The 57671-nt window shown below is 50.1% G+C and carries 51 protein-coding genes and 1 tRNA gene (1 of these 52 only partly in view); 27 read left to right on the top strand and 25 right to left on the bottom strand.

Features of this window, described 5'->3' with window-relative positions:
• Positions 1–62 precede the first annotated feature (62 nt).
• The 5 genes from oppB to ACTHUF_RS02480 all read left to right on the top strand — a co-directional run bounded on the left by oppB (position 63) and on the right by ACTHUF_RS02480 (position 4691).
• Positions 63–983, top strand: a complete 921-nt coding sequence (gene oppB, locus ACTHUF_RS02500) for an oligopeptide ABC transporter permease OppB (protein WP_036490316.1) — start codon at positions 63–65, stop codon at positions 981–983.
• A 72-nt stretch (positions 984–1055) separates the two neighbouring features.
• Complete coding sequence (oppC, locus tag ACTHUF_RS02495) at positions 1056–1964, top strand: oligopeptide ABC transporter permease OppC (protein ID WP_003683112.1); 909 nt, start codon at positions 1056–1058, stop codon at positions 1962–1964.
• A gap of 24 nt (positions 1965–1988) precedes the next feature.
• On the top strand, positions 1989–3593 hold the full coding sequence (locus ACTHUF_RS02490; protein WP_440406943.1) for an ABC transporter ATP-binding protein: 1605 nt from the start codon (positions 1989–1991) through the stop codon (positions 3591–3593).
• A gap of 118 nt (positions 3594–3711) precedes the next feature.
• On the top strand, positions 3712–4230 hold the full coding sequence (locus ACTHUF_RS02485) for an Imm26 family immunity protein (protein WP_315093947.1): 519 nt from the start codon (positions 3712–3714) through the stop codon (positions 4228–4230).
• Positions 4231–4250: 20 nt separating this feature from the next.
• Positions 4251–4691, top strand: coding sequence for a hypothetical protein (locus tag ACTHUF_RS02480; protein WP_315093948.1), 441 nt, complete (start codon positions 4251–4253; stop codon positions 4689–4691).
• A gap of 299 nt (positions 4692–4990) precedes the next feature.
• On the opposite strand, the gene ACTHUF_RS02475 is transcribed toward ACTHUF_RS02480, so the two are convergent.
• Positions 4991–5081 (bottom strand) — tRNA-Ser (locus ACTHUF_RS02475).
• A gap of 79 nt (positions 5082–5160) precedes the next feature.
• Positions 5161–5940 carry a peroxide stress protein YaaA gene (yaaA, locus tag ACTHUF_RS02470; RefSeq protein ID WP_315093949.1) on the bottom strand — a complete coding sequence of 260 codons (780 nt, stop codon included), beginning with the start codon at positions 5938–5940 and terminating at the stop codon, positions 5161–5163.
• 170 nt (positions 5941–6110) lie between these two features.
• Here yaaA and ACTHUF_RS02465 point away from each other — a divergent pair, with 170 nt between their 5' ends.
• Positions 6111–6500 carry a RidA family protein gene (locus ACTHUF_RS02465; RefSeq protein WP_003746001.1) on the top strand — a complete coding sequence of 130 codons (390 nt, stop codon included), beginning with the start codon at positions 6111–6113 and terminating at the stop codon, positions 6498–6500.
• Between the two features lie 69 nt (positions 6501–6569).
• Positions 6570–7400: a symmetrical bis(5'-nucleosyl)-tetraphosphatase gene (locus ACTHUF_RS02460; RefSeq protein ID WP_003746004.1), complete on the top strand. Its 831-nt coding sequence runs from the start codon at positions 6570–6572 to the stop codon at positions 7398–7400.
• Between the two features lie 54 nt (positions 7401–7454).
• Here ACTHUF_RS02460 and ACTHUF_RS02455 read toward each other — a convergent pair whose 3' ends face one another.
• Positions 7455–8828 (bottom strand): FAD-binding oxidoreductase, encoded by a 1374-nt coding sequence (locus ACTHUF_RS02455; RefSeq protein WP_440406940.1) that lies wholly within the window; start codon positions 8826–8828, stop codon positions 7455–7457.
• 95 nt (positions 8829–8923) lie between these two features.
• Positions 8924–9169, bottom strand: coding sequence for a hypothetical protein (locus ACTHUF_RS02450; RefSeq protein WP_070695360.1), 246 nt, complete (start codon positions 9167–9169; stop codon positions 8924–8926).
• A 508-nt stretch (positions 9170–9677) separates the two neighbouring features.
• On the opposite strand from ACTHUF_RS02450, the gene ACTHUF_RS02445 reads away from it, so the two are divergent.
• The 4 genes from ACTHUF_RS02445 to ACTHUF_RS02430 all read left to right on the top strand — a co-directional run bounded on the left by ACTHUF_RS02445 (position 9678) and on the right by ACTHUF_RS02430 (position 19590).
• Positions 9678–10160 (top strand): FKBP-type peptidyl-prolyl cis-trans isomerase, encoded by a 483-nt coding sequence (locus ACTHUF_RS02445; RefSeq protein WP_003683125.1) that lies wholly within the window; start codon positions 9678–9680, stop codon positions 10158–10160.
• 217 nt (positions 10161–10377) lie between these two features.
• A complete protein-coding gene (gene glgB / locus ACTHUF_RS02440; protein ID WP_440406938.1) occupies positions 10378–14664 on the top strand; it encodes a 1,4-alpha-glucan branching protein GlgB in 4287 nt (1428 codons plus the stop codon).
• A gap of 145 nt (positions 14665–14809) precedes the next feature.
• A complete protein-coding gene (gene glgX, locus ACTHUF_RS02435) occupies positions 14810–16795 on the top strand; it encodes a glycogen debranching protein GlgX (RefSeq protein ID WP_440406936.1) in 1986 nt (661 codons plus the stop codon).
• A 314-nt stretch (positions 16796–17109) separates the two neighbouring features.
• Entirely contained in the window at positions 17110–19590 is a 2481-nt protein-coding gene (locus ACTHUF_RS02430) for a glycogen/starch/alpha-glucan phosphorylase (protein ID WP_440406934.1), read from the top strand.
• Positions 19591–19743: 153 nt separating this feature from the next.
• Here the strand turns inward: ACTHUF_RS02430 and ribBA are convergent, their stop codons facing one another.
• Positions 19744–21084 (bottom strand): bifunctional 3,4-dihydroxy-2-butanone-4-phosphate synthase/GTP cyclohydrolase II, encoded by a 1341-nt coding sequence (ribBA, locus tag ACTHUF_RS02425; RefSeq protein WP_440406932.1) that lies wholly within the window; start codon positions 21082–21084, stop codon positions 19744–19746.
• Positions 21085–21272: 188 nt separating this feature from the next.
• Between ribBA and ACTHUF_RS02420 the strand changes: the two genes are divergently transcribed.
• Positions 21273–21884, top strand: a complete 612-nt coding sequence (locus tag ACTHUF_RS02420) for a DUF4230 domain-containing protein (RefSeq protein WP_079453907.1) — start codon at positions 21273–21275, stop codon at positions 21882–21884.
• Between the two features lie 65 nt (positions 21885–21949).
• Here the strand turns inward: ACTHUF_RS02420 and ACTHUF_RS02415 are convergent, their stop codons facing one another.
• Both ACTHUF_RS02415 and tsaE read right to left on the bottom strand, forming a co-directional pair.
• A complete protein-coding gene (locus ACTHUF_RS02415) occupies positions 21950–23197 on the bottom strand; it encodes an N-acetylmuramoyl-L-alanine amidase (protein WP_315093955.1) in 1248 nt (415 codons plus the stop codon).
• Positions 23185–23655, bottom strand: a complete 471-nt coding sequence (gene tsaE / locus ACTHUF_RS02410; RefSeq protein ID WP_049347970.1) for a tRNA (adenosine(37)-N6)-threonylcarbamoyltransferase complex ATPase subunit type 1 TsaE — start codon at positions 23653–23655, stop codon at positions 23185–23187. Before tsaE ends, ACTHUF_RS02415 begins: the two co-directional genes overlap by 13 nt.
• Positions 23656–23826: 171 nt before the next feature.
• On the opposite strand from tsaE, the gene pheA reads away from it, so the two are divergent.
• The 3 genes from pheA (at position 23827) to prfH (ending at position 27087) form a co-directional block, all read left to right on the top strand.
• A complete protein-coding gene (gene pheA, locus ACTHUF_RS02405) occupies positions 23827–24915 on the top strand; it encodes a prephenate dehydratase (RefSeq protein WP_003746022.1) in 1089 nt (362 codons plus the stop codon).
• A gap of 397 nt (positions 24916–25312) precedes the next feature.
• Entirely contained in the window at positions 25313–26446 is a 1134-nt protein-coding gene (locus tag ACTHUF_RS02400) for an RNA ligase RtcB family protein (protein WP_315093958.1), read from the top strand.
• A gap of 2 nt (positions 26447–26448) precedes the next feature.
• Positions 26449–27087, top strand: coding sequence for a peptide chain release factor H (prfH, locus tag ACTHUF_RS02395; protein WP_440406929.1), 639 nt, complete (start codon positions 26449–26451; stop codon positions 27085–27087).
• An 85-nt stretch (positions 27088–27172) separates the two neighbouring features.
• Here prfH and ACTHUF_RS02390 read toward each other — a convergent pair whose 3' ends face one another.
• From ACTHUF_RS02390 to ACTHUF_RS02365, 6 genes are all read right to left on the bottom strand, one after another.
• On the bottom strand, positions 27173–28402 hold the full coding sequence (locus ACTHUF_RS02390) for an HlyD family type I secretion periplasmic adaptor subunit (protein WP_315093962.1): 1230 nt from the start codon (positions 28400–28402) through the stop codon (positions 27173–27175).
• Positions 28403–28491: 89 nt separating this feature from the next.
• On the bottom strand, positions 28492–30699 hold the full coding sequence (locus tag ACTHUF_RS02385; protein WP_440406928.1) for a type I secretion system permease/ATPase: 2208 nt from the start codon (positions 30697–30699) through the stop codon (positions 28492–28494).
• Between the two features lie 43 nt (positions 30700–30742).
• Positions 30743–32011 carry a TolC family protein gene (locus ACTHUF_RS02380; protein ID WP_440406926.1) on the bottom strand — a complete coding sequence of 423 codons (1269 nt, stop codon included), beginning with the start codon at positions 32009–32011 and terminating at the stop codon, positions 30743–30745.
• Between the two features lie 264 nt (positions 32012–32275).
• Positions 32276–33535, bottom strand: coding sequence for an RsmB/NOP family class I SAM-dependent RNA methyltransferase (locus tag ACTHUF_RS02375; RefSeq protein WP_440406924.1), 1260 nt, complete (start codon positions 33533–33535; stop codon positions 32276–32278).
• Between the two features lie 36 nt (positions 33536–33571).
• Positions 33572–34420 (bottom strand): DUF1853 family protein, encoded by an 849-nt coding sequence (locus ACTHUF_RS02370; protein WP_440406922.1) that lies wholly within the window; start codon positions 34418–34420, stop codon positions 33572–33574.
• Positions 34421–34480: 60 nt separating this feature from the next.
• Positions 34481–35296 (bottom strand): RNA methyltransferase, encoded by an 816-nt coding sequence (locus tag ACTHUF_RS02365; RefSeq protein WP_219089625.1) that lies wholly within the window; start codon positions 35294–35296, stop codon positions 34481–34483.
• 175 nt (positions 35297–35471) lie between these two features.
• Here ACTHUF_RS02365 and ACTHUF_RS02360 point away from each other — a divergent pair, with 175 nt between their 5' ends.
• The 6 genes from ACTHUF_RS02360 to ACTHUF_RS02335 all read left to right on the top strand — a co-directional run bounded on the left by ACTHUF_RS02360 (position 35472) and on the right by ACTHUF_RS02335 (position 40174).
• Positions 35472–36257, top strand: a complete 786-nt coding sequence (locus ACTHUF_RS02360) for an inositol monophosphatase family protein (RefSeq protein WP_440406920.1) — start codon at positions 35472–35474, stop codon at positions 36255–36257.
• Positions 36258–36521: 264 nt separating this feature from the next.
• Positions 36522–37325: a glutamate 5-kinase gene (proB, locus tag ACTHUF_RS02355; RefSeq protein ID WP_003746044.1), complete on the top strand. Its 804-nt coding sequence runs from the start codon at positions 36522–36524 to the stop codon at positions 37323–37325.
• Between the two features lie 9 nt (positions 37326–37334).
• Positions 37335–38585, top strand: coding sequence for a glutamate-5-semialdehyde dehydrogenase (locus ACTHUF_RS02350; protein WP_440406918.1), 1251 nt, complete (start codon positions 37335–37337; stop codon positions 38583–38585).
• Between the two features lie 88 nt (positions 38586–38673).
• Positions 38674–38985 (top strand): Grx4 family monothiol glutaredoxin, encoded by a 312-nt coding sequence (gene grxD / locus ACTHUF_RS02345; protein WP_003681608.1) that lies wholly within the window; start codon positions 38674–38676, stop codon positions 38983–38985.
• 147 nt (positions 38986–39132) lie between these two features.
• Positions 39133–39759, top strand: a complete 627-nt coding sequence (gene upp / locus ACTHUF_RS02340) for a uracil phosphoribosyltransferase (protein WP_003746048.1) — start codon at positions 39133–39135, stop codon at positions 39757–39759.
• 97 nt (positions 39760–39856) lie between these two features.
• Complete coding sequence (locus ACTHUF_RS02335; RefSeq protein ID WP_049335566.1) at positions 39857–40174, top strand: DUF2322 family protein; 318 nt, start codon at positions 39857–39859, stop codon at positions 40172–40174.
• A 61-nt stretch (positions 40175–40235) separates the two neighbouring features.
• Here ACTHUF_RS02335 and trxA read toward each other — a convergent pair whose 3' ends face one another.
• From trxA to ACTHUF_RS02285, 10 genes are all read right to left on the bottom strand, one after another.
• Positions 40236–40568 carry a thioredoxin TrxA gene (gene trxA / locus ACTHUF_RS02330; RefSeq protein WP_003681479.1) on the bottom strand — a complete coding sequence of 111 codons (333 nt, stop codon included), beginning with the start codon at positions 40566–40568 and terminating at the stop codon, positions 40236–40238.
• A 126-nt stretch (positions 40569–40694) separates the two neighbouring features.
• Complete coding sequence (locus ACTHUF_RS02325; protein ID WP_440406916.1) at positions 40695–42260, bottom strand: ABC transporter ATP-binding protein; 1566 nt, start codon at positions 42258–42260, stop codon at positions 40695–40697.
• An 85-nt stretch (positions 42261–42345) separates the two neighbouring features.
• Positions 42346–43899 (bottom strand): fatty acid--CoA ligase, encoded by a 1554-nt coding sequence (locus ACTHUF_RS02320; protein ID WP_440406914.1) that lies wholly within the window; start codon positions 43897–43899, stop codon positions 42346–42348.
• Between the two features lie 154 nt (positions 43900–44053).
• Positions 44054–44152 carry a DUF333 domain-containing protein gene (locus ACTHUF_RS02315; RefSeq protein WP_440406912.1) on the bottom strand — a complete coding sequence of 33 codons (99 nt, stop codon included), beginning with the start codon at positions 44150–44152 and terminating at the stop codon, positions 44054–44056.
• Positions 44153–44204: 52 nt separating this feature from the next.
• Positions 44205–44990: a TatD family hydrolase gene (locus tag ACTHUF_RS02310; RefSeq protein ID WP_440406910.1), complete on the bottom strand. Its 786-nt coding sequence runs from the start codon at positions 44988–44990 to the stop codon at positions 44205–44207.
• 4 nt (positions 44991–44994) lie between these two features.
• Positions 44995–45348: a PilZ domain-containing protein gene (locus tag ACTHUF_RS02305; protein ID WP_003746058.1), complete on the bottom strand. Its 354-nt coding sequence runs from the start codon at positions 45346–45348 to the stop codon at positions 44995–44997.
• 10 nt (positions 45349–45358) lie between these two features.
• Entirely contained in the window at positions 45359–46339 is a 981-nt protein-coding gene (locus tag ACTHUF_RS02300; RefSeq protein ID WP_440406908.1) for a DNA polymerase III subunit delta', read from the bottom strand.
• A 322-nt stretch (positions 46340–46661) separates the two neighbouring features.
• Entirely contained in the window at positions 46662–47978 is a 1317-nt protein-coding gene (locus ACTHUF_RS02295; RefSeq protein WP_315093977.1) for an MFS transporter, read from the bottom strand.
• Complete coding sequence (gene ccoS / locus ACTHUF_RS02290; protein ID WP_004520838.1) at positions 47975–48163, bottom strand: cbb3-type cytochrome oxidase assembly protein CcoS; 189 nt, start codon at positions 48161–48163, stop codon at positions 47975–47977. The genes ACTHUF_RS02295 and ccoS overlap by 4 nt, the downstream gene beginning before the upstream one ends.
• Positions 48163–48468, bottom strand: coding sequence for an HLGFF motif protein (locus ACTHUF_RS02285; RefSeq protein ID WP_070625817.1), 306 nt, complete (start codon positions 48466–48468; stop codon positions 48163–48165). Before ACTHUF_RS02285 ends, ccoS begins: the two co-directional genes overlap by 1 nt.
• Before the next feature lie 234 nt (positions 48469–48702).
• Between ACTHUF_RS02285 and ACTHUF_RS02280 the strand changes: the two genes are divergently transcribed.
• Positions 48703–49899 (top strand): acetate kinase, encoded by a 1197-nt coding sequence (locus ACTHUF_RS02280; protein ID WP_070829591.1) that lies wholly within the window; start codon positions 48703–48705, stop codon positions 49897–49899.
• A gap of 155 nt (positions 49900–50054) precedes the next feature.
• On the opposite strand, the gene ACTHUF_RS02275 is transcribed toward ACTHUF_RS02280, so the two are convergent.
• Positions 50055–52817: a TonB-dependent receptor domain-containing protein gene (locus ACTHUF_RS02275; RefSeq protein WP_440406905.1), complete on the bottom strand. Its 2763-nt coding sequence runs from the start codon at positions 52815–52817 to the stop codon at positions 50055–50057.
• A gap of 384 nt (positions 52818–53201) precedes the next feature.
• The gene (locus tag ACTHUF_RS02270) at positions 53202–53663 is read right to left on the bottom strand and encodes a c-type cytochrome (protein WP_440406903.1); all 462 of its coding nucleotides are present in this window, start codon (positions 53661–53663) and stop codon (positions 53202–53204) included.
• 132 nt (positions 53664–53795) lie between these two features.
• Between ACTHUF_RS02270 and ACTHUF_RS02265 the strand changes: the two genes are divergently transcribed.
• The 5 genes from ACTHUF_RS02265 to ACTHUF_RS02245 form a co-directional block, all read left to right on the top strand.
• Complete coding sequence (locus ACTHUF_RS02265; RefSeq protein WP_440406901.1) at positions 53796–54620, top strand: SDR family oxidoreductase; 825 nt, start codon at positions 53796–53798, stop codon at positions 54618–54620.
• A 113-nt stretch (positions 54621–54733) separates the two neighbouring features.
• Positions 54734–55207, top strand: a complete 474-nt coding sequence (locus ACTHUF_RS02260; protein ID WP_003746077.1) for a Fur family transcriptional regulator — start codon at positions 54734–54736, stop codon at positions 55205–55207.
• Entirely contained in the window at positions 55195–56124 is a 930-nt protein-coding gene (locus ACTHUF_RS02255; protein WP_315093982.1) for a GTP-binding protein, read from the top strand. Before ACTHUF_RS02260 ends, ACTHUF_RS02255 begins: the two co-directional genes overlap by 13 nt.
• A gap of 99 nt (positions 56125–56223) precedes the next feature.
• Positions 56224–57279, top strand: coding sequence for an ABC transporter permease subunit (locus ACTHUF_RS02250; RefSeq protein WP_003746080.1), 1056 nt, complete (start codon positions 56224–56226; stop codon positions 57277–57279).
• A 36-nt stretch (positions 57280–57315) separates the two neighbouring features.
• Positions 57316–57671, top strand: partial view of an ABC transporter permease gene (locus ACTHUF_RS02245; RefSeq protein WP_003746082.1) — the beginning only. Its footprint extends 685 nt past the window's final position; the window shows 356 of its 1041 coding nt (coding positions 1–356); its start codon is at positions 57316–57318; its stop codon lies off the right edge, out of view.

Here is a 57671-nt window from a genome sequence, read left to right as displayed (position 1 = left end):
TTTCCGCTTCAGGTCAGCTTTGTTTTCACGAGTCCGGTATGTTCAGACAGGACAGCCTGATTATGTTGAAATTCATCATCAAACGGATATGTGCTTCCATCCCGACCATGCTGGTGTTGATTACCGTATCGTTTTTCCTGATGCGGCTCGCGCCGGGCAGCCCGTTCACAGGCGAACGCAACCTGCCGCCTGCGGTCATGGCCAACATCGAAGCCAAATACCACCTCAATGATCCGATGTACCTCCAATATTTCCACTACCTCAAGCAGTTGGCACAGGGGGATTTGGGGCCGTCGTTCAAATATAAAGATTTCAGCGTTAATGAGTTGCTTGCCCAATCCCTGCCGGTATCGGCGGAACTCGGCTTCTACGCCTTTTTGATTGCTGCCATCTTCGGCATGTTTATCGGCATCATCGCCGCCTTAAAACAAAACAGTTGGCTGGATTATGCGCTGATGAGCGGTGCGATGACCGGTATCGTTGTTCCCAGCTTTGTGATGGCGCCGGTATTGGTGCTGGTGTTTGCCGTCAGACTGCAATGGCTGCCTGCCGGCGGCTGGAACGATGGCGCACTGATGAACTTGATTCTGCCCGTCGTTACTTTGTCCATCGGTTATGTATCCAGTATCGCGCGGATTACGCGCGGCGCGATGATCGAAGTATTGAACAGCCCCTTTATCCGCACGGCACGCGCCAAAGGCCTGCCCATGAGCCGTATCATTCTGCGCCATGCGCTGCGTCCCGCCATGCTGCCGATTGTTTCTTTCTTAGGCCCGGCATTCGTCGGTATCATCACCGGCTCCATTGTGATTGAAAACGTGTTCGGTATTCCCGGCGTCGGACAATTGTTTGTCAACGGCGCGCTCAACCGCGACTACGGCATGATTTTGGGTTTGACGATTTTGGTGGGCATCATGACCATTTTGTTTAACGCCATCCTCGATATCCTGTATGCCATTATTGACCCGAAAATCCGTTATTAATCCCATTTGCGCAAAGGCCGTCTGAAACGTTCAGACGGCCTGAAGAAAGAAGAAAAAGCGAGAGAGAACATTATGTTATTCAAAAAGAAGCAGACTCAGGCCCTTGCAGAGGCAGCAGAATACGCCCAAGTACACGGCAAAAGCCTGTGGAGCGACGCATGGCGGCGTTTTAAACAGAACAAAGCGGCGGTGTACAGCATTATCATCCTGTTGCTGATCAGCATTTTTGTGATTGTGGCGCCATGGATTGTCCGCTACACCTACGACTTCACCGACTGGGACAATATGCAGATTCCGCCGTCCTTTTCTACCCATCACTATCTGGGTACGGACTTGCTCGGCCGCGATTTGCTGTCGCGCGCGGCAACCGGCGGACGTATTTCCTTGCTGGTCGGTGTGGCCGGCGCATTGGTGGCCGTTGTCATCGGTACGCTTTACGGCGCGATTGCCGGCTTTATCGGCGGTAAGCTCGATTCGCTGATGATGCGTTTTTTGGAAATTTTGAACGCGTTTCCGTTTATGTTTTTCGTGATTCTGCTGACCACATTCTTCGGCCGCAACCTGCTTTTGATTTTTGCCGCCGTGGGTTTGGTGTCTTGGTTGGATGTAGCGCGTATCGTGCGCGGTCAGACCTTGAGCTTGAAGCATAAAGAGTTTGTCGAAGCGGCGCGTGTGAGCGGCGTGGCAAAACGTAAAATCGTAACGCGTCACATTATTCCGAATGTTTTGGGCGTGGTGATGGTGTATGCCTCTTTGCTGGTGCCGGGCATGATTATGTTTGAATCCTTCTTGAGCTTCTTGGGCTTGGGTGTGCAAGAGCCGATGACCAGTTGGGGTTCGATGCTGCAAGAAGGCGCGATTTCGATGGAAGCCGCACCATGGCAGCTGCTCGTACCGAGTTTCTTCCTGGTAACCACTTTGTTCTGTTTCAACTTTATCGGCGACGGTCTGCGCGATGCGCTTGACCCGAAAGACCGCTAAACCACAACCAAAAGGATAATCAAAATGACAAAACAGTTACTGGTTGTAGAAAATCTGGACATCAATTTCGAACTGCATGAGAAAACCGTGCACGCCGTGCGTAATGTCAGCTTTAAAGTGGCAGAGGGCGAAACATTGGCTTTGGTCGGCGAATCCGGTTCGGGTAAGTCGGTAACGTCCATGTCCATCATGCGTCTGTTGCCTGAAAAATTTGCCCGATACAGCAAAGATTCGCGCATTACGTTTGACGGCATTTCCATTTTGGACTCCGATGAGAAAACCCTGCGCGATTTGCGCGGCAACCGCATCAGCGTGATTTTCCAAGAGCCGATGACCTCGCTCAATCCGTTTATGCGTATCGGTACGCAGCTGATTGAAGCGGCGCGGGTACACAATAAAAAGCTCGGCAAAAAAGAGGCAGGACAAAAAGCATTGGCATTGTTGCAACGGGTTGGCATCAAAGAAGCCGAACGCCGCATGAAGCAATATCCGCACGAGTTTTCCGGCGGTCAGCTGCAACGCATCATGATTGCCATGGCGCTCATTAACGAACCCGACCTGCTGATTGCCGACGAGCCGACCACTGCTTTGGATGTGACCATTCAAGCTGAGATTCTCGATTTGCTCCACGATTTGCAACAGCAAATGGGCATGGCGATTATTTTCATTACCCACGATTTGGGTTTGGCTGAACACTATTCCAAAACCGTCTGCGTCATGCGTAACGGCGAAATTGTCGAGCGCGGCAAAATCAAAGAAGTATTTGCCCATCCGAAACACGAATATACTGCCGAACTCATCAATGCCATTCCCAAAGGCATGAAAGAGCCTGAAGAAAACAACGCCGGTGTGTTAATCGATGCCGATAATGTCAATGTTTCTTTCGTATTGAAGCAAAACTTTTTCGGCAAACCGCTCAAAACTTTTGAAGCCGTTAAAGGCATCAGCCTCAAAATTAAAGAAGGCGAAACATTGGGCGTTGTCGGCGAGTCCGGTTCCGGCAAATCCACGCTGGGCAAAGCCGTCATGCAGATGCTGCCTTATACCGGCAATATCTCCTTTGAAGGCAAAGACCTGAAAAACTATACCGCCGAAGAAGCACGCCGTCTGAAATCGCAACGGCAAATTGTGTTCCAAGATCCGTTCGGTTCGCTTTCTCCGCGTCTGACCGTTGGCGAAATTATTGGCGAAGGTTTGACGGTTCACCATCCTGAAATGACCAAAAAAGAACGTATCCAGCGCGTTTTAGAAGTCATGAAGGAGGTATCCCTGCCGCTTGACACGCTCAACCGTTATCCGCACGAATTTTCCGGCGGTCAGCGTCAGCGTATCGCCATTGCACGCGCTGTTATCCTGCGCCCGAAATTCATCCTTTTGGACGAGCCGACCTCTGCACTTGACCGTTCCGTACAATCCAAAGTGGTCGAGCTTTTGCGCGATTTACAAAAGAAATACGGCCTGACTTATATGTTCATCAGTCATGACCTGTCTGTCGTGCGCGCCGTCAGCGACAATGTGATTGTGATGAAGCAGGGCGAAATGGTCGAGTACGGCAGCGTGGATCAGATTTTCCACCATCCTCAAAACGACTACACCAAACGTTTGATTAATGCCGCATTTGATTTGTAGAAAAAGCAAAGGCCGTCTGAAGTAGTTTTCAGACGGCCTTTAGTTTTGTATTCGGTTATAAACAGGGAAGGGGTGCTTGGGTATGAAAGGTATAACATTAAGTTGAGGATCAGAAACTATGGTAAATAGATTAGCAAATGTTCAAGGGGGAGAAATTTTCGCAATTCCTTTGTTTTTATCTGATAGATCTGAATTGGTGCGATTTAAAAAGTCTGATTTCTTAGGAGAAGATAAAAAATTTGCCTATTGTAGAATCATCAAAGATCTTGATGGTGGCGGTATACTCATAGAGGTTTTTACTTTAATCGATGGATTATCTCCTGAAATAGAGGATATTATCCAATCAGGAAGGTTATTTCCACCAATTGCCATAAATGGTCTGGGAATATATAAGAAACGTTGGCCGAAAGTCGGTCAAAAAGAGAAGTATGATTGCGAAATAGATTCTCAGTTTTCCCAGATACAGTTGCTACTTCCAGCCTTACCAGGTGAATCACCGAGATTATGGCAGAATGGGCAAGAAAAACTTATTTCTTTTGAGGAGAGCAGCAATTATGAAGAGTGGACAGTTTGGCTTTCTCCTCATTTAGAAAAAAGAATTATTGAAAGTCTAAAAGCAAGAGGAATAAATGTGTAGCTTTCGATAGAGTGAGAACGATGAGTGAGTTAAAAAAGAAATTATCGTTATTAAAAGTAGAAAAACGAATCAAGGGTTTGAAGGGGATAAAGGATGTCCATTTTCTGACCACCAAACCGAAAGAAATAGCTTGGTATGCAGGGGAGTTGAATCCTATAGATTCTCCGATTCCTTGCCTTTATGAGTTTCCAGCCGATCTTGTTACTAAAGATTTGATTGTATCTATTCAAAGTTTAGTTGGAAATAGAAGGCAATTTATCATGGTTTTATGGGAGTTTTCACCGATTTATATTTTGTTTCAAATAGAGTCTTGGGATGAATTTTTGTCCTCTTATTATTCTGAATTTTCTACTAGAGATCTGATGCTTTTCTTTCGAGGCCAGGAAAAAGTACTTGATGTATATTTAGCGGAGGATAAAGTAGAAGTGAGAAGCTTGGAAAATAAGGCTAAGGGCTCCTAGATTCTATAATGTGAGGTATTATCACTTAATTAATGAATGAAAGAGCCAAAGAGGAAGGGAGGCTATTATTGGAGTGATAAATGATAAAGGAGGTTTGATTGCAATGTTGAAACTATTGAAGGAAAAGGTTTTCTAACAGGAATCATGGCTATTAAAAGGCCGTCTGAAACCGGATAAGGAAGTTTCAGACGGCTTTTTGTTTATCGATAATGTTGACCTGTCAAAATAAACTTAAATTTCAAAAGGACAAAAATAAAAAAAGACTTGAATTAATCAAGTCTTTATATTCTTATCAAGAATGGCGGAAGCGGTGAGATTCGAACTCACGGAGGGCTATCAACCCTCGACGGTTTTCAAGACCGTTGCATTAAACCGCTCTGCCACGCTTCCGTTCTTGAAGCCGTAATATTAATAGAACTTACGGCCTTTGCCAAGTGGTATTTTAGGGAAAATATCTAGTATTTTGTTTTTATTTAGATTGTTCTTCACGCATGAATACCCATTCGGCTTCGTTTGAAGCTGCTTCATTGAATGAATAGCCCTCGTAGTCGAAATTTTTGAGCATTTCAGGCTCGGTAATGCCGTGTTCTGCCGCGTAGCGCACCATCAAACCGCGTGCACGTTTGGCGTAGAAGCTGATGATTTTGTATTTCCCGTTTTTCTCGTCTTTAAAAATCGGCGTAATCAGACGTGCGTTGAGTTTTTGGGTGTTGACGGATTTGAAATATTCTTGTGAGGCGAGGTTGATTAAAACGTCGCTACCGGCCTGCTTCAGTGTTTGGTTGAGCAGGTCGGTAATTTTATCGCCCCAAAATTCGTAGAGGTTTTTACCGCGCGAGTTGGCAAAGGCCGTGCCCATTTCCAAGCGGTAGGGCTGCATCAAGTCGAGCGGGCGCAGTACGCCGTATAGGCCGGAGAGCAGGCGGACGTGTTGTTGCAGGTAGTCGATTTGTTCCGGCTTGAGCGTATCGGCGGCGATGCCTTCATAGACGTCGCCGTTGAACATAAATACGGCCTGCTTGGCGTTTTCAGGTGTAAACGGCGTGTGCCATACGGCATTGCGTTCGGCGTTGAGCAGGGCAATTTTGTCTGAAACATGCATCAGCTCGGCGATTTGTTGAGGGGCAAGTTTGCGCAATTCCTGCATCAGGATTTCCGCTTCGGGCAGAAGGTCGGGCTGGGTAAAGCTGCTGACGGGGGAAGGGTCTTTTTCGTTGAGGTTTTTGGCTGGGGATAAGACAAAAAACATAATGATTTCGGCTTTGAAATGAATAATATGTGGGATTGTAGGTTTAAAATCGGGGAAGAACAAGACGGGATAAATGCATTAATTGAATGCTTTTATTGAAACGTATTTCTGTTGAAAGTAAAATTCGAAGCTTCCACCTGATTCTGACATTTCTACTTGAGGAGAATATCATGTCTAAAACCATTATCCATACCGACAAAGCTCCTGCCGCGATTGGCGCATACAGCCAAGCAGTCCGCGCAGGCGATACGGTTTATATGAGCGGACAGATTCCTTTGGATCCGGCCACGATGACTGTGGTCGGTAATGGCGACTTCCGCGCCGAAGCAGTGCAAGTATTTAAAAACCTGCAAGCCGTAGCCGAAGCGGCCGGCGGTTCTTTGAACGATATCGTCAAACTCAATGCTTATTTGACCGATTTGGCCAACTTTGCCGTGTTTAATGAAGTGATGGCTGAATTTATCGAACAACCTTTCCCTGCGCGCGCGGCGGTTGGCGTGGCCAGCCTGCCTAAAGGCGTTCAGGTTGAAGCGGAAGCAGTATTGGTTTTAAACGCATAATTGATGTTTCAGACGGCCTGGGCTGGGCTTGAGGCCGTCTGAAAAGAATAACAACGGAAAACAATAATAATGGCACATTACGCAATCGGAGACATTCAAGGCTGCTTTGACGAGCTGACTTTGCTGCTTGCCAAAATCGGCTTTAATCATGGTACGGATACCCTTTGGTTGGTCGGCGATATTGTCAATCGCGGCCCGAAGTCATTGGAAACCTTGAAATTTGCCAAAGAGCACGACAGCAGTGTGCAAATGGTTTTGGGTAATCATGACTTGCATCTTTTGGCCGTCGGTTGCGGTGAAGGAACGCTCAAGCGCAGCGATACGGTTGAGCCGATTTTGACCCATCCCGAGAGTCAATCCCTATTGGACTGGCTGCGTCATCAACCGCTTTTGGTGCGCGGCAACAGACATGTGATGGTGCATGCCGGTATTTTGCCGCAATGGTCGGTTGATAAGGCCGAAAGCCTTGCCCGTGAAGCCGAGGCTGAATTGCAAGGTAAAAAATACAGGAAATTTTTTGGCAAAATGTACGGCAACAAGCCGACTGCATGGACGGATGATTTGACCGGCTACGAGCGCCTGCGGATGATTGTCAATGTCTTTACCCGTATGCGTGCGCTGACGTACAAAGGTGAATTGGATTACGAATATAAATCCACTTTGAAGAAAATGCCGCTTTACCTGCGCCCTTGGTTTAAAGCACCTGATAGGCAGAATTTGGATTATATTACCGTGTTTGGGCATTGGTCGTCATTGGGCTACGTTAACACAGACCAAGTAATTGCTTTGGATACCGGCGCGTTGTGGGGTGGAGAGCTGACAGCGGTCAATTTGGATACCAACGAAGTGATACAGGTACCGTCATTGGGCGGATTGGACTGGAAAACGGCATTAAAATAGTTTGGATAAGATAAAAGGCCGTCTGAAATGTTTCAGACGGCCTTTTTGTATTGGTTAATCCAAAGAAGGCAGGAGTTTCCCCGGATTCATGATGCCGTAAGGGTCAAGCTGATTTTTGATGGCATGCATCAGAGCAAGTTCGGCCTGTGTACGCACACGGGGCAGCCAATGTTTTTTGATGATGCCTACGCCGTGTTCGGCGGCAATGGTACCGTGGCAGGCAAGGATGTTTTCATAAACAATGGTATTGACGGCATCTTCGTATTGGTAGGCCTCGTTGCTTAATACATTGGGCAGGAATGTATTGTAATGCAGGCTGCCGTCGCCTAAATGTCCGAAGCAGACAATTTGTATGCCGGGAAAACGGGTTTCCAAGGCAGGCGCGCATTGGCGGACAAAAGCGGCTACTTGGGCGATAGGGACGGCGATGTCGTGTTTGATGCTGGTGCCGAGTTTGCGTTGGGAAGCGGAAATATTTTCACGCAAGGTCCACAAATCGGAGCGTTCTTGCTCGGATTGCGCCAAGATACTGTTTTCCCATCCGTTTTGATAGAGAAATTCGGCAAGCTTTTCATCCAAACCTGCGTCGGGAACAGAGTCGGCAAGTTCAATCAAAATATGCCATTCCGCATCGGCAGGCTTTTTGAGTTGGCTGAATTCCGAAGATAAATCGAGGGCAAAGCGGCTGATCAGCTCGAAACTGGTCAAGCGTTCGGCAAAATGGCCTTGCACAGCGGTCAAAAGCGAGACGGCAGATTCAATATCATCTAGGCCTACCCATGCGGTCGCTTTGGTTTTGGGCTGGGCAAAGAGTTTGAGTGTGGCGGCGGTAATGATGCCTAATGTTCCTTCGCTGCCGATAAAAAGATGGCGCAAGTCGTAGCCGGTCGTGTTTTTGTGTAGGGGCTGAAGGTGGGAAACCAGTTCGCCGTTTGGTAAAACGACTTCCAAACCCAATACCAAATCACGCATGCTGCCGTAACGCAAGACATTCAAACCGCCGGCATTACAGGCGATATTGCCGCCGATTTGGCAAGAGCCTTCGCTGGCAAGGCTGAGCGGAAACAGTCGTCCTGCTTTATCTGCCGCCTTTTGAGCATTTTGCAAAATCACACCGGCTTCAACCGTCATGCTGTTATCGGCAAGGTTGATATCGCGGATGCGGTTGAGCTTGGAGAGGTTGAGCAGTACGCCTTCGGTGGTTACCGTTGCGCCGCATAATCCGGTATTGCCGCCTTGCGGGGTGACGCGGATGCGGTTTTCAAAACAGAAACGCATGATTTTCTGCACGCTTTCGACAGAGTTCGGCTGTAAGACAATATCCGGAGAAGAAGTAAAACGGCGGCGTTGGTCGTTTAACAAGGCCGGAGTGGCTTCGATGATTTCAGAGGCGGAAAGAAACGTTGCAAAACGGTCGTGAAGGTGCATGGCAGTCAGGCGGAAAAGTCGGGAAGGGGAGTGAGAGGAATGTAAAAAAGCAGGATACGCAATGGTATCCTGCTTTTTTTATATTCAAAAGAATATTATTTAGCAGCTTCAGAAGCGGCAGAAGCAGCGGCATCAGTAGCAGACGCAGCGGCTTCAGTAGCAGAAGCAGCAGCTTCGGTAGCGGCAGAAGCAGCGGCATCAGCAGTAGAAGCAGCAGCTTCAGTAGCAGAAGCAGCGGCTTCAGAAGCAGCAGAAGCGGCAGTTTCAGCAGCTTTATCAGCACCGCCACAAGCGGCCAAAGCTAAAGACAACAAAGCAGCAGCGAACAGAGATTTTTTCATTTTTAAGAACCTTTTTTAAATCGATTTAAACTAAAAATAGCCGTCAAACGGCCTATACAGTAGAAATTCATTGCTGAATTTTTCAATATTATGCCCCACGGGATAGGTCAATGCAACGTTGCGTAACCGTTTGCCGGCTAAAATCAATACGAAAATAGTGAAAATAATGTAAATCATATTGGCGCGCGAAAAATCATCTGAAAATATTCATTATTGATGAAGATTTTAAAAACATATTATATTCAATGGGTTGTGTATTTTTATTTGTTATTGGTTTTAAGGGTTTGGAATGTTTTTGCTTTGGGGAAGTTTTTTGTAATTTAATCACTTTGTGTTGTGAAAAAGCAACTTCTGCGTATTGAAATCATTTGATTTTGCTTTTTTATATAGGCTTTTATCTTTTTGTCGCATTTGCACGGGGTATTTATTAAAGCAAGCCGATTGTTTGGTTGCGGCTGTGATAGAATAACTGTAGCGTAACTTTTAAAAATTGATTAAGGACGGCATGATGTCTATTGTTAAAAATTCCGTAGTTTCCCTGCATTATGAAATGTACGATGCCAACAACCAGCTGTTGGACAAAACCGAAGAGCCGATTGCTTACCTGCATGGCGGTTATGACGGCATTTTCCCTTTGGTGGAAGAAGCATTGCACGGTAAAAATGTAGGCGATACCGTCGAAGTGGCTTTGTCGCCCGATGATGCTTTCGGCGAACAAGATCCTGAGCTGGTGCGCATTGAAGATGTTAGCGTGTTCCCTGTTGAAGTCGAAGTCGGCATGATGTTTGAAGCCGATGATCCGGAAACCGGTGATGTATTGATTTATCGTGTAACCGATGTTGCCGACGGCAAAGCCGTGGTGGACGGCAACCATCCTTTGGCCGGTATGAAAGTATTGTTCAAGGCGACTGTTGAGGGTGTGCGCGATGCGACCGAGGAAGAAATTGCCCACGGTCACGTACACGGTCCGCACGGTCACCACCATCACTAATCAGGCTTAAAGCATGATAAAGGCCGTCTGAAAAGGAATGAAATCCTCCTTTTCAGACGGCCTTTAAGTTTTTACAAGACAGATAAATAGGAAATTTTGGCTCAGGTCAAATCAAGCGGGGAAATATGGGGTTTGTTTGAGACTACAATGAATTACATATCACGGTGCGGCAGAATCTGTATTAAGATTCAGATATTGGTAAAACAGGCAGAATGCAATGAGTGAAACATTGGAGCAGCAGGCGGTACAGGCCGGTATTGATTTAGGTTACCACGACATCAACGGCACTTATCATGTGACCAAAACGGAAGTTTTGGAATCGATTGTCGCTGTTTTGGATAAAAGCAAACCGGATTCAGACGGCCTTTATTTGAATACGATGGTTGCGCATGAAAACGGTGAAGAATCTTTACAGATGCCGTCTGAATTTCATGGTGCGGAAGCGGTCGTATTGATTGATGAAGCAGATAAATGTCAGACCTTGACTGTGTATCCGGGCGACAACGATACGCTTTGGATTAAGCTGCCCCAACTGGCTTGCGGTTATTACACCTTGTCGGCCAAGACCGGCGGCAAAAGTTGCCTTGTGCGCCTGATTGTTGCGCCTGAATCGGTTTATCAGCCTAAACTGCTTGCCAATGGCGGACGGATGAATGGTTTGACCATGCATTTGTACAGCCTGCGTTCTGAGCGCAACTGGGGCATAGGCGACTTTACCGATTTGTTGAACCTGATGAAATATGCGGCGGAGAAAAAGCTGGATTTTGTCGGTATCAACCCTTTGCACGCTTTGTTTACCAGCAAGCCCGCTTTTGCCAGCCCGTATAGCCCTTCTTCGCGCGAATGGCTCAATCCGATTTATTTGGATGTTGAGAAAGTCGGTGCGTTTACTTATAACGAGCAACTGAAAAACTGGCTGGCGCAACCGAAAATCCGTCAGCGCATCGCTGCTTTGCGTATTACGGAAACAGTGACTTATACCGCGGTTTGGGCGTGCAAGCGTGATGCGCTGCACATGGCGTTTAACGCGTTTGAACAAGATACTTGCGAAGCCGCGGAAAATGAGCGTGCTGCATTTGAATCGTTTGTGGCGGAAAAAGGCAAAGCCTTACGGGGCTTCGGTTTGTTTGAGGCTTTGGATCAGTATTACAGCCGTCCCGGACAAGTGGGTTGGCAGTCATGGCCGTCTGAATTTCATCAGCCTGATGGCGAAGCGGTAGAAAAATTCGCACGCAGCCATGAACGTGAAATCCGTTTTTATATGTGGCTGCAATGGCTTTGCGCGGAGCAATTGCGCGAAGTCAACCAAGCCGCTGCCGAATACGGTGTCAAACTCGGCATTTACGGCGATTTGGCAGTCGGCGTGGCGCGCGGCAGCGCGGATACTTGGTTAAACCGCCAAGATTATTGTATGGACTTGTCAGTCGGCGCGCCGCCCGATCCTTTGGGGCCGACAGGGCAGAATTGGGATTTGCCGCCACTTAATCCGTTGATGTTGAAGCATACGGGCTATGAAAAATTTGCCCATCTGTTGCGCGAAAACATGCGCCTGTATGGTGTATTGCGGATTGACCATGTAATGGCATTGTGCCGTTTGTGGTGGGTTTTAAACGGCAAAACGGCGGATTTCGGCGCGTATGTGCATTACGATGCCGAAGTGATGTTTGCTATTTTGGCGTTGGAAAGCCGGTGCAATCGTTGCGTCATTATCGGCGAGGATTTGGGTACGGTACCTGACGAAGCCCGCCATCTGCTCAACCGCTATCAGGTGTTCTCGTACAAAGTCATGTATTTCAGCAAGGGCTGGAACGGTTTCCAATTGCCGGAAGAATACCCCGAGCAGGCGATTACGGTCATCAGTACCCACGATGTTGCACCCTTGGCAGGCTATTGGACAGGCAAAGATTTGGATACGATGTTCAAACTCGGTACTTTGCCTGATGCAGCCGCTTTTCAGACGGCCTTGGATGAGCGCGAACACGATAAAGCCGATTTGCTGGATAAATTGAAAGAAACCGGCTGTCTGGGTGCAGACGTACAAATGCCGGCAAAAGCCGATGAAACCTTGTTGGCGGCTTTGCACAAATACGGCGCATTGAGCCGCAGCAAGCTTTACGCCGTACAACTGGAAAACCTGCTGGGCGTCATCGACAATCTGAATGTCCCGGGTGTAACCGAAGGCTATCCGAACTGGGCGCAAAAAATGCCGGTTTCTTTGGAAGATTTCCTACAACACCGCCTCATGGGCGGCCAACTTGCCATTATTGACGAGGTACGCATGAAAACAAACAGCCAAATCAAGACTTATCATGAACTTGACCAAATCGAGCGCGATACGGTCGAAAGCCTGTTTCTTGCCACCCATAGCGATGTGTTCGCTTATCTGGGACGACACCGCCTTGCAGAGGGCGATGAAGTGGTACGCGTTTTGATTCCCGACGCAGTAAGCGTGGATATCGTGAACCGCCGCAGCGGCGAACTCATCGTGCCGTCTGAAAAAATTGATGAACGCGGTTTCTTTGTGGCCGTCTTGCCCGATGATGCGCCCGATTACGCTTTGCGTATCCGTTACACCGAAGATACCGAGCCAGTGATTGAAGAAGACCCTTATCATTTCAGCTCTGCGTTGCAAGACATGGATTCCTGGCTGTTGGCCGAAGGCAAACACCTGCGTCCTTATGAGACTTTAGGCGCGCATTTTGCCGAGTTGGACGGTGTGAAGGGCGTACGCTTTGCCGTCTGGGCGCCCAATGCGCAACGCGTTTCCGTTATCGGCGAGTTCAACAACTGGGACGGCCGCCGCCATGTGATGCGTTTCCACCGCGATAACGGCATTTGGGACATCTTCATTCCGGCAGTCAAACTCAATGCCCTATACAAATTTGAAATCCGCGATGCCAACGGTAATGTACGTGAAAAAGCCGACCCGTATGCTTTCGGTGCGGAACTACGCCCGACCACGGCATCTATCGTGCGCGGCTTGCCTGACGAAGTGGAAGAACCGGCCTTCCGCGCCCGCGCCAATGCCGTTGATGCGCCGATCAGCATTTATGAAGTGCATTTGGGTTCGTGGAAGCGCAATCCGGAAAACAATTACTGGCTGACTTACGAACAGCTGGCCAAAGAATTGGTCGCATACGTCAAAGACATGGGTTTTACCCATATCGAGTTCCTGCCTGTTTCCGAATATCCGTTTGACGGCTCATGGGGCTATCAGGCAACCGGATTGTATGCGCCGACCAGCCGTTTCGGTTCGCCGGAAGAATTGCGCGCCCTGATTAAAGCTGCGCACGACGAGGGCATCAGCGTTATCCTCGACTGGGTGGTCGGCCACTTTCCGACCGATGATCACGGCCTGGCCAAATTCGACGGCACCGCGCTGTACGAACATGCCGATCCGCGCGAAGGCTACCATCAAGACTGGAACACCCTGATTTACAACTTCGGCAGAAACGAAGTGAAAAACTTCCTGCAAGGCAACGCCCTGTATTGGATAGAACGTTTCGGCTTCGACGGTATCCGCGTTGACGCGGTTGCTTCCATGATTTACCGCAACTACTCGCGCAAAGACGGCGAGTGGATTCCGAACCAATACGGCGGCCATGAAAACCTTGAAGCCATCGCTTTCCTGCGCGATACCAACACCATGTTGAAAGAAGAAGTTCCGGCTGCGACCGAAATTGCCGAAGAATCCACATCATTTGCCAATGTGACCCGCCAAGAAGGTTTGAACTTCAGCTTCAAATGGAATATGGGCTGGATGAACGATACTTTGCGTTACATGATGGAAGACCCCATCAACCGCAAATATCACCACAACAAAATGACCTTCGGCATGATGTACCAGTACAGCGAAAACTTTGTGCTGCCGCTTTCTCACGACGAAGTCGTGCATGGCAAACGCTCGCTGCTCGGACGGATGCCCGGCGACTGCTGGCAGCAATTTGCCAACCTGCGCGCCTACTACGGCTTTATGTACGGCTTCCCCGGCAAAAAACTCTTGTTTATGGGCAGCGAGTTTGCGCAAGGCCGCGAGTGGAACTACAACGAAGGGCTGGATTGGTTCCTGCTGGAGCAAGAGGGCGGCTGGCACAAAGGCGTGCAAGACTTTGTGCGCGAATTGAACCATGTCTATAAAGACACCGCGCCGCTTTACCAATTAGACCAATGGCCGGAAGGCTTCGAATGGCTGGTTGCCGACGATGGTAATAATTCCGTATTCGTCTTCGAACGCCGCGACCGTGAAGGTAACCGCGTTATCGTTATTAGCAACTTCACGCCAGTAGTACGCGAAGGTTACCGCTTCGGTGTGAATTCTGCCGGTGAATACCGCGAAATCCTCAATTCAGACGACCTGCATTACAAAGGCAGCGGCGTTTCTGCCGGCGCAACGGTGGAGACAGAAGAAGTTTGGTCGCATGGCAAACCTAATTCCCTGTCTGTGACCGTGCCGCCGTTGGCAACCGTTTACCTGTATCAGGCGGCAGTCAAAGAAGAAGCGTAAATCAACTTTGAGGGTGGGCATCATACCTGCCCAATCAGCTGAAAATTAAAAGATAGTGACATCAATATGACTCAAGGCCGTCTGAAAGATTTTCAGACGGCCTTATATTGGACACGCAACCAAATACATACCAAGGAATCATTCTATGTCTGCCAAATCATGGCATATCGAGGAAGGCAAGCCTTATCCCATGGGCGCGACCCTGACAAGCAAGGGCGCGAATTTTACCTTGTTTTCCATCAATGCCGAAAAGGTCGAATTGTGTCTGTTTGATAAGGATAAAGAAACCCGTTTGGAGATGCCTTCACGGCGCGGTTCGGTATTTTACGGATTTGTGCCGGATGTTAAGGCAGGGCAGCGATACGGTTTCCGCGTATATGGACGTGAAAACGCAGAATACGGCTCATGTTTCAATCCCAACAAATTACTGATTGACCCGTATTCCAAAAAAATTGACGGCAAACCAAGCTACCGTAATGCCGAAGAAATGGCATGGTTCAGGCCGGAAGATGAACGCGACAATGCCGCCGTTGCGCCAAAAAGCGTCGTGGTCGGACGCAGCCGATTCAATTGGGCCAAAGATTGCCGTCCGGAAATACCGTGGGGCAAAACCGTTATTTATGAAGCCCATGTCAAAGGGTTGACCAAGCAATTCCCCGATTTGAAGTACGCAGGCACTTATAAAGCCTTGTGCGATAAACGGGTTTTGGCCTATTTGCAAGAATTGGGGGTAACGACGGTCGAGCTGCTGCCGATTCATTATCATCTGGATGAATACCATCTTCAGCAGATGGGCTTGAGCAATTATTGGGGCTACAACACTTATTCCCATTTTGCCGTTGGGCCGTCTTATGCCGACAATCCCGAGCGTGCGGCAGCGGAGTTTAAACAAGCGGTCAAAGCCCTGCATCAGGCAGGTTTGGAAGTGATTTTAGATGTCGTGTACAACCACACGGCCGAGCAGGACGACAAAGGCCCGATGCTGTGTCAGCGAGGTATCGACAACACCTTATGGTATTGGCACACCCCTTACGGCAATTATGAAAACTGGTCGGGTTGCGGCAATACGCTCAATATTGTCCGGAGAGATGTTACCCGTTGGGCGGCAGACAGCCTGCGCTATTGGGCGGAAGAGTTTCATATCGACGGCTTCCGTTTCGATTTGGGAACTGTATTGGGACGCGAGCCTGATTTCCAATCGTACGGCCGTTTTTTCCAAGTCCTGTATCAAGACCCGGTGTTGGCCGGTTTGAAACTGATTGTCGAAGCATGGGACATAGGCGAGGGCGGCTATCACTTGGGCAATTTCCCGCAACCTTTTGCCGAATGGAACGGCCGTTTCCGTGATGACATGCGCGCGTTTTGGTCATGGGAAAGCGGCAATTTGGGCGCATTTGCCGAACGCTTGGCCGGGTCGTCCGATATTTTCAACCACAGCGGCCGCCACCCGTCCGCCAGCATTAACTTCATCACTGCACACGACGGCTTCACTCTGCGCGATTTGGTCAGCTATAACGAAAAACACAACGAAGCCAACGGCGAAAACAACCGCGACGGGCATAATGAAAACATCAGCTACAACCACGGCGTAGAAGGCGAAACCGATGATGAAGAGGTGTTGCTCAACCGCGAATACACCTCCAAAGCGCTGCTTGCCTCCTTATTTTTATCCAATGGTACGCCCATGCTTTTGGCGGGCGATGAGTTCGGCAACAGTCAGCAAGGCAACAACAACAGCTACTGCCAAGATAATCCGATTACATGGTTGGATTGGCAAAATGAGTCTCATGTGTTGCAGAATTACACTCAAGAGCTGATACGCATCCGCAGTCAAATCAAGCTGCTGACAGATGATTGCTGGTGGGAAAAAGAGCGTGTGCAATGGCTCAATGCGGATGGCAGCCCGATGACCGAATATTGTTGGCACAACAGGGGCAGCAAGGCGATTCAGGTTGTTTTGGACGATGAATGGCTGCTGTTGGTCAATGCCAAACGTAGTCGTCAGTTATTTAACCTGCCTCAAGGCAATTGGGAAATTTCTTGCGTACCATCTGAGAAATTTAATTACGAAGAGGCTGGAAAATGTGTTGTCGAACACATGGGGATTTGGGTTTTACATAAAACGAATTAAATGAAAACCAAGCCGTTATTGTGTTAACTCTTTGATATTTCGTCTGTATCCGTTGAGCCGAAGCTTGCATGGCATAAATGGAAATGCCGATGAGATGATGAGTAGTTTAATTTGTAATTAAATGTTTTATAAGGAAAAAAATAATACGGAATGGAATCTTTCAGTTATAATCCGTATCAAACCTGAAACAAACCTACCTATAAATTTTTCAGACGGCATTTATACTTCTTCAGGCCGTCTGAAAACTGAATGACGTTGTTTCTATAACCCATCAGGCGCGTTGTCCAAGTGCCTCAAATGAAAGAAAGGCTTCCATGGCTAAGCAAAAACTCCCCATCTCCGGCTACGATTACGTTATGCCCAAACCGGATGCAGAAACCATCCGCAAGTCCATTGTTTACAAGTTGATTTTCATCTTGGGCGTCGATCCTAAAGAAGCAACTTCACACCAATGGCTCAATGCCGCCATGTTGGCCGCACGCGACCTGATTGCCGAGGATTTCCTCAAAACACGCCGCGCCCACATCGACAACAGCAAACGCATGGTTTATTACCTGTCTATGGAATTCCTGCTCGGCCGTGCGTTTGTCAATGCGCTGATTAACGAAGGCGTTTATGCCGAGTTTGAAGAAGCCTTCAAGCAACTGGGCAAAGAATTTGCCGATGTCTGCGAACAAGAAGAAGATCCGGGTTTGGGTAACGGCGGTTTGGGCCGTCTGGCCGCCTGCTTCCTCGACTCTTTGGCAACCCTGCGCATTCCTGCCATGGGCTACGGCATCCGTTACCAATACGGTATGTTCAAACAAGAAATCGTGGACGGCCAACAAGTCGAAAAACCCGATTTGTGGCTCGACCAAGATTTGGCATGGCAGTTTGCCCGTCCGAACAAACAATATTCCGTCCGTTTCGGCGGCCAAGTATTGAACTTGGGCAACAAAAAAGAATGGCAGCCGAGCGAAGAAATTTCCGCTTGGGCATACGATGAAATCATTCCGGGCTATGGCGGCGAATGTGCCAACCCATTACGCTTGTGGACTGCGCACGCAGGCAACCTGTTCGACCTTGCCGACTTCAACCGAGGCGACTATGCCTCTGCCGTTCGCGCACAAAACAGCGACGAAAACATCTCACGCGTCCTCTATCCGAACGACTCTACCGATTCCGGCCGCGAATTGCGCCTGAAGCAAGAATACTTCTTGGTTTCCGCTTCCGTTCAAGATATTGTTGCACGCCACAAATGCCGTTTCCCAAGCATCCGCACGCTGGCGGACGAAGTCGCCATCCACTTGAACGATACTCATCCGGTGCTCGCCATTCCAGAATTGATGCGCATCCTGATTGACGAAGAAGGCATCGAATGGACTGAAGCATGGAATATGTGCTGTAAGATTTTCTCTTACACCAACCACACATTGATGAGCGAAGCCTTGGAAACCTGGCAGGTTGACCTGATGGGCCGTCTGCTGCCGCGCCATTTGGACATCATCTTTGAAATCAACGCCTACTTCCTCAATGCCTTACGCGCCATCGGCAACTTTGACGACGACTTTGTCCGCCGCGTATCCATCATTGACGAAACCCACGGCCGTCGCGTCCGCATGGCATGGCTTGCCGTGATCGGTTCGCACAAAGTCAACGGCGTGGCTAAAATCCACTCCGATTTGATGACCACATCCATCTTCGCCGACTTCGCCAAAGTGTTCCCGGAACGCTTTACCAACGTAACCAACGGCGTAACCCCGCGCCGCTGGATTAACATCGCCAACCCGGGCCTGACCAAATTCTTGGACAAACATCTGGGCGACGAAGACTGGCGTCTGCATTTGGACAACCTGACCAAGCTCAACGACAAAGTGGACGATGCCTCCGTACAGGCAGAATTCGGCGCAGTGAAAAAAGCCGCCAAAGAGCGCCTTGCCAAATACATCGAAACCGAGCTGGGCATCAAGGTTAATACCGATGCACTTTTCGACATCCAAATCAAACGTATCCACGAGTACAAACGTCAAGCATTGAACGTGATGCACATCGTCGACCGCTACAACAAAATCCTGGAAAACCCGGATTTCGATTGGCAGCCGCGCGTGTTCATCTTTGCCGGTAAAGCCGCTTCCGCCTATTACATGGCGAAGAAAATCATCCGACTGATTAACGACGTTGCCAAAGTCATCAACAACGACACCCGTATCCGCGACCTGATTAAAGTTGTGTTCATCCCGAACTACAGCGTCAGCCTCGCCCAAATCATCATCCCGGCCGCCGATTTGCACGAACAAATCTCACTGGCGGGTACAGAAGCATCCGGTACCAGCAACATGAAATTCGCCCTCAACGGCGCGCTCTGCATGGGTACGCTGGACGGCGCGAACGTCGAAATTTTGGAAAAAGTCGGCGCGGACAACTGCTTTATCTTCGGTAACACCGTCGAGCAAGTCGAAGAACTCCGCCGCAACGGTTACGACCCATTGAGCTATATCGAACGAGACAGCGACCTGCGCCGCGTCGTCAACCAAATCAGTCAAGGCACTTTCTCTCCGGAAGAGCCAAACCGCTACAACGACGTGTTGCAACCATACGGCGACTTCTATCAACTGATGGCCGATTTCCGCAGCTACATCGACACGCAATACAAAGCGGACGAACACTACCGCAACGTATCCGCATGGCGCAAATCAGCCTTGATCAACATCGCCAACATGGGCTTCTTCTCATCCGACCGCTCCATCGCCGACTACTGCCGCGATATTTGGTACATCAAACCATTGAGCGAAAAAGAACTGCCCGGCAAAAATTAAGCGTTGAGCAGATAGCGAAAGCCGATACATCGGAAAGGTGTATCGGCTTTTTTTATATTCGCTGTTTTGAATTGGATAACAAACTTAAAAGGCCGTCTGAAACCTTTCAGACGGCCTTTTGTTTCATTTGTTTTGAAAATCAATCAAGCAAGATTATTTTTCAGCTTCTTCAAAGCCGACGACTTCGAGGCCGAAGCCGGTGAGGCCGGTGAAGGATGACGGCTGGCCGAGGACGCGCAGTTTTTTGACGTTGAGGCCGGCGAGGATTTGTGCGCCTATGCCGTAGCTTTTGCTGTCCCATTTGTAGGCTTGGTTGGCGCCTTTGGGCAGGGTGCGGTCGAGCAGGGTGGCGCCGTCTTCGGTGCGGTGCAGGAGGATGACGACGCCGCTTTCGGCTTGTTGGATGCGCTCAAGGGCTTTGGGCAGCGACCATGAGTGGCGCGGGTTGGTTTGGATGAAGTCCATGACGCTGAAGGGTTCGTGGACGCGGACGAGGGTTTCTTCTTCGGCGGAAGGTGTGCCTTTGACAAGGGCGAGGTGGGTTTCGCCGGAGAGTTTGTCGACGTAAACGTGTTGTTGGAACTCACCCCACGGGGTTTGTACGGGCGCGTTGCCCATGTCTTCAAGCAGGCTTTCGGTACGGCTGCGGTATTCGATGAGGTCGGCAATGGTGCCGATTTTGAGGTTGTGTTCTTCGGCGAATTCCATCAGTTCGGGCATACGCGCCATGGTGCCGTCGTCGTTGATGATTTCGCAGATGACGGCGGCGGGAATCAGGCCGTTCATTTGTGCCAGGTCAACGCCGGCTTCGGTGTGTCCGGCGCGGACGAGTACGCCGCCTTTTTGGGCGCGCAGTGGGAAGATGTGGCCGGGTTGGACGATGTCTTCGGGTTTGGCGGATGGGGAAACGGCGGTTTGAATGGTCAGGGCGCGGTCGGCGGCGGAAATGCCGGTGGTGATGCCGTGGGCGGCTTCGATGGAGACGGTGAAGTTGGTGCCGTATTGTGCGCCGTTTTTCTGGGTCATCATGGGCAGGCCGAGTTTTTCGACCATTTCGCCGTCCATTGGCAGGCAGACCAGGCCGCGTGCGTTTTTGATCATGAAGTTGATGGCTTCGGGGGTAACGAATTGGGCGGCCATCAGCAAGTCGCCTTCGTTTTCACGGTCTTCGGCATCGGTGATGATGACCATTTTGCCGGCTTTGATGTCTGCTAGGATTTCGGGGATGGTGGAGATGTGGGACATGGTATTTCTTTCTTGGCTGATGGTGGGGGCGTGGCGGTCTTGGTGGTCTTGATCCAGCCACATGTCAGGCATATTGGCTGCCTGCTCGATTTTTCGGGCTTTTTTCTCGCCGAAAGATTTGTTTTTCAGCAGGGCGGACAGCTCGCCTTGGTTGATGGCGATGGCTTGGGCAAACTTGGTTTGCTGGCCGTTGTGGTGTTGTGTTATCCATTGCCGCAGGTTGTGGCGGCGCAGGTCGGTGGTATTCATGATGGGATGAAGTTGAATTGTGTGTAATGGATTGTAGTCTTGTCTTTACCAAAAGGCAAACTTTGTTTGTGGGAATTTTTATTACTTTTTGGTAATGAAATTTATTGTTTCAGACGGCCTGAATATGGCTTGAAATTGACGGTTTTGGGAGAATATGGGGAATGTTTTGATGATTATTTTAACGGGGGATGTTTGAAATGAAAATGTTTGGGCGCGGATTGGTCGTGCTGGTGTTGTGTGCGTTGACGGCTGTGGGCGGCTGGTTTTATGCCCTGCATGGTCAGAACGAAGAACATCAGGTTTTGTCCCGCGAAGGGGTTTTGATGCAGATTAAGCAGATGAACCGCTTGGAAAGTACGGCGTTTTATATCGATACGATTATCCGTACGGAGAAAAAAGGGGATTGGCGCAGGCTTTGGCAGGATTCTCAAAGCGGTATTTTTATTGTGCGCGGCAAGGTGTTGGCCGGTTTGGATTTGGACAAATTAGGCGCGGACAATGTCAATATTGTAGACGACAAGGTCTTAATCAGCTTGCCGGCGGTGGAAATTTTGAGCGTGGATTTGGAAAATATCGAAGTGTACGATATTCAAACCGGCTCGTTTAATTTGCTTCCTATGGATAAGTCGGTATTTAAGACGGTGCAGGAGGAGGCGAGACGGCAGGTGTTGCAAAGCGCGTGTAAGGCTGAGATTTTGGAACATGCCAACCGTCAGGCGCAAATGCAGTTGGAAAACCTGTTTGCATTGACGCAGACGAAGGTATCCGTCTATCCGGCTGCGGTAGGGAAGTGCGGTTAAATAGATTGCTTGCAAAGATAAGGCCGTCTGAAAATTTTTCAGACGGCCTTTGTTTCATCAAGCCATTAACCGCGTCGTAAAACGGCGGTATTGATGTATTTTTGAATACCGGTGGCAATGGCTTGGGCGCATTGTTGGCGGAAGGATTCGCTGCTGAGCAGCCGCTCTTCGGTAGGGTTGGAGAGGAAGGCAGTTTCCACCAAAATGGACGGAACGTCCGGAGCACGAAGGACGGCAAAGTTGGCTTCGTCAACGCGGCCTTTGTGCAGTTGGTTGAGCTTACCCAATTCGGTCAGCACCAAATGGCCGAGTTTGCGGCTGTCGCGTAGGGTTGCGGTTTGGGTCATGTCCAAAATCGTGTTGTCAACATTGCGGTTGCCACTGGTCTGAATGCCGCCGATGGCGTCGGCGTTGTTTTGGGTTTGGGCCAGGAATTTTGCCGCCGAGCTGGTCGCGCCTTTGGTATTGAGCATGTACACGCCGGTACCGCGTGCGGACGGGCTGGTAAAGGCATCGGCGTGAATGGAAACAAATACGTCGGCATTGCGCGCGCGGCCTTTGGCGACGCGGATGCCCAAGGGAATGAAGATGTCTTCGTTGCGCGTCATGAATACGTTGTAACCCAAGGCTTCGAGGCGTTTTTTGGTTTCGCGTGCGATGGAGAGTACGACGTTTTTCTCTTTGAGGCCGCTTGGTCCGATGGCGCCGGGGTCTTCGCCGCCGTGGCCGGGGTCGAGCATGATCACGGGACGGCGGTTGCCACCGCTGCCGCGGTTGCTTTTAGGGGCGGGGGTGTCGTATGCGATGTTGGTATTGGGACGTTGTTTAGGGACGCTGCCGTTGAGCAAGGCCATCATCGGGTCGTTGGCATCTGCGCCGTGCGGATAAAGGTCGATAACCAGGCGGTTTCTGAAGTTGCCGACGGGGGCGAGCGCAAAGACTTGCGGATGGGTGCTTTGTTTGAGGTCGATGACGATACGCACGGTGCTGGGCGTATTTTGACCGGCGCGGATGCTGCGGATGAAAGGGTCGTCAGACAGCACTTTGCTGGAAATGCCTTGCAGGACGCTGTTGATTTCCGCACCTTGGATATCCACGACCAACCGGCTGGGGTTGTCCAACATAAAATGTTGGTATTTCATCGGGTGGTTGCTCTCAAGGGTAACGCGTGTGTAGGCATGCGCCGGCCAGATGCGGACGGCAAGGAATTGCGCAGGAGAGGCCGGTTTGGCCAATGCAGCCCCCACGGGCGTGAGGGTGAGAAACAGTCCTGTGCCTTGACGGAGAATGTGTCTTCTAGTTAATTTGACCATGATTCTAAACTTTTTCGGCCTTGGTTTGTGTGGGCGGAAAAGGTGCAGGTTCTGCCCTTATCGGTGTACGTCAATGTAATGGTAATGTCTGCCGGAGGCGTGAATTCCCCGCCTTGCTGCGGCCATTCGATGAGGCAGACGCTGTCGGGCGCAAACAATTCGTCCAAACCGGCATCTTCCCATTCCTCTGGCATGGTAAAGCGGTAGAGGTCGAAATGGTGGAGGGTGAATGTATCCAGCGGATAAGATTCGACAATGGTGTAAGTCGGGCTTTTAACTGCGCCCGTATGCCCCAGTCCGCGCAAAATTCCGCGTGTCAGCGTGGTCTTGCCCGCACCCAGCCCGCCTTCAAGATAGATGGTCAGCGGAGCGGAAAGCTGCTTGCTCCATTCTTCACCCAGTTTCAGGGTTGCTTCTTCATCGGGCAGAAAACGGGTGTACAGTCCGTCTGAGTGCATGGAATAGGCCTTGTCGTTCAAAAGGCTTAATTATGATGGAATTGGCGGCGTTTGCAAACCTGATAGACGATAAAGTTAGATAAAGATAGTGTTGAGGCCGTCTGAAAACGGAATTCAGACGGCCTTTAATGTTAAAATGAAAATATCCCTCACAAAATTGCGAGACAGCTTATGCCTTTATCCATAGACGAACAATTATTGCCGCACCGCAATGCCATCGATAGCATTGATGCGGAAATCCTCCGTTTGCTCAACGAGCGCGCCGGTCATGCGCATGCTATCGGCGAATTGAAAGGGACAGGCGCGGTGTACCGTCCTGAACGGGAAGTAGCCGTTTTGCGCCGGATTCAGGATTTGAACCGCGGCCCCTTGCCGGATGAATCGGTTACCCGGCTGTTTCGCGAGATTATGAGCGAATGTTTGGCAGTAGAGCGTCCGCTGACGATTGCCTATTTGGGTCCGAAGGGGACATTTACCCAGCAAGCCGCCATCAAACATTTCGGCCACGCCGCACACACCATGGCGTGTACCACCATCGACAACTGCTTCAAACAAGTTGAAACGCGCCAAGCCGATTATTTGGTGGCTCCGGTGGAAAACTCGACCGAGGGTTCGGTAGGCCGTACTTTAGACTTGCTGGCCGTAACCGCGTTGAAAGCCTGCGGCGAAGTGGTTGTCCGCATTCATCACAACCTGCTGCGTAAAGACAGCCACGAAATCGGCGGCATTACCAAAGTTTTCGCCCATGCTCAAGCCTTGGCGCAATGCAACGACTGGCTCGGCCGCAACCTGCCCAATGCCGAGCGTATCGCCGTAGCCAGCAATGCCGAAGCGGCGCGTTTGGTTGCAGAGTCTGACAGCCCGAATGTGGCCGCCATTGCCGGACGTATCGCCGCGGAAATTTATCAGTTGAGCTTTGCCGCTGAGTGTATTGAGGACGAGCCGAACAACACCACGCGCTTCTTGGTGATGGGCCATCAAGACACAGGCCGCAGCGGCAACGACAAAACTTCTTTGGTCGTCTCCGCGCCCAACCGTGCCGGTGCCGTTACTGCTTTGCTGCAACCTTTTACCGAGTTAGGCATTTCCATGACCAAATTTGAAAGCCGTCCAAGCAAATCGGTTTTGTGGGAATACCTGTTCTTCATCGACATCGAAGGCCATCAAAGCGATGAAAATGTCCAAAAAGCCTTGCAGCTTTTGGGCGAACGCGCTTCCTTCGTGAAAGTTGTCGGCTCTTATCCGACCGTTGTTTTGTAAGGATTATTGGGTATCAAAGGCCGTCTGAAAAGTTTTCAGACGGCCTAAATCATGTTCTCAATAGTTGCCATTTATGCAACATTATTGGCAGATTGATGTCAGTAAGTTTGCATGATTGGAAATGAACCCTCTATAATCCGAACGTTTTTAATATTTTCATGCAAAGAAAGGAGCAAGCCATGACACGCAATACTTCAATCCGCTCAATCACATTCTTTGCAGCCCAAGCGTCGGTCTGATTTTCGGATAACGCTTTTCGCATTCCATGTCGCCCGCTTCGGGCTGCTTTCCTTACGATTATCGGCTAGAAACCAGGCCGTCTGAACATTTCTCAGACGGTGGCTATTTATTGTCATCTGCTGACGGTTTCTATCTGTTTTAAAGAAAGCATAAACACATGGGCAATTATCCCCATCATATTCAAATTATTGCCGATTCAAATACATGGATTGAAGGCAACGCTGTCGCACAGCTCGAAACCACCGCCCGATTACCGCATATGTTGCGCGTTGCCGGAATGCCGGATTTACACGCAGGGCGCGGTTATCCGGTTGGCGCGGCATTTTTCAGCGACCGTCATTTTTATCCTGCCCTGATTGGGAACGATATCGGTTGCGGTATGGCGTTTTGGCAGACCGATTTACGCGCGGCCAAACTCAAACCGGCCAAACTTGCCAAACAGCTCGGCAACATCGATACGCCGCTAGACAAAGACGAACAGGTCTATTTGTTAGGCGACGCTGTCGATATGCGCCAATTTTCAGACGGCCTTGCTGTGGGTACGATTGGCGGCGGCAACCATTTTGCCGAGTTGCAAACTGTTGATACTGTTTATCGCGCCGATCTGCTTCCGCCCGATTTTGATGAAAACCATCTGCAACTGTTGGTACATAGCGGTTCGCGCGGATTGGGCCAGCAGATTTTGCAACGCCATATTGCTGCCTTTGGGCATGAAGGTTTGGCGGAAGAGGGCGAAGCGGCGGTAGCTTATCTAGCCGAACACCAAGCAGCCCTGGAATTTGCCAGCCTTAACCGCCGTTTGATTGCGGCCAGAATGCTCGACCGTTGGCGCGCAGAAGGAACATGCCTGCTTGATGTCCACCATAATTTTTTGGAGCAAACCGAGATTGACGGCACAATCGGTTGGCTGCACCGAAAAGGCGCAACGCCCACCGATAAAGGCTTGGTCATGATACCCGGCTCGCGCGGCGATTACAGCTATCTGGTCCGACCTGCCGAAGATTGCCAAATTTCGTTGAATACCTTGGCTCATGGCGCAGGTCGGAAATGGCAGCGCGGTGAATGCAAAGGCAGGCTGTCGCACAAATATACTGCCGACAGCCTGCGCCAGACCGAATTCGGCAGCGTAGTCGTTTGTCAGGATAAGGCCTTGATTTTTGAAGAAGCGCCGCAGGCTTATAAAAGCATCGACAGCGTTATTGCCGCCATGAAAAATGCAGGTTTGATTGAATTGGTCGCGCGGTTTACACCTGTTTTGACTTATAAAACAGGCGGCGAGTGTGGAGCGTAAAGATGAAACAGAATACACCAGCGGTTTATCTGCAAATTTCCACCGCGCAAGGGCCGGCAGAGTGCCGTATATTTGCCCGTTTCGTCTTGGGCAAGCTGCTTGCCGAAGCCCAAGCCAAAGGCATTGATGCTGAACTTGTTAACGAAACCGCCGATAAGCACGGTATTTTGTCGGCGACGCTCAAATTGGCAGGGCAGAATGCCAAAAGCTTGGCACAAACTTGGCAGGGGACGCTCCAATGGGTATGCCTCAGTCCTGTCCGCCCGAAATATCCGCGCAAAAATTGGTATATAGGCGTTTTCCACTTGCCCGATATGCCGCAGATGTATGAAATGCCGTCTGAAAACGGAATCGAGTTCCAAACCTGCCGTTCGGGCGGTAAAGGCGGGCAACACGTCAATAAAACCGAGAGTGCCGTCCGCGCTACCCATAAAGAAAGCGGCATTTCCGTGTGGGTCGAGAGCGAACGCAGCCAGCATGCCAATAAAAAATTGGCGGTAATGTTATTGGCGCAAAAGCTGGTGAAACATCATACCGGACAGGCTGGAAATTTTGCGCAGGAGCAGCACGCGCAACTCTATCAAGTTGAGCGCGGCAATCCGAAAAGAACGTTTGTCGGTACTGCTTTTAAGGAGAAGTAATTTGCCTGCTGGATAAGGAGGTATTTAAAACATAAACCAAAGGCCGTCTGAAAAGTTTTCAGACGGCCTTTTATCGGTTTATCGATTAGCGTTCACTTAACGCTTGTTTCATGCGCGTAATCGGTTTGATCAGGTATTGGAAGATGGTTTTTTCGCCGGTTTTGATGTCCACTGTTGCGACCATGCCCGGAATAATCGGCATAGGTTTGCCGTTTTTGTCTTTCAGGGAATTGTTTTCGGTTTGGACGAGAACGCGGTAATAGACTTGGTTCGGATCAAGTTTCAGGTCGTTGGCACGGTTTTGCATAGAGTTGCTGACGGTATCGGCGCCAACGAGGGTAACTTTGCCTTCCAAACCGCCGTAGATGGAGTAGTCGTATGCGCTGACTTTAACCAATGCAGGTTGGCCTGCGCGGATAAAGGCGATGTCTTGCGGACGGATATAGGCTTCGACCAGCAGTTTGTCGTCAACCGGGACGATTTGCATGATGTCTTCGCCTGCGTTCACAACGCCGCCGATGGTGGTGACTTTTATGCCTTTGACTATACCGCGCATAGGCGCGCGGATTTGTGAGCGTTCAACCGGGTCGGCACGCATGGCAACGTTTTCTTTGGATTGCGCCAGCTCGGATTCGGCTTGCAAGAGTTCGTTGTTGGCATCGGCTTTATAGCGGTTGCGGCGTTCGGAGATTTGGGTGGCCAAGTCGGCAGACTCACGGCGCATTCTTAAGAGTTCGACTTCGGAAACCACGCCTTCGGCAACCATGGGGGCGGTAATGGCGATTTCGCGGTCAAGCGCAGCCTTGCTTTGGGAAAGGCCGCTGACGGCGTCGGTCATGGCTTGACGGCGTGCTTTGTAGGCGGCGATTTCGCGATGGCGAAGCTCGGGACCCACGCTGTCAGGGAAGGAGAGCTTGGTGCCGTAGGCTTCGGCTTTCAGGCGGGCAACAGTGGCTTCGAGGTTTTCGACTTTGGCTTCGCTTTCACGCAAAACGGCGGAGCTGCGCGTGTCGTCGAGTTTCATCAGAATCTGATCTTTCTCGACCATATCGCCTTCTTTAACCATGATTTCGGTTACGATGCCGGGGTCGAGGCTTTGAATCACTTGCTCACGGCTGCTGGGAATGATATTGCCGTTGCCGCGGGTCACTTCTTCAACCGGGCTGTTGTAAGCCCAAATAACGAAGACAACCAGGAAAATGAAGAAAAGGATGATGACCCAAAATTGACCGCTGTGTTTTTCTTTTTGAAGGGCGGCGTTGAGGTCGTTGATGAGGTGTAGGTCTTTGGATTTGACGTTGTTTTCGCGGCTCATAATCGTGTGTCTTTATTGTGTTCGGTGGATTTTAACCATTAGGGCAGGCCGTCTGAAAGGGTAAGTAGGTTTTCAGACGGCCTTTTGCTTTATTGTGCTGCCGATTGAGGGGCGGCGGCTTGTTGTTGCTGTTTGGCGTTGACAGCTTGTTGCTGTTGTTTGACGTTGGCTGCTTTGGCCTGTTCGTTTTGCATGAGTTTTTGCAATACCAGATCGCGCGGGCCGTCCATTACGACTTTACCATTGTCCATGACAATGATGCGGTTGACGATTTGCAGCACTTGCGGACGGTGGGTTACCAAAAGCATGGTGCGGTTGCGACCCCATTGGGCGATGGCATTGAGTGCCATACGTTCGGTAGCCTGGTCCAGGCTGGTGGTTGGCTCGTCCAGCAGGACGACTTTCGGATTGCGCAAGGTCATGCGCGCCAGGGAGATGATTTGTTTTTGACCGCCGGACAAGCCCAAGCCGTCTTCACCCAAAGGCATATCCAAACCGCGCGGATGGTTACGGATGATTTTGTCAAGGCCGAAGCGGTTGAGCGCAATCAGCAGGTCTTGGTCGGTAGAATAACTGCCGGTACGCGCCAAGTCCATGTTTTCGCGCAATGTGCCGAGGAACAGGCGTGGCGATTGGCTCAACAGTAGGACTTGGTCGCGCAGGAAGTTGGGGTCAAGCTGGCGCATATCGACGCCGTCAAGGGTAACGTTGCCTTTTTCGGTATCGTACAGGCCGCTGGCCAGTTTGAGCATGGTGCTTTTACCGCTGCCGATACGGCCCAAAATACCGACTTTTTCACCCGGTTTGATGGTCAGGCGCAAATCTTCGACGGCGCTGTTGTTGTCGGCTTGATATTTGAACGATACGTTTTCAAAGGTAATATTGCCTTGAACGTTGTCCAAAGTAATGTATTTGCGTTCCGGATTGCGCTCGATAGGGCGAGTAACGATGTCGTTTACGCCTTTGAGGGCAAGTTTGGCTTGTTGGAAGCGGGTAGCCAAACCGGCGATTTGTGCCAACGGCGCCAAAGCGCGGCCGGACAGAATCACGGAGGCAATCAATGCACCCATGGTGATGCGTTCCGCATGGTTGTCGGCATGAATCAGATAGGTGCCGACGACGACCAAAAAGACGGTATTGAGCTGCTGCATGGCGACGGCAAAGTTGACCATGAAGTTGCTGGTGTCTTTGACTTTGATGGAAGAAGCGGAAGTTTTGGCGGTGTATTCGTCCCAGCGTTGTTGCGCCCAAGATGTGGCGTTGTTGGTTTTCAGGGTTTCGATGCCTTCGATGGCTTCAACGGCAAGGCCGGAGCGTTGCGAACCTTCTTTCATCGATTCGTTGATGTGGCGAGAGAGCGGGCGTTGTACGACAAAACCGACAATCACGACAATCGGAATGATGGTCAGGGGAACAAGCGCGAGTTTGCCGCCGACCATGGAAATCACGAAGATAAACAGCAACAGGAAAGGCAAGTCGACAATGGTCAACAGGCTGGCACTGGTCATGAACTCGCGCACGGCTTCAAATTCGCGCAGGTTGCTGGCGTATGAACCGGAAGAAGCGGGACGGTCTGCCAGACGCAATGCCATCACGCGGCGGAACAGGGCGGAGCTGATGATCAGGTCGGCTTTTTTACCGGCAATATCGGTCAAGTGGCCGCGGATCATCTTGGCGGCAAACTCAAACAAAATCGCCAATACCACGCCGATACTCAATACCCACAAGGTTTCATAGGCTTGGTTGGGAATCACGCGGTCGTACACATTCATCACATACAGGGAGCTGACGAGCGCAAGGAAGTTGATGATGATGGTGGCCAAGATGACTTGGTAGTAGTAGCTGCGGAAACGCCAAATGACTTTCCAAAACCATGCTTTGGGCAAATGGTATTCAGGCAGCTCCGAGCGCATATCGGTAGCCATTTTGGGTTTGATAAACCAGCAGTAGCCCAAATACAGGCCGGAGAGCTGCTCGTGGCTGAGTTCCTGTTCCAAACCGTCAACCTGGCGGATATGGTATTTGCGCTCTTGGCCGGAGCCTTCGATTTTGGTGACGACCGCGGCCTCTTCATTGTGCAGGATAATCATGACCGGCACGGCGAGCGAGGGAATGTCTTCCAGATTGCGTTTGGACAAGGTGTTTTCAAAGCCGTGGCTGCGCAGGACTTCGACCAGCGAGTGATAGTTGACCTTGAGCTTTTTATCGCGCACGACTTCGGCGGACAAGGCGGCTTCGGATACGGGCGCACCCAAAAGGCGGGTCACTAAAACAATGTGTTCAATGATGGCTTTCATATTTTTTCGCGTAATGTTTTTGGTTTAACCGGCGGATATGGCTTTATTTTTGCGCCAAACCGACCCAAGCGGAGATTTTGGCCTGGGTATTTAAATAGTCGAGCGCCGCATCGCGGAAATCGTTGCGTGCGGCAACGTAATCCTGTTCGATGGAGGATAACTCGCTGTATGCGCTCAAAACGTCGGTCAGCGTACGTCGGGCAATTTTAAACTGCAATTCGTACACTTTGATGACTTCTTTTTGGGCGGCGATGTGTTGCGCCGTCAGGGCGGCACGCTGCTCGCTTTCCTGCATATCGATGGCAGACGTTTGGACGCGTTCGTTCATGTCGCGCAGGATTTGTTCTGATTTGGCTTCTGCAGCAATCAATGATTTGGCATTGCGCTCTACATTGTGCCGTGCGGCAATATCCAGCACATTCCATGCAACGTTTAAATAAAGCTGTTTGGTGTTGCGCGTTGCACTGCCTTCCAAATTGAGGGCAGGCAGCCGTTCGGCTTTGGAGGCGTCCAAATCGGCACGGACGCTGTCGCGCTCGGCCAACTGCGCCTGATAAGACGGATTATTGTTGCGGTTGGGGTTGCTGAAGCGTTCACTGATGGATTTTGCCGTGTCGTTTTTAAACGGATCTTCCAAATCAGCAGCAGTCAGTTGGCGCGAGGTATAGCGGGATAGGCGGCTCAGCGCCAAATCCATGGTGCGGCGTTGTTGGGCAATGATGTTTGCCACTTGCAGTTGGCGCGCGCGCGCTTCAATCAACTCGGAACGGCGGCCGGCATCATATTTGACAATGGTATTTAAGTCTTTTAAGAGGTTGTTGTGGCGCGCCAAAGTCTGCTCGTTGAGAATCAGGGTTTCTTTTGCACGCAATGCGCTCAGATAGAGGCGGCCGATATCGCTTCCCAGCTGCTCTTGGCTTTCGGTGTATTTGTGTTGATAGTATTCTTCGCGGCTGCGGTCGCGGCGGACGGCGGCTTCAATCGCGCCCCATGAATAGATGTTCAGGCTGCCGCGTACGCCGACGCCGTCTTCCATATCGTTGCTGGTGTATTTATTGTGTTGTGCCAGCACTTTCGTGCCGGTCAGGGTAACAACGGGGTAATGGCGCGCACGCGTGGCTTTGGTCGTGCTTTGCGCTGCTTCTTGGGTAGCCTTGGCTTCACGCACAATCGGGTCGCTGATTAAAGCATCCCTGAGGATGTCTTGCAGGCTGTATGCAGAGGCCGTCTGAAACGGCAGCAGACAGCAGGCGACGGCAACGGCCGATGACAAGAAACGGGGCTTTGTGGGGGAAGAATAAATATGCGACATGATTTTTAACCAAATGATTTATATATTATCGTTGTCCGTGTCGGGTATCGCCTGAGGCATGACCGGGCGAATTTTGAACGAGAACACATACATTTACAAAGCATAAAGCATTTTTTTCGGCTTTTCACAATATTCTGATAAAAGGTCGAGATACAGGCCTCAAAGTATATTATTGCAAAGCGCGACTATCGTAATTTATGGTTTTAATGTAAGAAATCTATCGATAAGGCCGTTTGAAAGGAATTCAGACGGCCTTTTTCAACCTTAATCCTTACGTTGCAATACGGCGGCGAAGAAACCGTCGGTTTGGTGTTCTCCGGAGTTGAGGCGCAGGTATTTGCCGGTATCCAAATCGACCTTCAGGCTTTGCAGCAGTTCGGCGCAGTTGACGAGTTCAAACTCGGGATGTTCGGACAGGAAACGTTCGACCTGCTGCTCGTTTTCTTCCGGCAATACGCTGCAGGTGGCGTACACCAAGCGGCCTTGCGGTTTCACCAGTTTGGAGGCGGCATCGAGGATGCTGTGTTGCTGTTCCAAAAGGTTGGCCACGGTCTCGGCGGATTGGCGGTATTTGAGATCGGGATTGCGGCGCAGCGTGCCTAAGCCGGAGCAGGGCGCGTCCACCAACACGCGGTCGGCTTTGCCTGCCAGTCTGGCGATACGGGTATCGTGTTCGCTGCTGATGCGTTCGGGGTGGATGGTGGTCAGTCCGGCACGGGTCATGCGCGGTTTGAGGTTGGCAAGGCGTTTTTCGGCGATGTCGAAGGCGTAGATTCTGCCTTTGTTGGCCATTTGCGCGCCGACAGCCAAGGTTTTACCGCCTGCGCCGGCACAGAAATCGACAATGATTTCGCCGCGTTTTGCGCCCAACAATAAGGCAAGCAGCTGGCTGCCTTCGTCTTGGACTTCCAGTGTGCCGTCTAAAAACAATTCGTGTTTGTTAAGCGCGATTTTGTTTTTCAGGCGGATGCCCCAAGGCGAATAAGGCGTTGCCTCTGCATCGGCACTTTCGGCTTGCAACAATGGCAATACTTTATCTCGTTTGCCTTTCAAGGTATTGACGCGGATGTCGAGCGGGGCAGGTTGGTTGATGCTGCGGCCGAAGGCGAGGATTTCTTCTTCGCTCCAATGTTGTTGCAGTTGTTCCACCAGCCATTGCGGCAATTCTGCGGCGGTATTCAGGCCGTCTGAAAACTCGGTTTTACGGGCTTTCAAATTGCCGAGAAACGCTGTTTCTTCTTCATCAAGCAGGTCTTTGATTTGGCTGATGTTGGTACTTCTGCCGAGAACCAGTGCGGCGAGAGCGGCTTTGCGCGGCTGCGCGTGAGGGCGGCGCAGCGCGGTACTGATTTTTTGATAGTGGCGCAGCGCGGCAAAGGCAGTTTCGGCGATTTCGTGGCGGTCTTGGCGGCCGAGCTTTTTGTGTTCGCGGAAATAGGCGGAGAGGACGGCATCGGAAGGCTGTTTGAAAGTCAGCATTTCAGCCAAAACTTTGGCGGTATGGTCGAGTTGTGCGGCGTTCATAATGTAATGGGTTTCTCTTAAAGTTGGTAAATGATTTCAGACGGCCTTCATGATGCGTTCGATTTCGTGCCAAAAGCCGTCCGGCCGTAATTCCAAAACGGCAATCAAGCCTTGGTCGATACGGCGGATTTCGGTTTCGTTTAATGTTTCGGTTTCGGCGACACGCGCAGGTGCAAGATAGGCCATGCGGTCGAGCAGATGGTAGCGGGCTTCTTGGCGTTCAAACGTATATTCCGCCCAGTCTTGTATATAGATGCCGCGCCAGCCGTATGGGTTAAGTGGCGGCTCAAAAGCATTGAAACCTTGTGGAAAAAATCCGATGCCGCGCACGATGGAAGCAGGGAACGGATTTTCCGACAGACCTTGTGCGGTTAAGGTTGCTTTGCCTTGCAGTGTATGTAGCAGTTGGGATTGCTGCACCAGTTTGGTGGCTTTGTCCGTCAGCGTGTCTTTAGGATTGAGGCCGCGCAGGTTTTGCACTTGGTCTCCGCCGTAGTATTTACACGCCAGCTCGATATGGTAGGGCTGTTGGTTGAGGGAAACGACAAAATCCGCGGCGCCTAAAGTTTGGCCGTCTGAAAAAACGGGCAGATTGTATGCGTGCAGTTTGGCGTGTGGCGCGTTGGCAAACCAAAATGCCAGCAACTCTTCGGCATAAATGCCGAGACGGTGGCCGAACGGGGCGCATTGGGCAAGGTAATCCGTCAGCGGCGCGGGATCGGCATCCAATGCCAAAAGGTAGCGGAAACCGTGTTCCCCCAATAGTTCGCGCACACTCAATTCGCAACCGCTTTGCCACAAAGGCGGCGCAGTCAGCAGCGAGGCGAGGTCGCGGACGGGTTGGCTGGTGAGTTTCCACCATAATGCGTCTAGGGCGTAATTCATGCTTATCCGAATATCAGTCATGCCGTCTGAAAAGCTGGAAATGTTTTCAGACGGCCTTAATCAGTCTTTTTTATGGATACGGTGGCTGACGGTATTGAAAAAACCGCGCAGGATGTCGATGTCTTCGGTTTGCGTGTTGGCGCGGCCGAACAGGCTCTGCATACGGCGCATCAGGCGCTCGCCGTTGCGGCGGTTGAAAAAGCCGATGTCGTTCATCACGCTTTCCATGTGGGCGACCATGCCTTTGATTTGCTCATGGGTCGCGGCGTGGTCTTCCTGTTGCAGATGGGTCATGGGCGAATCGGTTTGGCTGAAGATTTCGTAGCATACGACCTGAACGGCTTGGGCGAGGTTGAGCGAGAAATAGTCGGGGTTGCCGTTGATGGTCATCAGTCGGTTGCAGGCTTGGACTTCTTCGATGCTCAAACCGAACGTTTCGTTGCCGAAGACCAGCGCCACTTTCTCGCCGCGGTTGGCGGCCTGCAGTAATTCGGGTACCAACTCGCGCGGGGTTTGCAGCGGCGCAGTGATTTCGCGGCGGCGGCTGGTCAGGGCGCAGGCGATGGTGGTGTCGGCAAGGGCTTCGTCCAAAGAAGCGGCAATGGTGGCATTTTCCAAAACGTCTGCCGCGCCGGAAGCGAGGATGAAACTTTCTTCCGGTAATTTAAACGATTGCGGATGCTCCGGATCGAATACGGGCGGATTTTCCGTCATCGGCGTTGCCATCAGATTTGGGGCGACGATGGTCAGTTTGTGCAGGCCCATTGTTTTCATGGCGCGCGCGGCGGAGCCGATATTGGCGGGATGGCTGGTGCGCGTGAGGATGATGCGGATGTTGTCCAGATAAGCGGGCAGGGCGGGTTTTTCGGAAGTCATGTTTTATTTTCTGTTTGTACGGGAATCAGGTATAATGCGCCATCTTTTTGTTTTCAGACGGCCTTTTTCCATGCCGTCTGAAATGTTCTTTAACAGCATCGGAAACGATTAACAGCCTCTTGTGTGCCTTGTTCGGCGCATTAGGGCGTATTTTACCTGAATTAGGAAGAAAACCATGAATCCGTTTTTAAATACCGCTTTCAAAGCCGCCCGTAAAGCAGGGCAAATGATGATTCGCGCTGCCAGCAATCTGGATGCCGTCAAAGTAGACAGCAAAGCATTCAACGACTTCGTTTCCGATGTTGACCGCAGCTCCGAGATGATTTTGGTGGACGCGCTCAAAGAAGCCTATCCTCACCACAAAATCACTTGCGAAGAAGGCGGCTCCCACGGTAAAGCCACCGCTGAGTACGAATGGATTATCGACCCGCTCGACGGCACAACCAACTTCCTCCACGGCCATCCTCAATACGCCATCTCTATGGCACTCCTGCACAAAGGCGTGTTGCAAGAAGCTTTGGTGTACGCACCTGAGCGCAACGACGTATATATGGCTTCCCGCGGCAAAGGTGCGTTGCTCAACGACCGCCGCATCCGCGTTTCCAACCGCATCGAATTGAACCGCTGCCTGATCGGTACCGGCTTCCCTGTTGTCGATCAAAGCATGATGGACAAGTATTTGGCGATTTTGAAAGATTTCTTGGCCAAAACCGCCGGTGGCCGTCGTGAAGGCGCGGCTTCTTTGGATTTGTGTGCCGTTGCGGCCGGCCGTTTGGACGGTTTCTTCGAGTTCAACCTCAAGCCTTGGGATATTGCCGCCGGTGCATTGATTGTCCAAGAAGCAGGCGGTATCGTTACCGATATGTCCGGCGATGAAGGCTGGTTGGAAAGCGGCGACATCGTTGCAGCCAATCCTAAGGTATTGGCGCAAATGCTGAAAATTATTTCCGACCATCAATAAGCAATTGTAGAGAACGGTCTGTATTTATCTTTGCAGACTAGAGTTTCAATAATTGGTAAAAGGCCGTCTGAAACCTGAAATAGGGTTTTAGACGGCCTTTTGTTTTGTTGTTAACGGGTTCGGATAAAAGCTGAAAATACAGCTTTTAAAGAAAGCGTTTTTTAATTTTGTCTGTATTTTCTATTGCTTCGCGGTTATGATGTAGATACGTTTGGCTGAAATAATGCCGCGTGCAATCATAAAAATAGAAAGCAGAGGAGAATAATGAAACGAGATTTTGAAGCAGTAAAACGCATTGTCATTAAGATTGGAACCAGCTCTTTGGTGTTGCCAAACGGTAAAATCAATTTGGCAAAAATCGACCAACTGGCCTTTGTCATTTCCAGCCTGGTCGGAAAGGGCAAAGAAATTGTGCTGGTGTCTTCCGGTGCTATGGGATTTGGGCTGAATGTCCTCAATATGGAAAAACGTCCGGCGGACATGGCGCAGCAACAAGCTGTTTCCAGCGTCGGCCAAGTGGCCATGATGAGCCTTTACTCGCAGATTTTTTCCCATTATCGGATGACGGTATCGCAAATTTTGCTGACGCGCGATGTGGTCGAATATCCGGAAAGTTTGGCAAACGTTACCAATGCTTTTGAATCCCTGCTTTCCATCGGTGTCATCCCTATTGTCAATGAGAACGACGCGGTCAGCGTGGACGAGATGGACCATGCCACCAAATTTGGCGATAACGACCGTTTGTCGGCAGTCGTGGCGAAAATCGTTAAAGCCGATTTGTTGATTATGTTGTCCGATATCGACGGTTTGTTTGATAAAAATCCGGCCGTTCACGCCGATGCCAAGCTGCGCAGCCATGTGGCCGATATTACCGAAGAAATTATTGCTTCTGCCGGCGGCTCGGGCAGTAAGTTTGGTACGGGCGGCATGCTCAGTAAGATTAAGAGCGCGCAGATGATGTTTGAACATCACGGCCAGATGGTGTTGATGAACAGTGCCAATCCGCGCGATATCCTTCAGGTTTTAGATGGCGCGCCTATCGGAACGTGGTTTGCACAAGAGAAATAGGGAGGTTTGATGAGTTATATCGAACAGTTGGGCAAGAATGCCCAAAAAGCCAGTAAAACGTTAATCAGCTTGGGAAGCGTAGAAAAAAACAATCTGCTGCGTCAGGTTGCGGCGGCTTTGCTTGAACAGGCTGAAATGATTTTGGCGGAAAATGCCCGCGATTTGTCCGCTGCAAAAGAAAACGGCATTTCGGACATTATGCTCGACAGGCTGCGCTTGAATCACGAACGCATCAAAGGCATTGCGGAAGGCGTTGGGCAGGTTACCGATTTGCAGGACCCGATTGGGCAGGTTGTCCGCGGCTATACCAATCTGGACGGTTTGAAGATTGTTCAAAAACGCGTGCCTTTGGGCGTGGTCGCCATGATTTTTGAAAGCCGCCCAAATGTTTCGGTCGATGCGTTTTCTCTGGCCTTTAAAACCGGCAATGCCATTATTTTGCGTGGCGGTCGCGACGCGATCCATTCCAATACTGCATTGATTGCCGTCATCAGGCAGACTTTGGTAAAAGCAGGAATGGATGCCGATGTGGTGCAACTGGTTGAAGATACCAGTCATGCTGCTGCCGAGGAATTGATGCAGGCGGTTGATTATATTGATGTACTGATTCCGCGCGGCGGCGCGCGCTTGATTCAGACGGTGAAAGAGAAATCGAAAGTTCCCGTCATTGAAACCGGAGTCGGTAATTGCCATATTTATGTGGATGACAGTGCCGATTTGGAGATGGCGGTCAATATCGTCGTGAACGCGAAAACGCAGCGTCCGAGCGTGTGCAATGCCGCTGAATCTTTGGTTGTTCATGAAAAGATAGCGGAAGCGTTTTTGCCCAAACTGGAAGAAGCTATTGCCAAAGTGCATCCGGTCGAATTTAGAGCCGATCAGGAAGCATTGCGTATGTTTAAAAATGCTGTTTTGGCAACCGAGGAAGATTACAGTACCGAGTTTCTTGACTATATTATGTCGGTCAAGACAGTGAAATCCGTGGAAGAAGCCGTCGATTGGATTAATGGCCATACGACGCATCACTCAGAAGCGATTGTGACCCAAAGCATTGCCCATGCCGAGTTTTTCCAAGAAAGCATTGATGCGGCGGCGGTTTATGTCAATGCGTCCACTCGGTTCACCGACGGCTTTGTTTTCGGATTGGGCGCGGAAATCGGGATTTCCACCCAAAAAATGCACGCCCGCGGCCCGATGGGTTTGGAAGCGCTGACTTCGACCAAGTTCTACATCAACGGCAACGGTCAGATCCGACGTTGATAAACGCCCCTCAACTTCATCAATTTGCGTATAATGGCGGGAAATTTGATTTTCCCCGAACAACCGATTTAGTAAAAAGGAACACACCATGTCCTCTATCCACGATCAAATCAAAGAAGTCGTTACCACACACCGCGTCGTATTGTTCATGAAAGGCACGAAGCAATTCCCGCAATGCGGCTTCTCTTCCCGTGCCGTACAAATCCTCAATGCGGCAGGTTGTACCGACTATGTAACCGTCAACGTATTGGAAAACGATGCCGTACGCCAAGGCATTAAAGAATACAGCGACTGGCCGACCATTCCTCAACTGTACGTTAACGGCGAATTTGTCGGCGGTTCTGACATTTTGATGGAAATGTACGAAGCCGGCGAGCTGCAAGAATTGTTGAAAGCTTAAGCATTTTAAATATTCCCGCAATGTAAAATTGTTGACAAAGGCCGTCTGAAACCCTGATTCAGACGGCCTTTCGCATGAATACGCACTTTGCGCGCCATGCGAAAAAAAGTATAATCCCCCTCCATCAACGCAATTCGGAAAATCAACATGAACGTTACCGTTATCAACCACCCTTTAGTCCGCCACAAACTCACGCTGATGCGTGAAGCGGATTGCAGCACTTACAAATTCCGCACGCTTACCACCGAGTTGGCACGTCTGATGGCATATGAGGCCAGCCGTGATTTTGAAATTGAAAAATACATTATTGACGGCTGGTGTGGCTCTATCGAAGGCGACCGTATCAAAGGCAAAACCTTGACCGTCGTCCCTATTTTGCGTGCCGGTTTGGGTATGCTCGACGGCGTACTCGACCTGATTCCGACTGCCAAAATCAGCGTTGTCGGATTGCAGCGCGATGAAGAAACTTTGAAACCGGTTTCTTATTTTGAAAAATTTGTCGACAGCATGGACGAACGTCCCGCGCTGATTATCGACCCAATGTTGGCGACCGGCGGCTCTATGGTCGCCACCATCGACCTTTTGAAAGCCAAAGGTTGCCGCAACATCAAAGCATTGGTATTGGTTGCCGCACCGGAAGGCGTGAAAGCCGTCAACGAGGCGCATCCTGATGTAACCATCTACACTGCCGCGCTCGACAGCCACTTGAACGAACACGGCTACATCATTCCCGGTTTGGGCGATGCCGGCGATAAGATTTTCGGTACACGTTAATTGAAATGTTTAAGGCCGTCTGAAAAGTGTCAAACCTAAACTTTCAGACGGCCTTGTTATATGGTTTGCTTTAAAGCCCACATCAGAAAGGACAATCATGAGCTTCCAAGACAATCTGGCCGCCATGCCTGCCATCGATCATTTAAGCGGCTTGGATATTCTCGACAAAGAGGGCAATGTGGTTCATCACATTCCCAATGCACCTGGCAAACAAGGCTCGCTCAAGCTTTACCATGCTTTGGCGCAAGAGTTTGGCGGTAAACTTGACGCAGCGGCGGCAGAACGCGGCCTGGCATGGTTTGCCGAACATGTTGCCGATGCCGAAGCCAATCCGGGCAAACATCCGAATATTGATTTGCTGTTTAAAGTGAAAGCTGAAAATGCCAGCCTGACTTTGAAACCATTGGCTGCTTAATGAATACAAAAAAGGCCGTCTGAAAACAATTTTCAGACGGCCTTTTTATATGCTTAAAGCCTTAAGCGATAGAGGCTTCAACGAATGCAGTCAGTTGGCCTTTAGCCAATGCGCCGACTTTAGTGGCAACGTTTTCGCCGTTTTTGAACACCATCAGGGTAGGGATGCCGCGAACGCCGAATTTGGCAGGAGTGGCTTCATTGTCGTCGATGTTGATTTTAACGACTTTCAGACGGCCTTGGAATTCGGAGGCAATGTCGTCCAAGATTGGGGCAATCATTTTGCAAGGGCCGCACCATGGTGCCCAGAAATCCAGCAATACAGGTACGTCGGATTTCAAAACGTCTTGTTCGAAGCTGGCATCGCTGGCGTGGATAATCAATTCGCTGCTCATGTTTGTTTCCTTTTGAATGGGGATCGATAAATATGTTGTTCAGGATAGTGGCAGACTGGGAAAATTTCAAGTGCCGCCACTCGGTAATAGTTTTTTTGAAATGCGTCTATCGTAATCCTTAAAGATTCAGACGGCCTCTTGGACCATGTGGCCGGAGTGGGCAATCAAATGGCGCGTGTAGTCGCTGGCCGGATTGGCAAACACGCTTTCGCATTCGCCCTCTTCAACGACTTGACCGTCTTTCAATACCATCACGCGGTGGGAAATGGCGCGGATGACGGCGAGGTCGTGGCTGATGATGATGAAGGCGAGGCCGTATTCTTTTTGCAGGCCGCTGAGCAATTCAAGGATTTGTTGTTGCCATTGGACATCGAGCGCGCTGGTTGGTTCGTCCAATACGAGAATTTTCGGGCGGACAATGATGGCGCGGGCGATGGCGAGGCGTTGGCGTTGGCCACCGGAGAATGCGTGCGGATAGCGTTCGAGTGCGTCTTCAGGCAGGCCGACTTGTTTGAGGACTTCTTCGACGCGGCGGCGCATTTCTTCGCGCGGCATTTCAGGTTCGTGCACGCGTAAGGCTTCGGAAACGGTATCGAAGACGTTCATGCGTGGATTGAATGCGCCGAACGGGTCTTGGAACACCATTTGGATTTCGCGTCTCAATTCGCGTTTCCATGGCTCGCCGTTGACAATCAGGCTGCCTTCAGAGTCGATAAGGTGCATAACGGCTTTGGCCAGTGTGGTTTTGCCGCTGCCGCTTTCGCCGATGATACCCAATGTTTCGCCAGATTTGAGGTCGAAAGAAATGGGGTTGAGGATGGTTTTGTCGCGTTTTTTAAACCAACCGTCCGATTCTTTGACGGAAAAGGCGACGTGTTCGGCCTTGAGTACGGTGGCCGGGTTTTCAGGCAAGGGGGCGACGCGGCGTGTTGTGCCGGCATTGAGCAGCATTTTGGTGTATTCATGCTGCGGATTGGCGAAGACTTCGGCGGCTTTGCCGGTTTCGAGGATGCGGCCGTTACGCATAACGGCGATGTCGTCGGCAAAACGGCGCACGAGGTTTAAGTCGTGCGTAATGTAGAGCATGGTCATGCCGTGGTCTTCCTGCAGGCGCGAGAGCAGGTCGAGAATTTGGGCTTGGACGGCAACGTCCAAAGCAGTGGTCGGTTCGTCGGCAATCAGGAGCTTGGGTTGGGCGGATACGGCCATGGCAATCATGGCGCGCTGGCGTTGGCCGCCGGAAAGTTGGAACGGATAAGCCTGGGCTTTTTGCTCGGGCTGGTGGATGCCGGTTTCATCTAGGAGTTCGATGGCGCGCGCCCATGCCTGTTTTTTATCCAAACCCAAATGCAGGGTCAGGACTTCGGCGATTTGTTCGCCGACGCGCATAACGGGGTTGAGGGCGGTCATGGGTTCTTGAAACACCATGCCGATTTCGCAGCCGCGCAGCTTTTGCAGGGCGCGTTCGGACTGGGTCAGCAGGTCAGTTCCGCAATATTTCAGACGGCCTTCAAAGCTAACCATCGGGTTGAGGCGCATGATGCCTTGCGACAATACGGTTTTGCCGCTGCCGCTCTCGCCGACCAATGCCAGCTTGCGGCCGGGTTGCAAGGTCAGGTTGATGTCGTAGAGGACTTGCTTGCTCGGAAAGGAGCCGTTTAGGTTTTCGATTTCGAGTATAGGTGTCGTCATGGTCGTGGCCGTCTGAAAAGGTTTGTGGAATACAGGTTGTTTTCAGACGGCCTGCATGAATCAAGAGGCCGTCTGAAACAGCGGTTTAGTCTTGAAACTGTTCTTTGAGTTTGCGTTTTAACACTTTGCCGGTGGCATTGCGCGGCAGCTCGTCTTGGAAGATGATTTGTTTGGGGATTTTAAAGTTTGCCAGCAGGCCGCGCAGGTGGCTGCGGACTTCGGCTTCTTCCAGTTTCATGCCTTCTTTGAGTTGGATAAAGGCAATGATTTCTTCATCGGCGTATTGGTCTTTCACACCGATGACGGCGGCGGCTTCCACGGCATCGAGTTTGTAAATGGCTTCTTCGATTTCGCGCGGATAGACGTTTTGGCCTTTGGAGATAATCAGGTCTTTTTTGCGGTCAACGATGAAGATAAAGCCATCTTCGTCTATGGTGACGAAGTCGCCGGTTTTCAGCCAACCGTTGACAATGGTTTCATCAGTGGCGTCAGGCATATTGAGGTAGCCTTGCATGACCGAGCCGCCTTTGATGATGAGTTCGCCCACTTCGCCGCGCGGCACTTCGACCAATTCGTCATCGACGGCTTTCACGGTCAGGCCGGGCAGGGCGACGCCGACGCTGGCGGTTTTTTGGCGTTCGGGCGTATTGACGGCCACGACGGGCGAGCATTCACTCAAGCCGTAGCCTTCCAGCAATTTGGCACGCGGGAATTTGGCTTTGAAGTCGTCAATGGTTTGTCCGGCCAAAGGCGCCCCGCCGCTGATAAACAGACGGACGCGGTTGAACCATCTGAAATACCAAGGGATTTTGGCTTTGCTCATGGCAGTGTAAATAGCCGGTACGCCGAGGAAAATGGTAGCGCGTTTGAGCAAAACCTGTTTCAACACGTTGGAGAATGGGAAGACGGATTTGACCAAAATAATCGAGCAGGCTTGAGATATCGGCAGCAAAACCATGGCGGTCAGCGTAAAGCTGTGGAACATGGGCAAGAAGACGACGAAGCGGTCTTTTTGCGAAATTTGGAAAATTTGTTCGATGCCCGAAAGGTTGGAAAACAGGTTGCTGTAACTGATTAATGCGCCTTTGGGGTGGCCGGTTGTGCCGGAGGTGTAGATAATGTGCGCCAAATCGTTGACGGACGGCTGACGGCTCAGATTCGGCTTGCCGGGGAATGTACGCGCGGCATCGAAATAGCTGTCATCGCCACTGGCGGCGTTGGTTTCGCCAATCCAGATGATTTTACGGACTTTGGTTTTGGCTTTGATGTTTTTGAGTTCTTTGGCCAACGGCGCGGAGGCGAACATAAAGCGTGCGTCGCAGTCATTGAGGATGTAGGAAAATTCTTCGCTTTTCAAAAAGACGTTGAGTGGGACGGCTACTGCGCCGATGGAAGTAATGGCGAAATAGGCGGCAATAAATTCGGGAGAATTGGAAACGACAAGGGCGACCCTGTCGCCGTATTGTACGCCCTCGTGTTGCAGATAGGCGGCGACGGTTTCTACTTCGTTTTTGAGGGAGTAATAGCTGATTTTTTCTTTGTCGTTGAAAATAACTGTGCCTTTACCGTTTTTTTGGCAGGCGGCTGTCAGCATGGCGTAAAAATTAGAGTGGGTGTGCATTTCGGAGTTTGTGTCCATATTGTGTCGATGGGTGTACGGTTTCGATGAACCGTTTATTTCGAAGGATAGGTTTTACATCCTATCGGTAAAATAAGCAAGAGGCCGTCTGAAAATACTTTCAGACGGCCTTGAGCTTTGCTGGGCTTAGGAAAGCAATATTTTGAATTTAAACCTATTTATTGTGTTGATGGAAATATTCCCATTCTTTAAAGGCCCGGCCGTCCGGAAGATGGCACAAGCCGATTTCGTTATCGTTTCTGTCTTGAGCCATTTCGAGTTTGCCGCTATGTTTGAGGCAGAACCGATGGTAGAAAGCCTTAGAATTAGCCGTTGTTCAGACGGCTGTCGGGTATTTTCTTAAACAGGCGATAGAAATTGTCGCTGGTGTTTTGTGCCAATGTTTCCAAGCTCTCGCCGCGCAGATTGGCTACGAATTCGGCTGTATAGCGGACGTAGGACGGCTCGTTTTGTTTGCCGCGTTTCGGAACCGGTGCGAGGAAGGGGGCATCGGTTTCTACCAAGATTCTATCGGCTGGGACGTATTTGGCGGCTTCCTGAATCAGCGGCGCGTTTTTAAACGTCACAATGCCGGAGAAGGAAATGTATAAGCCCAAATCTAAAGCGGCTTTGGCAAAGGCGACGTCTTCGGAGAAGCAGTGGATCACGCCGGAATTGGTATGGCACTCTTTCAAAATCCGCAATGTGTCTTCGGCCGCATCGCGCGTGTGGACGATAACGGGCAGGCCGCTTTCGTTGGCGGCTTGGATGTGGTCGGCAAAGCGTTGATGCTGCCATGACAAATCGCCTTTGCACCAGTAATAGTCCAAACCGGTTTCGCCGATGCCGACGATTTTCGGATGTTTGGCCGCTTCTACCATTTCGGCGATGGTAAATTCCTCCGCTTCTTGGTTGTCGGGATGTATGCCGATGGTGCAGTAGATGTGGTCGTGTGCCTGAGCAATGTCGAAGACTTCGGCAAAACTTTGTTTGCTGACGCTGATGGCAAGCGCTTGTTTGACGCTTTGCGCTTCCATATTGGCAAAGACTTCGGGCAGGCGGTCTTTTAGGCCGTCAAAGTTGAGATGGCAATGTGAATCGATTAAATGCATGGTATTACAGGGTAAAAGTAGTACGGTCACTGCGCAGGCGCGGACCGAGCTCGGCTTCGATCAGGTTTTTTGCCTGCTGGCAGCTTTCGTGTTCGGAAAAGGCAAGGCCTACGCCTTTGGGGCGGTGGGCTGAAGTGCGCGCCGGATTGATCCAAACGACTTTGGTTGGCAGGAAGCGTTTGGGATAGTCGGCGATTTCGACGGCCAAGAGGATGTCTTCGCCTAGGGAGAATACGTCATCGGTCGGCACGAACAGGCCGCCGTGTTCTAAAAACGGCATATAGCAGTTGTACAACAGATTGGGGTCTTTGAGTTGCAAAGCCAACATCTTCGCCGGAATGTCTTTTTTATTCATCATTTATTACCTGTTAGGGTTTGTTTTGCCAAAAATCTAAATATTCGATAAGCAGATACTCAAGCTGCATTTTAACACTCAAGGTATGGTATCCGTAAGGGTTGAGCGCGTTCAGACGGCCCAATAGGGCAAACAGCCTGCGTGAATCGGTTTTGGAGGCCGTCTGAAGCAGGGCTTGGGCATGGTGCGGATAATAAAGTGGCGCCATGCTTTGTTGTGCCAAGCCGACATCCGTCAGCCATTTTTGCAGCCAGTCGATGAAAACGGCCAGCGGTTGCTTTTGTTTGTCGAATGCTGCGGCGTAGTCGAGTATGGCCAACAGGCGCGGGGCAGCCAGCAGCGTCAGCAATTCTTCGCGCAATGCGTCCAATTCGGGAGCCGGTGTGAATAAAGGCGCGCCGCTGTGGAATGCCAACAAGGCTTCGGCATTTTCCACGCCCTGTTGACGCAGATATGCCGCAGCCTGCTCATGGGTCGGCGAGGGCAGCACCATCTGGCGGCAACGGCTTTTGATGGTGGGCAGGAGTTTGTCGCGTGCGTGGGTAACGAGCAGGAAAACGACGTGTTGCGGCGGCTCTTCCAAAGCTTTCAACAAACCGTTTGCCGCCTGTGTATTCATGCTTTCCGCCGGATGTACCAATACCACGCGCAGGCCGCCTCGGACAGCGGTCAGGTAAATGTTTTCCACAATATCGCGCACGGCATCGATTTTGATTTGCAGGAGTTTGCGTCCTATTGCCTCGCCTTCGGGAATTTCCGGCGTGAGTTCGTAAAAGTCGGGATGCGTGTTTTGGCTGAACAAATGGCACGAAGCGCACTCGCCGCAGGGTTCATGACCGGACTTGGGCGATTCGCACAGCAATGCCTGCGCGACAAAGCGGGCAAACTCGGTTTTGCCGGTATTTTCTTTGCCGGTAAACAGCCAGGCGTTGGGACGGTTTTGCCAATGGGCGGCGAGCTGTTGCCATTGGGTTTCATGCCATGGATAAATCATATCGTTTGGGAACTATAAGGTAGGTGGTTATTATACTCTCAGGCCGTCTGAAAAAGTTTTCAGACGGCCTTTTATTAACTGCCTAAAAATTAATCAAATATCGTTTTGTTTTGAAATATCAAACATTAAGCCGACTTATTCACAGCCTTTACACACGCTTGTTTGGGGAAAATGTGCATTTTGTTTGGCGGTAAAGTAATGCCTAAAATTTAGGCAGTCCTGTTTTTTAATGTTAAATCAGACAGTAATCTGATTTATGCACAAGCTGTCCACGCGATTGAACAGGAAAAATGTGCATGGTGGGGATATATTTCAGACGGCCTTATTTGCTGATTTTCAACAAAGCGGTCAAATCCCCGATAAATTTCGGTTCCCGTTTGATGAGGTAAACAATCAACGGAAGATTACCCACGGCCACAATCAAATACAGCAACGTGATGCTGTCGAATAACATCAGCAAAACCGCGCTCAAAATAGCAGCCGACACCATAAACACGCCGTTGATGATGTTGTTGGCGGCGACAGCGTGGGCACGGAAGGTTTCGCTGCTGGCGGTTTGCAGCCAAGTGTAGAGCGGTACGGAGAAAAAACCGCCGAAAAAGCCGATGGCCGACATCACGAGCATAATCGGATACGCTTGGGCCTGCGATAAAAACCAAATAATGCCGTTTAATTCGGTAAAGCGTTGGCCTTGGGTCAGCCACACCAACAATAATCCACAGACCGTCAGCCCCAGAGTACCGATGATAACCAAGCCCAAAATCAGGCGCTCGTGGCTGAGTTTGGCGCATAATACCGAGCCGATGGCGATGCCGATGGAGAACAGCGCCAACATCAGGTTGAACACATTATCGTTGCCGCCCAAATGGATTTGCGTGAACGTCGGCAGTTGGGTGGTATAAACCGAGCCGACAAACCAAAACCATGAAATACCGATGATGGAAGTGAATACGGGGCGGTCGGCCACCGCTTCTCGAATTAGCGAATTCGTGCCTTTGATGATGTTCCATTCGATTTTTGTGTCCGGCATTTTAGCGGCTACAGACGGCATAAACAGGCTGGTCATCGTGCCGCCGATAGCGACCAATAACACCAAACCGCCAACAATATACGGCGGAACGCCTGCGACTGCGGTGCCCAAAATCTGGCCGAGCAAAATGGCGATAAACGTACCCGATTCAATCAGGCTGTTGCCCATAATCAGCTCTTTGTCGTTGAGGTAATCGGGCAAAATGGCGTATTTCAGCGGGCCGAACAGGGTAGATTGCGTACCCATGCAAAACAGGCAGATTAAAAGCAAAGGCGCGGATTGGATGTAGAAGCCATACGCCGCCACTGCCATAATGATGATTTCCAACAGCTTGATCCAGCGCGCCAAAACGGCTTTGTCGAATTTGTTGCTCAGCTGTCCTGACAGCGCGGAAAACAGAAAATAGGGCAGGATAAATAGCATCGCGCCCAAGTTCAGCATTTGGCTGGACGGCAGAAAGTCGTTTTTGCCCAAACCGTAAAAACTGATCATCACGAATAATGCGGTTTTGAACACATTATCGTTAAACGCGCCCAAAAACTGCGTCCCAAAGAGCGGCGCAAAACGGCGGGTCGTGTGGAAATTCAGATTGTCTTTTTTAAGGCTCATTGTTCGGATTCTTTGTTTTCGTCTTTTTCAATCAGTTTTTCAGTGGAGTCGTCGTCCATCAAAATGCGGTGTGCAGGTCCTTCAAGGTCGTCAAACTGCCCGTTTTTACCCGACCACCAGAAAAACCAGCCGATGATAAAGGCCAAAATAATGCTGATGGGGACAAGGATAAACATACTTTCCATTACATCGCTCCGGTCAAATCGGTCAGAATAAAGGTTTTGCCGCTGACGGTCAGGTATTCGTTGCGCAGCGCGCCGATGTTTTTATCGTCAAAAAACAATTCGATACGGTCTTTAACCACGCGCCAGTATTGAGGAATATCGGTTTGCTCGAAAGGTGACAATACCGCCGCTGCGGCTGCGTCTTCACTTTGCAGCTTGATTGCGAAGCGTCCGCTTTGCGGCGGATTTTGCGACTCGTCGTCTGCCAACATAATAAAAAATCCGGCATGCTCACCGTCTTGAGTGTGGATACTGAAATAATGCATATTGAAAATTCTTCAAAACCGCCGTCATTTTTCAGACGGCCTAAAATAAAATTCCGTCCATTTTACATCAAATATTAAGTCAAGCAGCCGATTACATTTTTTGATAGAATACCGCGTTTACTTTGTTAACCTGTTCAGACCGCTACCCACTATGTCCCTCAGCGGATGCAACCCAGCCGGAGCAGCAGTAAGATCCCGACAAAAAGGCCGTCTGAAACCTCAAGGAGCATAAAAATGACACAAAAGTTAATCTTGGTTTTGAACTGCGGCAGCTCTTCCCTCAAAGGTGCCGTATTGGACAACGACAGCGGCGAAGTATTGCTGAGCTGCCTGGCAGAAAAACTCAATCTGCCTGATGCCTTCATTACCTTCAAATTCAACGGTGAAAAACGCAAAGTCGATCTTTCTGCCAAACCTGACCATACCGGTGCTGTTGAAGCCCTGATGGAAGAACTGAAAGCGCATGACCTCGACAGCCGTATCGGCGCCATCGGCCACCGTGTCGTCAGCGGCGGCGAATTGTACAAAGAATCTATTTTGGTTGACGACGAAGTCATTGCCGGTATTGAAAAATGCATTCCGCTCGCTCCTTTGCACAACCCTGCCCACCTTTTGGGCCTGCGTGCCGCACAGACCATTTTCAAAGGTCTGCCGAACGTTGTCGTATTCGACACCGCCTTCCATCAAACCATGCCTGAACATGCTTACAAATACGCTGTTCCACATGAATTGTATGAAAAATACGGCTTGCGCCGCTACGGCGCGCACGGTACCAGCTACCGCTTCGTCGCCGACGAAACCGCACGCTTCCTCGGCAAAGACAAAAAAGACCTGCGCATGGTTATTGCCCACCTGGGTAACGGCGCATCCATTACCGCCGTTGCCAACGGCCAATCTCAAGATACCAGCATGGGCCTGACTCCGTTGGAAGGCTTGGTAATGGGTACCCGCAGCGGCGATATCGACCCTGCCGTTTTCAGTTTCTTGGCTGAAAACGCCAACATGACCATTTCCCAAATTACCGAAATGCTGAACAAAAAATCCGGCCTGCTCGGTATCTCCGGTTTGTCCAACGACTGCCGTACCATCGAAGAAGAAGCTGCCAAAGGCCATCCGGGCGCCAAACTGGCTTTGGAAATGTTCATCTACCGCTTGGCTAAATACATCGGCAGCATGACAGTAGCGGCAGGCGGTTTGGACGCATTGGTCTTCACCGGCGGTATCGGTGAAAACTCCGACATCATCCGCGAACGCGTATTGGGCTACTTGGGCTTCCTCGGTCTGTACATTGACCAAGAAGCCAACCTGAAAGCCCGCTTCGGCAATGCCGGTGTGATTACTACTGCCGACAGCAAAGCTGTTGCCGTTGTGATTCCTACCAACGAAGAATTGATGATTGCACACGATACTGCCCGTCTGAGCGGCCTGTAATCCATCATCATTGAAAACCTGTCCGCAAGGACAGGTTTTTTATTATGTATAGATGAAGAAAATTTTGAGGATATATCGAAAAAAGCCGGCAAACATTGTGTTTGTCGGCTTTTGAGTCAGTGTTGTATCAAGAATGCTGATAGATAGAGATAGGTTTAGAACTTATAACTGATGGTAAACAGCAAAGTCCTGCCTCGTGCGTAGTTGTTCAATACGGAACGTGTCGTGCCGCCATATTTGCCGTTGCATAAACCGTTGGCATCGCATTCGACCTCTTCATCATCAAAACCGCCTTTTCTTTCAAATACGCTGAAATAGCGCTGAGTTGCGGCATCGTTTGCGGCATCCAAAGGATCGATATAGCGCTTATTGAACGCATTTTGAATGTCAAAACGAAGGATAAGGTTTTTCTTCGGTTCATAATTGGCATAGAAATCAAAAATCAGCGGCTGTCTGTTGATGCTTTCTGTTTTTTTGATCGTCCTTCTGCCCATTTGGTGTGAAGAGTAGGTATTGGCGCCGGTTGTCCCGTCAACAAATTCTTCCTCAGTCGTTGCCCGTGTACTTTTGCCGTAATAGCGCATAATGCCGCCGATGGTCAATTTGTTGCCCAACCAGCGTGAACCCAATTCAAACCGACCGTAATCTCGGGGCAGGCGGGAAATTTTGCTTAAGCCGTAGCCTTGTTTGATTTGGTCTTCCTTAGAAGAGTTGCGGGGCGATTCGCTGGCATCGCTATAGTTGGTCGGCTGGTTGGTTTTTTGATAGGCGTAAGACAGGGTGGTAAAAAAGCGGCCGAAATCATAGTTCATTTCCACTTCCAAACCATTTTTATGGACAGGTTTGGCGTAGTTTCTATGCTGGATAGAGTATTGCAGGCCGGTACTGGTTACCCAGCTGGGAGCTTTATCCAAATCCCACCATTTGCCATAAACATTGTGAATATAGTTGTTTATCCTGCTGCGATAGGCGACCAGTTTGAAACCCAGTACATCGTCCGGCTTGAAAATCCCTTTTTTGAAGGTATTGAAACCTATTTGGTAAGTATTGGCCTGTTCCGGCTTGAGGGCGGTATTGACGCCGGAGTCGCCGATTTGTGAAAAATACATTTCTTGAATATTCGGCATTCTATGCGTACGCGAATAGCTGATAAACGGCATAAAGTAGTCGTTGACATTGATATTTAATGCCACCGAATGGTTTACCGCATGCTTTTTACCGGATTTGGTATAAACCGGTTCATAAAGGTCGCAGCTTGGCGTGCAATGCTGTTTATAAATTTCAGAATCTTCTCCAAATGCTTTTTTAAAGTCTTCTTGGGTATTGAAGTAGTCGGTATATTCGCCCTTGTAGCGGTAGTTGACCATATTGGCGCTGTAATTCAATTGATAAATGCCTTTTTTCAAGGAAGTATCAAAATAGAAGGTATTGAATTTTTGCTGGCCTGAAGGTTGCAATATCGTTGATTTTTGGGGAAATATTCCTTTGTCTCCTTTGAAGCGGCCTAAAAAGCTGTACAGGCCGGCATCTTGATCGGGGCCGTCGTAAAATAGGCTCAGCTCTTCCGGAAAGCGGTTTTTACTGTATTGGTTTTTAAAGAAATTGAAACCGATGGTGGCTTTTAAATCTGTTTTGTTGGGAAGTTTGAAAGAGAAGCGGTTGTTGATATCCAAAAGATTGGCTGTGTTTTTGGTTTCCAAATAATCCAGCAGCCCCCATCCTGAAAAACGTGAGTTTTTCGGATATTTTTGTTTGCCCAGGTTATGGGCGGCCAACACGTTTAAATCGACATAATCGCCAATGTTTAAATTGTAATTGGCTTGGTAGTTGCGGTTTTCTACTTTGCGGCTGCCGATACGGTTGTTCATGGTACGAAGCTGAAGATCCAGCTTGTTGTTGTCGTTTTCATATTCCACTTTGACCAAATGGCTGTTTGAGCGTTGTTGCAGGCTGGTAGGATCGATTGGAGTCAGATCCCATTGCGGTGCCAGATTCTCTTTCCAGCTTCTTTCCAAGTCATCGACATAATCTCTTTGTAAAACTTCAGGATCGTTATATTTTTTGGAGAAAGGGTAGTCCCAATAGCTTTTACCGACTGCATTGCGCTTGGAAAAGTCACGAACCCAGAGATTTTGTTCGTGGTCGAATTTCAATAAGTTGCTCTCAAAATATTCTTGTTTTTTACGGTCCAAATATTCTTCGCCAAAATTGCCGATACGCTGACCGCCGCCGCCTACTTTATAGTTTTGCTCGACATTACGGTGGCTGTAACCATATAACGCGCCAAGACGCGCTCCGCTGTCAAACCATTTTTGTACCGCTCCGGTTGCCATAAAGTTGTTTTTGGTGCTGTTTGTGCCGGTCAATCCTTTGGTTAAGAGACCGAAGGTATTGTTTCCGTGTACCACATCGTCCACCCGTAAAGTACGGAAATTGGCTGTACCGGATAAGGTATTGATGCCGTTGGCACCCGAGAAACTGCCTTTGGTTACATCGACGCCGGCAATAAAATTGGGATCCAGTGCCGTACCGAATTGCGAGGAGCTGCCGCTGCGTCCGGCATCGGCAGAAGTGGAATAGAAGGTTTGGGTGACGCCGTCAACCATCGTATTGACACGTCCCAAACCGCTATCGCCACGGATATTGACCGCCAATACCCCCGATCCCTTGTCTTGTTGGGTGAAAACGCCGGGCATGCTCCGCACGATGGTATCGATGTTTTCGCTGGACTGATAAACGCGTTCGCGCGAACTTTTGGCTTGGCCTTCGGTAAAAACTTTTTTCTCTTTGGCAATGTGTTTGCCTTTGACTTGAATTTCATCAAGCTCTTGAGTTGAAACCTCGTCTTCCGCGTGTGCGATACTTGTTATAGCCAGTAAAGATAATGTCAGTAGATTTAATTTGAAATTCGGATTCATGATAGTTACCTCAGAAACGAAGTTGCTACTGTATAACATATTATTAAACTTTACAAATATTTTGATAATGGTTTTTATTTGTTAAAAAATAAAGTAGATTTTTGTTTTAGGAGATAGCCAACGTGCATATGATGAATTCGACTGAAAAGATAAAGCAGGTCTGAATTTGAATTGGGTTGGTCAAGATAAGGGGAGATTGAATTGAATCTAAACGGCCGGAAGAAGAAAATTTGATTGCGATATGTGAATTGAGCCGTCGGTTTCAAATGAAACCGGTAAAAACGTGAAATGCAAAATATAAAGTCAATATAGAAAGATTTGAATTCAGTTGAAGCAAAGGCCGTCTGAAAATGATGTTTCAGACGGCCTTTATTGATTTAAGCCTTATTCCGGACCGCGGAATGTATCGTGGCAAGATTTGCAGCTTGCACCGGTTTCGCCGTAAGCAGTTTTGATTTCTTCGAGCTTGCCAGTTTGGGCGGCGGCATTGAGTTTCTCAACTGCGGCGGCAAATTTTTCTTCTTCGGCTTTGAAGGTTGCCTTGTCTGTCCAGATGGCAGGCAGGGCGCGGCCGTTGCCTTGAGGGTCGGATTCAAACAGGGTGAACGGTTTTTTGCTGTTTTCAGCGAAGGTTGCGGCGGCTTGTTTGAATTTTTCTACGTCGTAAGGCTCTTCGTCTTTGACCATTTTGCCCATGCGGGTAAACTCGGGCATCATGGATTTGAACGCGGCCGTACGGTCTTCGGAAATTGGGCCTTTAGGCTGGGAAGGTGCGCCGCTGCCGCCGCAGGCGGTCAGGGTAAGCGCCACTGCCACCAAAGCGACAGGGAGAAAACGGGTTTTCATATGGAGTGTGTCCTATTGTGATGATATGATTATCGTTAAATTTAGAATCGGCCGGCCAAACACTCAGGCCGTCTGATAAGGCGTTATCATACCTTAAACCCAAGTCTGAAACGAGTATAGAAAGGAAACGATATGGCAATTTTGATTACCGGGGCATCGGCGGGATTCGGCGCGGCAATGTGCCGCACCTTTGTTGCAGCAGGCTATCATGTCATCGGCGCGGCACGGCGCGAAGACAAATTGCAGCAGTTGGCAGAGGAATTGGGCGAGCAGTTTTACCCTTTGGAAATGGATGTTTCGCGCACGGAGTCGATTCAAAACGCTTTGAACAGCCTGCCCGAGAATTTGTCCGAAATCGATTGCCTGATCAACAATGCAGGTTTGGCTTTGGGTTTGGATACTGCCGATAAAGCCGATTTTGGCGATTGGGAAACCATGATTCAAACCAATATCATCGGCCTGACTTTTCTGACCCGCCAGATTTTGCCGCAAATGGTTGCGCCCAAACAGGGCTACATCATCAATCTGGGTTCGATTGCCGGCAGTTATGCTTATCCCGGCAGTAATGTCTATGGTGCGACCAAGGCTTTTGTGCGCCAATTCAGCATGAATCTGCGCGCCGAATTGGCAGACAAAAATATCCGCATTACCAATATTGAACCGGGTTTGTGCGGCGATACCGAGTTTTCCAACGTCCGTTTCAAAGGCGACGACCAGCGTGCGGCCGAGGTTTATGAGAATGTCGAGTTTATCCAGCCGCAAGATATTGCCGATACCGCTTTGTGGCTCTACCAGCGTCCGGCGCGGATGAACGTCAATTCCATCGAAATCATGCCGGTTGCCCAGACCTTTGCAGGCATGAAAGTTTACCGCGACGCGCCTGCTCCGGCGAAGGAAGAAACGTTTGAAAAACAAAGCATGTCTTTGTTTGGAAAAATTAAATCTTGGTTTAAGTAATCGGCATCAGGCCGTCTGAACGTTTCAGACGGCCTCTTTGTTATCTGAAATTGAGTAAACACGCTATAATGTAATTTTTTATTAACAAGGCCGTCTGAAAGGCTGTTTCAGTTATGAACGCAATCAAACAAAAAATCTTAGAACAAGCGCAGCGCGATGGCGTGCAGGTAACCGCATTGCGCGAGCAAGTGCTTGATATTGTTTTGAAACAAAGCGGCGTGATTAAAGCCTACAACGTTCTGTCGCAGATGCAGCAGCAAAGCGAGGGCGTGGTTGCGCCGCCGACGGCCTACCGCGCCCTTGATTTTTGGGCGGAACAGGGCGTTTTGCACAAAGTGGCGGCGGTCAACGGCTATATTTTGTGCAGCCACGCGCAGCACGAGTGCAACGACCATTGCCACGACCACGAAGAAACAGAGGCGCACCACAGCGCGTTTATTTTGGTTTGCACCGAATGCGGTACGGCGGATGAGCAGACTTTGAGCCAAGAATGGGCGGCCTTGCGTGCAGGCGTGGCTGAAACCGGTTTCTCATTAAAAGAAGAACATGTTGTTTTAACAGGAATTTGTAAAAAATGTCAGAAGTAAAAAAGACTAAAGTCCACCTGATTTCAGGCTTTCTCGGAACAGGTAAAACCACCGCACTCAAAAGTCTGATGGTACAAAAAGACCCAAACGAAAAATGGGTCATCATCGTCAACGAGTTTGGCGAAATCGGCATTGACGGCGCCGTCTTGAGCGACAACGGCATTCCCGTGGCCGAAATCGCCGGCGGCTGTTTGTGTTGTACTGCCGGTGCGCAAATGGGGACGACCGTACAAAAAATGCTACGCGATGCCCAACCCGACCGCTTGATGATTGAAGCCAGCGGCCTGGCGCACGCCGCCAGCGTTATCGACGAACTGAAAGCCAAACCGCTCGACAGCATGCTGGAAATCGGCGCAGTCTTTACCGTCGTCGATCCGCGCCAGTTTATTAATCCCGATTACGCGCAACAGGCTTTGTATAAAGACCAAATCGGCATTTGCGACGTATTGGTCGCCAGCAAAACCGACTTGTGCACGCCGGAGCAACTGGCCGAATTTCATGATAAAGCAGCCAAACTGTTCCCGCCCAAAGCCAAAGTGGTTGAAGTCCAAAATGCGCAACTCGACATCCAATGGCTTGATATTCCCGTGGTCGAAAAATCGCGCTACCGCCTCAAAGCCCTGCCGGACAACACCATGGGCTTCCAGTCTCAAGGCTTTACTTTCCCTGCCGGGCGCGATTTCGACGGCGAAAAATTGACCGATTTCTTCAACGATCTGCCCAAATTCACAGACGGCCTCGTCCGTGCCAAAGGTGTGTTCCAAGTGCTCGGTACATGGGTATGGCTCAACTGGGTGGACGGTCAATGGGGTGCAAACCAAGTTTCATGGCGTCGCGACTCGCGCTTCGAGCTGATTGCCAAATCCTTTGACGCGGATTTGATTGAGAAAAAATTGCTGGAGGCTTTGGAGAAGTAAATCATCGTCCAAACGCTTATTAATCCGTTACGATAACGCCGTCTGAAGCAAGCGGTTTCAGACGGCCTTCAAATCAAAAAAATAGAGGAACACTTAACCATGTGGCGTTATATCTTTCATCGTTTGCTCCTTTTGATTCCCACGCTGTTGGGGATTTTGGCGATTACTTTCGCCGTGATTCAGTTTGTTCCCGGCGGCCCGGTGGAGCAGATGGTTCAGCAGCTGACGCAGGGCGCGGTTGGCGGCGAGACGGCGGGACACAGTATGCCCGGAACTTTGGCCAAAAACGGCAACCGCATCAGTGCGGAAGATTTGGCCGCGCTGAATGCTTTATACGGTTTCGACAAGCCGCCTTTGACGCGTTTTGCCGATATGGTATGGAAATTCGCCCGTTTCGATTTGGGCGAGAGCTTTTTCCATCACCAAACTGTGTTTGAGTTGGTAAAAGAGAAAATGCCGGTATCGATGAGTTTGGGTTTGTGGACGTTTTTCCTGACTTATTTGATATGTATTCCGTTGGGTATTGCCAAGGCGGTCAGGGATGGCAGCCGTTTCGATACGATTACGGGTATGATCATTTTGGTCGGCTATACCGTACCGCCGTTTGTCTTGGGTTTGGTGTTGCTGGTGTTGTTTGGCGGCGGCAGCTTTTTTGCCTGGTTTCCTCAGGGCGGTTTGGTCGGCGATGATTTCGATACGCTCTCTTGGGCCGGTAAAGTCAAAGATTATCTGTGGCATATGGCCTTGCCGATTACCGCTTCGGTGGCAGGCAACTTGGCGGTGATGACCGTATTGACGAAAAACGTGTTCCTTGAAGAAATCCGCCGCCAATATGTTTATACCGCGCGGGCTAAGGGCTTGCCTGAGAAACAGATTTTGTGGAAACATATTTTCCGCAACGCCATGATTCCTCTGATTACCGGTTTTCCGGCCGCATTTATCGGCGCATTCTTTACCGGAAGTCTGTTGATTGAAACGCTGTTTTCGCTGGACGGGTTGGGTTTGCTGTCTTACGAGGCAGTGATGAAACGCGATTATCCTGTCGTAATGGGTACGCTGTATGTGTTCACGCTGATGGGGTTGTTGGCTAAATTGGTGTCGGATATTTCTTATTCGTGGGTCGATCCGCGCATTCACTTTGGCGGACAGAAATAAGGCCGTCTGAAAATATCTTCAATCCATTATTAAAGAATGTTTCGAACCATGAAAAAGAAAAAATCTACTTCAAACCCTACTTGGCAGGCCTTTAAGCAACATAAGCGCGGTTGGCTGGCTTTGCGGATTTTGGCCGTTTTGTTTGTCGTTACCTTGCTTGCGCCTTTGTGGAGCAACGACAAACCTTTGTGGATACGCTATCAGGGCGAGTATTTCTTCCCCTTGGTAACTGAATACAATGAAACCACATTTGGCGGCGATTTCGATACGCCTGCGGATTATTTGGATCCGCTTATCCGCCACAACATCACTTCAGACGGCAATTTTGCCCTGTATCTGCCCAATCCTTACGATGCCGATACCTTGAACGATTTCGATACGGCCCCCGATCC

Origin of the sequence: Neisseria sp. P0024.S006 (assembly GCF_051956595.1) — a bacterium.
Lineage (GTDB): Bacteria > Pseudomonadota > Gammaproteobacteria > Burkholderiales > Neisseriaceae > Neisseria.
Note: the sequence above shows the minus strand (reverse complement) of the source record. Positions and strands in the feature narration are given on the sequence as shown.

What these genes read in the sequence shown, in the direction of transcription:
- oppB (WP_036490316.1), top strand. Translation starts at nt 63, where the DNA reads ATGTTGAAATTCATCATCAAACGGATATGTGCTTCCATCCCGACCATG.
- oppC (WP_003683112.1), top strand. Translation starts at nt 1,056, where the DNA reads ATGTTATTCAAAAAGAAGCAGACTCAGGCCCTTGCAGAGGCAGCAGAA.
- ACTHUF_RS02490 (WP_440406943.1), top strand. Translation starts at nt 1,989, where the DNA reads ATGACAAAACAGTTACTGGTTGTAGAAAATCTGGACATCAATTTCGAA.
- ACTHUF_RS02485 (WP_315093947.1), top strand. Translation starts at nt 3,712, where the DNA reads ATGGTAAATAGATTAGCAAATGTTCAAGGGGGAGAAATTTTCGCAATT.
- ACTHUF_RS02480 (WP_315093948.1), top strand. Translation starts at nt 4,251, where the DNA reads ATGAGTGAGTTAAAAAAGAAATTATCGTTATTAAAAGTAGAAAAACGA.
- yaaA (WP_315093949.1), bottom strand. Translation starts at nt 5,940, where the DNA reads ATGTTTTTTGTCTTATCCCCAGCCAAAAACCTCAACGAAAAAGACCCT.
- ACTHUF_RS02465 (WP_003746001.1), top strand. Translation starts at nt 6,111, where the DNA reads ATGTCTAAAACCATTATCCATACCGACAAAGCTCCTGCCGCGATTGGC.
- ACTHUF_RS02460 (WP_003746004.1), top strand. Translation starts at nt 6,570, where the DNA reads ATGGCACATTACGCAATCGGAGACATTCAAGGCTGCTTTGACGAGCTG.
- ACTHUF_RS02455 (WP_440406940.1), bottom strand. Translation starts at nt 8,828, where the DNA reads ATGCACCTTCACGACCGTTTTGCAACGTTTCTTTCCGCCTCTGAAATC.
- ACTHUF_RS02450 (WP_070695360.1), bottom strand. Translation starts at nt 9,169, where the DNA reads ATGAAAAAATCTCTGTTCGCTGCTGCTTTGTTGTCTTTAGCTTTGGCC.
- ACTHUF_RS02445 (WP_003683125.1), top strand. Translation starts at nt 9,678, where the DNA reads ATGTCTATTGTTAAAAATTCCGTAGTTTCCCTGCATTATGAAATGTAC.
- glgB (WP_440406938.1), top strand. Translation starts at nt 10,378, where the DNA reads ATGAGTGAAACATTGGAGCAGCAGGCGGTACAGGCCGGTATTGATTTA.
- glgX (WP_440406936.1), top strand. Translation starts at nt 14,810, where the DNA reads ATGTCTGCCAAATCATGGCATATCGAGGAAGGCAAGCCTTATCCCATG.
- ACTHUF_RS02430 (WP_440406934.1), top strand. Translation starts at nt 17,110, where the DNA reads ATGGCTAAGCAAAAACTCCCCATCTCCGGCTACGATTACGTTATGCCC.
- ribBA (WP_440406932.1), bottom strand. Translation starts at nt 21,084, where the DNA reads ATGAATACCACCGACCTGCGCCGCCACAACCTGCGGCAATGGATAACA.
- ACTHUF_RS02420 (WP_079453907.1), top strand. Translation starts at nt 21,273, where the DNA reads ATGTTTGAAATGAAAATGTTTGGGCGCGGATTGGTCGTGCTGGTGTTG.
- ACTHUF_RS02415 (WP_315093955.1), bottom strand. Translation starts at nt 23,197, where the DNA reads ATGGTCAAATTAACTAGAAGACACATTCTCCGTCAAGGCACAGGACTG.
- tsaE (WP_049347970.1), bottom strand. Translation starts at nt 23,655, where the DNA reads ATGCACTCAGACGGACTGTACACCCGTTTTCTGCCCGATGAAGAAGCA.
- pheA (WP_003746022.1), top strand. Translation starts at nt 23,827, where the DNA reads ATGCCTTTATCCATAGACGAACAATTATTGCCGCACCGCAATGCCATC.
- ACTHUF_RS02400 (WP_315093958.1), top strand. Translation starts at nt 25,313, where the DNA reads ATGGGCAATTATCCCCATCATATTCAAATTATTGCCGATTCAAATACA.
- prfH (WP_440406929.1), top strand. Translation starts at nt 26,449, where the DNA reads ATGAAACAGAATACACCAGCGGTTTATCTGCAAATTTCCACCGCGCAA.
- ACTHUF_RS02390 (WP_315093962.1), bottom strand. Translation starts at nt 28,402, where the DNA reads ATGAGCCGCGAAAACAACGTCAAATCCAAAGACCTACACCTCATCAAC.
- ACTHUF_RS02385 (WP_440406928.1), bottom strand. Translation starts at nt 30,699, where the DNA reads ATGAAAGCCATCATTGAACACATTGTTTTAGTGACCCGCCTTTTGGGT.
- ACTHUF_RS02380 (WP_440406926.1), bottom strand. Translation starts at nt 32,011, where the DNA reads ATGTCGCATATTTATTCTTCCCCCACAAAGCCCCGTTTCTTGTCATCG.
- ACTHUF_RS02375 (WP_440406924.1), bottom strand. Translation starts at nt 33,535, where the DNA reads ATGAACGCCGCACAACTCGACCATACCGCCAAAGTTTTGGCTGAAATG.
- ACTHUF_RS02370 (WP_440406922.1), bottom strand. Translation starts at nt 34,420, where the DNA reads ATGAATTACGCCCTAGACGCATTATGGTGGAAACTCACCAGCCAACCC.
- ACTHUF_RS02365 (WP_219089625.1), bottom strand. Translation starts at nt 35,296, where the DNA reads ATGACTTCCGAAAAACCCGCCCTGCCCGCTTATCTGGACAACATCCGC.
- ACTHUF_RS02360 (WP_440406920.1), top strand. Translation starts at nt 35,472, where the DNA reads ATGAATCCGTTTTTAAATACCGCTTTCAAAGCCGCCCGTAAAGCAGGG.
- proB (WP_003746044.1), top strand. Translation starts at nt 36,522, where the DNA reads ATGAAACGAGATTTTGAAGCAGTAAAACGCATTGTCATTAAGATTGGA.
- ACTHUF_RS02350 (WP_440406918.1), top strand. Translation starts at nt 37,335, where the DNA reads ATGAGTTATATCGAACAGTTGGGCAAGAATGCCCAAAAAGCCAGTAAA.
- grxD (WP_003681608.1), top strand. Translation starts at nt 38,674, where the DNA reads ATGTCCTCTATCCACGATCAAATCAAAGAAGTCGTTACCACACACCGC.
- upp (WP_003746048.1), top strand. Translation starts at nt 39,133, where the DNA reads ATGAACGTTACCGTTATCAACCACCCTTTAGTCCGCCACAAACTCACG.
- ACTHUF_RS02335 (WP_049335566.1), top strand. Translation starts at nt 39,857, where the DNA reads ATGAGCTTCCAAGACAATCTGGCCGCCATGCCTGCCATCGATCATTTA.
- trxA (WP_003681479.1), bottom strand. Translation starts at nt 40,568, where the DNA reads ATGAGCAGCGAATTGATTATCCACGCCAGCGATGCCAGCTTCGAACAA.
- ACTHUF_RS02325 (WP_440406916.1), bottom strand. Translation starts at nt 42,260, where the DNA reads ATGACGACACCTATACTCGAAATCGAAAACCTAAACGGCTCCTTTCCG.
- ACTHUF_RS02320 (WP_440406914.1), bottom strand. Translation starts at nt 43,899, where the DNA reads ATGGACACAAACTCCGAAATGCACACCCACTCTAATTTTTACGCCATG.
- ACTHUF_RS02315 (WP_440406912.1), bottom strand. Translation starts at nt 44,152, where the DNA reads ATGGCTCAAGACAGAAACGATAACGAAATCGGCTTGTGCCATCTTCCG.
- ACTHUF_RS02310 (WP_440406910.1), bottom strand. Translation starts at nt 44,990, where the DNA reads ATGCATTTAATCGATTCACATTGCCATCTCAACTTTGACGGCCTAAAA.
- ACTHUF_RS02305 (WP_003746058.1), bottom strand. Translation starts at nt 45,348, where the DNA reads ATGATGAATAAAAAAGACATTCCGGCGAAGATGTTGGCTTTGCAACTC.
- ACTHUF_RS02300 (WP_440406908.1), bottom strand. Translation starts at nt 46,339, where the DNA reads ATGATTTATCCATGGCATGAAACCCAATGGCAACAGCTCGCCGCCCAT.
- ACTHUF_RS02295 (WP_315093977.1), bottom strand. Translation starts at nt 47,978, where the DNA reads ATGAGCCTTAAAAAAGACAATCTGAATTTCCACACGACCCGCCGTTTT.
- ccoS (WP_004520838.1), bottom strand. Translation starts at nt 48,163, where the DNA reads ATGGAAAGTATGTTTATCCTTGTCCCCATCAGCATTATTTTGGCCTTT.
- ACTHUF_RS02285 (WP_070625817.1), bottom strand. Translation starts at nt 48,468, where the DNA reads ATGCATTATTTCAGTATCCACACTCAAGACGGTGAGCATGCCGGATTT.
- ACTHUF_RS02280 (WP_070829591.1), top strand. Translation starts at nt 48,703, where the DNA reads ATGACACAAAAGTTAATCTTGGTTTTGAACTGCGGCAGCTCTTCCCTC.
- ACTHUF_RS02275 (WP_440406905.1), bottom strand. Translation starts at nt 52,817, where the DNA reads ATGAATCCGAATTTCAAATTAAATCTACTGACATTATCTTTACTGGCT.
- ACTHUF_RS02270 (WP_440406903.1), bottom strand. Translation starts at nt 53,663, where the DNA reads ATGAAAACCCGTTTTCTCCCTGTCGCTTTGGTGGCAGTGGCGCTTACC.
- ACTHUF_RS02265 (WP_440406901.1), top strand. Translation starts at nt 53,796, where the DNA reads ATGGCAATTTTGATTACCGGGGCATCGGCGGGATTCGGCGCGGCAATG.
- ACTHUF_RS02260 (WP_003746077.1), top strand. Translation starts at nt 54,734, where the DNA reads ATGAACGCAATCAAACAAAAAATCTTAGAACAAGCGCAGCGCGATGGC.
- ACTHUF_RS02255 (WP_315093982.1), top strand. Translation starts at nt 55,195, where the DNA reads ATGTCAGAAGTAAAAAAGACTAAAGTCCACCTGATTTCAGGCTTTCTC.
- ACTHUF_RS02250 (WP_003746080.1), top strand. Translation starts at nt 56,224, where the DNA reads ATGTGGCGTTATATCTTTCATCGTTTGCTCCTTTTGATTCCCACGCTG.